This is a genomic window from Holdemanella sp. MSK.7.32 (genome assembly GCF_024460475.1).
Lineage (GTDB): Bacteria > Bacillota_I > Bacilli_A > Erysipelotrichales > Erysipelotrichaceae > Holdemanella.
Genome location: NZ_JANFYN010000021.1, coordinates 1 through 40,854, shown reverse-complemented (window position 1 = coordinate 40,854; position 40,854 = coordinate 1). Strand labels below are relative to the sequence as shown.

Here is a 40,854-nt window from a genome sequence, read left to right as displayed (position 1 = left end):
ACAAAGAGTTATTGAATATCTACCAGGAAAGTGAAAAGGGTGATGTAAAAGTGTGCAGAGCATTAGATGAAATGTTTGAAGAATCGACAAACAAAGGAATCCAGATGGGTATCAAACAAGGAATTGAACAAGGTAGTGAGAAAAAAGAGCTTGAGATGTATCGAAAAATGATGGACAAGGGATTTGAAATTAAAGCTATCGCATCCATTTTCTCAGTGAGCGAAGAATCGATTAAAACGCTATTGATAAGAACTTAAATATTGTAGTATAATCTCATTGGGAATGAAGTTCTCCCTTAGTTGTAAACTAAAACCGCTTCTTATAAGCTGATGACTTCTGTGTTTTTTTACGCGGAAACCATCAGCTTTTCTGCGTTTTGAAAGGAGAGATAAAATGCTGATCAGTTTATCTTATATTTTTCTTGCAGGAATGTTTTTATCTTGGTTATGTAAAAAGATGGGATTACCTGGATTATTAGGAATGATATTTACAGGAATTCTTTTAGGACCTTATTGTCTTGGTTTGATTGATTCTTCATTGTTGAACATATCCAGTGAATTAAGAAAGATTGCTCTAATTATTATATTAATGCGAGCCGGATTGAATCTTGATTTAAGTGATTTAAAAAGGGTAGGAAGACCAGCCATATTGATGTGTTTTGTGCCAGCTTGTTTTGAGATGGTTGGAATGATTTTGTTGGCGCCAAAATTATTAGGGATTTCTTTACTAGATGCTGCTATTATGGGAAGCGTTGTTGCAGCCGTAAGTCCTGCAGTTATTGTTCCAAAAATGTTACAACTTATGGATGAAGGATATGGAACGAAAGAAAGTATTCCACAATTGATTTTGGCTGGAGCAAGTGTAGATGATGTATTTGTGATTGTGATGTTCACAGCATTTCTTGGTTTAGCCCAAGGAGAAAGCGTGAATATATTAAGCTTTGTGAATATTCCACTATCCATTCTAACTGGTATTATATGTGGAGCATTATTAGGAAAAGGGTTTGCGATCTTCTTTAAGAAAAATCATATGCGAGATACTGTAAAGATTTTAATTCTACTAAGTGTGGCATTTATTCTAGTGACACTTGAGGATGCTTTACCAATTTCATTTTCAGGATTAATTGCGATTATGTTTATGGGAATTTTCCTTCAAAGAAATCATTCGGTTGCATCCAAACGACTATCCGTTAAATTTAATAAGTTATGGGTAGGTGCTGAAGTCTTATTATTTGTGTTAGTTGGAGCTTGTGTAAATATTTCTTATGCATTAAAAGCAGGCATGATGGCTATTCTGTTGATATTTGGAGCACTTTTATTTAGAATGCTCGGTGTGTTTATTTGTTTATTAAAAACAACACTCACAAAATCAGAACGCTTATTTTGCATGATCGCATATTGTCCTAAGGCTACTGTTCAAGCAGCAATTGGATCAGTCCCTTTGGCTGCAGGGCTTGGATGTGGGCAAATTGTATTGACCATAGCTGTTTTATCCATCTTGATTACAGCTCCATTAGGTGCATTTTTAATTGAACATACATATAAAAAATGGTTAAAAAAAGAACAAAGAGCTTATTAGTCTTTGTTCTTTTCATATATAACTTTTAATCCTTTGAAAATTAGATTTGGATCATATACATCAATGGATTTTGTGTAGTTACAAACAATTCTTCCTAAACCACCAGTCGCAATGACTTTCATGTCTTTACCAACTTCTTTTTTGAATTGAGCAATTGTATATTCAACTCCGCCCAAGAATTGATAAAATACACCAGCCTGCATTTCTGTTTGTGTATTTCTTGCCAAGATAGTTTTTGGACGTTTGATCTCAATTTCAGGAAGTTGTGCCGTTTGTCCCCATAATGCATTTGCTCCTGTTTCAATACCAACACCAATGGCACCAGCTTTAAAACAACCATTTTCATCTACATAGTCATACGTTGTAGCTGTTCCGAAATCGGCCACTAGAATAGGTCCTCCATATTCACTGAATGCACCAGCACAATCGGCAATACGGTCTGCACCAACATTTCTAGGGTTTTCTAATTGAACACTGATACCACTCTTAATACCAGGACCAACAATAAGTGGTTCGATACCAACAAATTTTTTGATTCCATTTGTGAAGGAATGCATCACTTTAGGAACAACACTTGAAACAATAACGGAATCAATTTGTTTTTCATGTACATTAGAACGATCCAAAAAGTTTTTTAACATAAAACCATATTCATCACTCGTTCTTCTTACTTTTGTCGTTAATCGATATGTACCAATTAAATCCTCTTTATCAAAAATGCCAATCGTAATATTTGTATTTCCAATATCTACTGTTACAAGCATATTATTTCTCCATCTCAATCTCTTTCATTGTTTCTAGAATTTTATATCCCAATTCTTCTTTTGAACACTTAGGCAAATGTTGCGTATCATTCTTTCTTAATAAAGTCACAACATTTGTATCTGTCTGAAAACCAGCACCACTTGTGAATAAGTTATTCGCAATCAACATATCACAATTTTTGGATTCTAGTTTTTTTCGTGCATTTTCCTCTAAATTCTGAGTTTCCATCGCAAAACCACAAATGATTTGATTCTCTTTTTTGTGCTGTCCAATATAAGCTAAGATATCTGGGTTTTTCACAAAATGAAAAGTAACCTCTTCATCTGACTTTTTGATTTTTTGATCTGCGACCATTTCAGGTCTGTAATCTGCAACAGCTGCCGCCATGATGATGTAGTTTTGATCATCGAGTCTCGATGTGATCGCATCAAACATATCTTGCGCACTTGTTACGTGTATCATATTAACATCATTAAGATCTTCTAAAGCAGTAGGACCTGCAACTAAAGTTACATTGGCACCTAGACCTTTTGCAGCTTTGGCAATCGCATACCCTTGTTTACCACTTGAATGATTGCTTAAAAAACGAACAGGATCTAAAGCTTCCTGCGTTGGACCTGCAGAAACTAAAACGTTTTTTCCTTTTAGTGTTTGTTCCAATTCAAACTCATGATCAATGGCAGACACAATATCTTGCACATCAGCAAGCTTACCTTTTCCAGTATCATTACATGCCAAATGACCAACAACGGGTTCTACAAATTTATAGCCAAGTTCTTTGGCAAGTTTAATGTTTCTTTGGGTGACCTCATTCTCATACATATGAACATTCATTGCCGGACAAATTAATTTTTTAGTATGACAAGCCAAGAATGTTGTTGAAACAATATCATCCGCAATACCATGAACAACTTTGGCAATGATATTGGCCGTAGCCGGAACTAGCACCATGATATCAGCCCATTTAGCTAAAGTAATGTGGGCAATTGGATCTTCATTTGTTTCGTCAAACAAAGAAACTTCACATTTATGTTTACTCAAAGATTCAAAGTTGATTGGTTTGACAAATTCTTGAGCATGTTTTGTCATGACAACTTTGATTTCATAATCTTTTTTGGATAATTTGCTGACAAGATCGCAAGCTTTGTAGGCTGCAATACCACCAGACACCCCTATAACGACATGTTTTTTTTCCATGATTATTGATTCTCCTTTGTGAATAAAATCACGTATAGATTTTTCACTCAAATATTATCCCATATGACATCTTGCTTTTCAAGCAACAATAAAGCATTAACTATGGATATTTTAACTTATGAAACTGAAAAATTAAAAAAGTGTTTATTTTTTGTGGCATATGGTAAAATGTACGCATGAAAATAATTGTTGCGTGTGACTCTTTTAAAGGTTGTATGTCTTCAAAAGAAGTCGAAGAAAGTATAAAAAAAGGAATATTAAAGGCAAATAATAAACATGAAGTTTTAACTTTTCCTATGGCCGATGGCGGAGAAGGAACGGCTATGGTGTTTTGCGATATCATTCAAGGAAAGATAATAGACGTATTAACTGTGGATGCCTATGGTAAAAATGTATTTACGACATACTGTATTTCTCAAGATGGTCAACTTGCCATAATGGATGTGGCTAGCTGCATCGGACTGAATATGACACCTAAAGAAAAAAGAAATCCAATGATCGCATCAAGTAAAGGTGTGGGTATCATGATGAAAGACGCACTTTCTAGAGGATGTAAAAAAATTATTATTGGCTTAGGTGGCAGTGCAACAAATGATGGTGGTATGGGAATTTTAAATGAATTTGGGGTTCGCTTTTATAATTCAAAAAGAGAATTACTTGTACCAAGCGTATATGCTCTTAGTCAAATAGCTTTTATTGATAAGCGTTATGCAAGACTACCAAAAGATGTAGAAATCGTTTGTGCTTGTGATGTAAAGAATTATTTATTGGGGAAGAATGGGGCTACTTATATTTTTGGGAAACAAAAAGGAATTTATTTAAATCAAATGGCAGAAGTCGAAAAAGGAATGGCTCACTATTGTGCGAAATTGAAACAGACATTCCATGTGAATGTGAATGAATTTGAAGGTTCAGGAGCAGCTGGAGGCATTGGATGTGTATTGTTGGGTGTTATGAAGGCAAAAAGAACTTCTGGCATCGATTTAGTTATAGAATATTCTGACTTAAAAAATCATCTTCAAGATGCTGATTTAGTCATTACTGGAGAAGGTCAGACGGATGCGCAGACATTGTATGGTAAATTGCCACTAGGAATTGCCCACTTGGCAAGATCCTATAATGTGCCATGTGTTTGTTTGAGTGGGGCTTTAGGCTTAGGTTATCAATCACTTTATGAGCAAGGTATGATTGGAATTTTTTCGAGTGCTGATCGTGCCATGTCTTTTCAGATGGCCTTACAGACAGGAAGTGAAAAACTAGAGGCATTGGCTTTTAGTTTGACTAAATTTATGGATGGTATTAGAAAGTAGGTTGTTCGATGAAAAAACTATTAACTATATTTTGTGCTTTTATTCTGTGCATTGGGCTTGTTGGATGTTCTTCAAAAGAACCTTTTGAAATTAAAGAAATTACGGCAACAAAATTACAGAAAAAATTAGATCATAAAGACTCTTTTGTGTTAATTATTGAAAGAGAAAATTGTCCTTATTGTGAATCTTTACAAGAATATATCAAACAAACAAAGGATGAACATCCAAACCTTGTTTTATATAAGATCGATTCAACAGACTATGGCTTTAGTAAAATTAGCCAGGATTCTAAGCAGCTACAAAGCTCGACAGAAGATGGAAAGATTCTTTTGGATATGGCTCCATATTTCCTTTATACACCAACATTGTATGTGATTGAAAATGGCAAGGCCACACATGCAGGTATTGGTTATAGTGAAGATGATCATTCAATCAGTTTATGGGATGTTGATTCTACCGTTGATTTTGATTTGGCAGATACACAAGAGTTCTGGGAGTTTTTAGAAACATATGAATAAGAAGAATATTACAATCATTGCGACAGGCGGAACAATTGCCGGCCGAGGAAGTTTAGGCAAAAGTGCGAATTATGAGGCGGGCACTTTTGATGTGGAAGAAATTGTTAAAAGTATTCCACAAATTCGCGATTTGGCAAATCTAAATACAATTCAATTATACAATGTAGATTCTAATGATATGGGTTTAGATAAATGGATTGAATTAAGAAAAATTTGTCATGAATTAGAAAAAGATCGCTATGTGGATGGAATTGTTATTACACACGGTACAGATACATTAGAAGAAACAGCCTTCTTTTTAAATCTTACTTTGGCATGTCATAAACCTGTTGTCCTAACAGGATCGATGCGACCTGCAACTGCAACAAGTGCAGATGGACCTATGAATTTATATCAAGCAGTGGCTTTAGCATGTCATATGGAAGCTTGGCAAGCCGGTGTTTTAGCTGTGATTTCTGATACAATCTATTCAGGTAGAGATTTACAGAAAACAAACAGCTATAAAACCGATGCATTTAAAATGGGTGAATTTGGCTCTCTAGGATATATGCGTGATGATCATGTGTATTTATTGAATGCACCATTTAAAAAACATACATTCCAAACGATTTTTTCAAAAATGGAATTTGATGACTTGCCTAAAGTAGAAATTTTTTATGTGCACACAGATTCGGATCCTGAGTTGTTAAAATTTATGTTAGGTATGTATGATGGTCTAGTTCTAGCAGGAACAGGTTCTGGTAATTATCCTACAAAGATAAAAGATGTTTTAGAAAACTATACTGGAGAATGTACAGTCGTACGTGCAAGTCGCGTATTAGAGGGTGCTGTTTTTGATTCAGATGTGTTTGATTCAAAGAAAGTAACAATTCCTGCTTATAAGTTTTCAGCACAGAAAGCTAGGATTTTATTGATGCTTGCGCTAAATTGTACTAAAAACCATGAAACAATCAAATCTTTCTTCCAAGAATATTGAAAAAACTTTTCTTGTATTGTAAATAATTTTGTAAATGCTATAATAATTTATAGACTATTACAAGACAGGAGGTTATTATGCAGCAATTAGAAAATAACGCATACTTTTGGCAAAAGCTTGATACGCTATTGTTGTCTAGCAGTTGTACGATTGACCGGCCAAAAGGAAGTACTCACTATAAATTTACAAATTTAGTCTATCCTGTAGATTACGGTTTTCTTTCAGATACATTTGGTTCAGATCAAAAACCTATTGATGTTTTCAAAGGTTCTATCGCAACAAATAATGTAGATGCGATTGCGATTACAGCTGACATTCTTAAGAAGGATTGTATCGTCAAATTATTGATAGGATGTACAGAAGAAGAAACGATGCGTATTTTAGAGTTCTTGGATCAAACCGAATTCCAAAAAGCTATTTTAGTACGTAGAGGTAACGACACACCATCATGGTCAAATAACGATTAGAAAAGACAAGTCTTAGGATTTGTCTTTTTCTTATGCGTTTTAATGGAAAAACATGTTGAGTTGATTTAAAATAAAGACAGATAGGAGGTCTTTATTATGGAATTAAAAGGATCTAAAACAGAAAAGAATTTAATGGCTGCTTTTGCAGGGGAATCTCAGGCATGTGTTAAGTATCAATATTATGCTTCACAAGCTAAGAAAGATGGTTATGTAAAGATTCAGAACATTTTCACTGAAACATCAAATAATGAAAAAGAACACGCAAAATTATGGTTCAAGGCTTTGCATGGTGGAAAAGTTCCTACAACAACAGAAAACCTAAAAGATGCGGCTGCTGGTGAAAACTATGAGTGGACAGATATGTACGCAACAATGGCTAAAGAAGCTCGTGAAGAAGGCTTTGATGATATTGCTGCCTTGTTCGAAGGTGTAGGTGCTATTGAAAAACACCACGAAGCTCGTTATAAAGCTATGTTGAAAGATGTTGAAGAAGATGCTATGTTTAAAAAGGCAACTTCAACCGTTTGGATTTGTTTGAATTGTGGACACATTCACTATGGCGAAACAGCTCCATTGGTATGTCCAGTATGTAATCATCCACAGGCTTATTTCCAAGAGTTAAAAGATCATTACGAATAATAATATCTCATGGTAGCTTCGGCTACCTTTTCTTATCTTTGAAAGTTGTGCTAAAATAGTCCTATGGAAATGATAGAGGCAATTGAAAAATTAAAAGATAATCATGCACTAATATGTTTAGAGAATCGTGCGTTGATTAAAATGGAAAAAGAAAAAATTTATATATGGCATAGTCAATGGCATTCAAAGCTTTCAAGAAATGATTTTATTTCACTATTTCAACAGAATACGTTTGAAGTTTATGAAAATGACCATGGTATTGATATGGAAAAAGATGAAGAGTATTATGCATGGCGTAATCGATATTTGTAGAAAGGATATATTTTATGATAGGAATTGTATATAGTTCAAAAACAGGGAATACACAATCTTTGGCAAACAGCTTGAATTTTATGGAGTCAAAATATTGTGTACCTGTAGAAAACGCAAAAAATTTAGAACCTGTAGATTTATTGTGCATTGGATTCTGGTGTGATAAGGGAGATTGTGATGATCAAATGAAACAATATCTTTCTACACTACGTAATCAAAATGTTTTCTTGTTTGGAACGGCTGGTTTTGGTAAATCTAAAGAATATTTTGAGATGATTTTAAAAAATGTTCAAAGTCATTTAGATGCATCCAACTGTGTTAAAGGAACATGGATGTGCCAAGGTAAGATGCCTTTGGCAATTCGTGCAAAGTTTGAATCGAATCCTGAAATGTTGAAGAATTTTGATGAGGCTTTAAAACATCCAAACGATAAGGATGTTGATAGTTTAATGAAATCTGTAAATGAAGCGTTGTGAGAGCATATCACTACGCTTTTCTTGTTGCTAGGAGTATGATGTAGCTAGAAAGAAGGAATGTGCTATGTTGAGTAAGAAAGTAGCGGACTTGTTGAATAATCAAGTTAATAAAGAATTATATTCTGCTTATTTGTATTTGGATTTCGAAAATTATTATCATGATAAAAGTTTAGAGGGTTTCGCAAATTGGTATCATGTACAAGTACAAGAAGAGATTGCACATGCTCAATTGATGATGCAATATCTTCAAGACAATGATTATAGTGTTGTTTTGGAAGCTATTAATAAGCCAAATATTCCTTTAAATGAACTAAGTGATCCGTTAAAGGCAGGCTTAAAACATGAACAATACGTAACTGAATTGATTCATACTTGTTACGCAGCAGCTTATGAAGAAAAAGATTTTAGAACTATGCAGTTCTTGGATTGGTTTGTCAAAGAGCAAGGAGAAGAAGAAAAGAATGCTTCGGATTTAATTTCTCGATTTGAATTGTTTGGACACGATTCCAAGGGTTTGTATGATTTAGATGCAGAGTACAAAACTCGTGCTTATATTGCACCAAGCGTTTTACAGACAAAAAACTAAGGCGATGATTTTTGATTCATCGCTTTTTTCATGCTTATTTCATTGTGATATATAACTTATATAATATTGACTTTACAACTGTCTTGTCAGATGTAAAGCCTGGGTGTATAATTCAAAACGGTAAAATTTTTTAAGGGAGGAAAATTCCATGTCTTTAAAGGAAGATGTATTGAAATTAAAAAAGGAAAAAAATGCGATTATTTTAGCGCATTATTATGTAGATGGAGCTGTACAAGATGTAGCGGATTTTGTCGGAGATTCTTATGCTTTGGCAAAGAAAGCAAAAAATACAGATGCAGATATTATTGTATTTGCGGGTGTTAAATTTATGGGTGAAAGTGCCAAAATGTTAAATCCAGACAAGAAAGTATTGATGCCAGATTTAAATGCAGATTGTCCAATGGCACACATGGCAAGTAAGGCTGTTATTAAGAAGATGAAAGAAGAATATGAAGATTTAGCGGTCGTATGTTATATCAACTCAACAGCTGAATTAAAAACGATGGCTGATATTTGTGTAACAAGTTCAAACGCATTGAAGATTGTTCGTTCACTTCCAAATAAAAATATTTTCTTTATTCCAGACGGAAACTTAGGTGCTTATGTAAAGAAACAAGTACCTGAAAAGAATATTATCTTAAATGATGGATATTGTATTACGCATAAGCGTGTGACATTAAAAGATGTTGAAAAAGCACGTGAAGAACATCCAAATGTTCCAATTATTGTGCATCCTGAGTGTGTTAATGAAGTTGTTGAGGCAACTGATTTTGCAGGAAGCACTTCAGAATTAATTCAATATACAGTGGACAATCCAAACAAAGAATTTGTGATTGGAACTGAACTTGGTGTACTTCATGAAATGCAGTTGAAATCACCAGATAAAACTTTTTATCCTTTAACAGATAAATTAATTTGTATGAATATGAAGAAGGTATCTTTAGAAAAGGTTTATGATTGCTTGTTGAATGAGACAAATGAAGTGTTTGTAGATGAAGAAGTGAAGGTTATGGCTGAAAAGTCATTAGATAGAATGTTGGAGTTGGCAAAATAATATGGAAAAGTTAGAAGCAGATATAGTTATTGTTGGAACAGGTGCAAGTGGGTTGTTTGCAGCTTTACATGTTCCAAGTGATAAAAAGGTCATTATGTTGACAAAATCTGATGCCGAAAATAGTGATTCATTTTTAGCACAAGGTGGAATTTGTGTATTGAGAGACAAAAATGATTTTGATTCTTTTATGGAAGATACTATGAAGGCAGGGCATTACGAAAATCGTAAGGAATCTGTTGAAATTATGATCAATTCAAGCCGTGACATTATTAATGAATTGATTGGATATGGTGTTGATTTTGCGACAAAAGATGGTGAATTAGATTATACGCGTGAAGGGGCACACTCTAAACCACGTATTTTATTCCATGAAGATATTACAGGAAAAGAAATCACATCCACTTTATTAGATGTGGTTCGCAAATTAGAGAATGTTACAATCATGGAATATGTCACTATGACAGACATTATTGAAAAGGACAATGTATGTTATGGTGTTTTGGCAAAAGATGCCAACAACAATGAAATGAGCATTGAAGCAGGTTATACAATCTTTGCGTGTGGTGGAATCGGCGGATTGTATAATCATTCTACAAATTATCCACACTTAACAGGAGATGCCATTGCGATTGCAATCCAGCATGGTATTAAATTGGAAAATGTGGATTATGTACAGATTCACCCAACAACTTTATATACAAAGGAAAAAGGAAGAGCTTTTCTTATTAGTGAATCGGTTCGTGGTGAAGGGGCTAAGCTTTATGGAAAAGACGGAAAGCGTTTTGCGAATGAAGTGTTGCCACGTGATATCATGACACAAAAAATTCGCGAACAAATGAAGAAGGATGATATGCCTTATGTTTGGATGGATATGACTGTTTTAGGTGAAGAAGTCATCAAGAATCATTTTCCTCATATTTATGAAAAGTGTTTAGAAGAAGGATATGATTGTACAAAAGAATGGATTCCTGTTACGCCAGCCCAGCACTATTTTATGGGTGGAATTCATGTAGATAAAGATTCACGTACTTCTATGTCCCACTTATATGCGGTAGGAGAAACAAGCTGTAATGGTGTTCACGGAAGGAACCGTTTGGCTAGTAATTCCTTATTGGAATCTTTAGTTTGGGGAAAGAGAGCTGTTGTTGATTTATTGAAAAAGGAACCAGCTTATACAAATGATTTTGATCATTTGGCAAAAGTGACAAAGTCACATCAGTTATCAAATCAAGAAAAAATGTATCATGATATGGTACTTGAAGAAATAGAAAGAGAGAGGCAAGCTCGTGGATAAGAATACAATGCGTTTAAATGTGGATCACTTATTGATTCAAGCTTTGCAGGAAGATATAACAAGTGAAGATGTTTCAACAAATGCAGTCATGCCTTCCTATCAATATGGGCAGGTACAATTGATCTGTAAAGAAGATGGAATTATTGCAGGTTTAGAAGTATTTGAAAGAGTCTTTTATTTATTAGATGAAAACATGGAAGTGAAATTTTATGTAAAAGATGGGGATGTCGTTAAAAACAGACAATTATTGGCCGAAGTGTCTGGAGATGTTCGTGTTCTTTTATCAGGTGAAAGAACTGCGTTGAATTATCTTCAAAGAATGAGTGGAATTGCTACTTATACAAATCGTGTCGTATCTTATTTGAAGGGTTCAAAGACAAAGCTGTTGGACACAAGAAAAACAACACCAAATATGCGGGTGTTTGAAAAATATGCAGTTCGTGTTGGTGGTGGAAATAACCATAGATACAATTTATCAGATGGTGTGATGTTGAAGGATAATCATATCGCAGCAGCTGGTTCAATCACGAATGCAGTTAAGATGGCAAAGGATTATGCTTCTTTTGTTCGTAAAATTGAAGTGGAAGTAGAAAATTTAGAACAGGTTGAAGAAGCGGTTGAAGCCGGCGCGGATATTATCATGTTAGATAACATGAGTGTTGAAAATATGAAAAAGGCAATTGAAATCATTGATGGAAGAGCCGAAACGGAGTGTTCTGGAAATGTCACAAAAGAGAATATTGAAAAATTAACTGCCTTAGGTGTGGACTATATTTCAAGTGGTGCTCTAACGCATTCAGCACCTATTTTAGATTTGTCTTTAAAAAACTTGCAGGTGAAATAAATGGAAAAAGAAGCTAGACTTCAAGCCATTTATGACACGATTTCAAAAAGCGAAGTGCCAGTTTCCGGAAGTGCACTTTCCAAAAAGTTTAATGTATCAAGACAAGTCATTGTGCAAGATATTGCCTTATTAAAGGCAAGAAATGTTCATATTTATGCGACACACAAAGGATATGTATGTTCACCTCAAAGAGTTCGAAGAGTATTTTCTTGTTTTCATTTGAATGATCGTATGGAAGAAGAAATGAATGCAATCGTAGATTGTGGTGGCTGTATTGAAAATGTATTTGTCAAACATAATGTATATGGTAAGTTAGAGGCTAAAATGAACATTAGTTCTAGAAAACAAGTCAAGGAATTCATTGATTCTATTTCACAGAATCAGGCAAAACCTTTAACGGATCTAACGAGTGGATATCATTGTCATACGGTGAGTGCACAATCAAAAGAAGATTTAGATTCAATTGAGGAATCATTAAGAAAACTTCATATTTTACAAGAGGCCTAAGAGCCTCTTTTATAATGCAATCTAAGAACATTCGTGACTTTAATCATGAGATGAATTAGATGTACATATGTTAAATAAACAATTTAAAAATAAATGATAAATATAGTGCTTTAAATATATACATATGTTATAATATAGATGAGGAAAAAACATATGAAAGTTGTTAAAGGAAGAGGCTATGTATATTCTATACAGTATCATATCGTATGGTGTGTAAAGTATCGTCGTGATGTCTTGAATGGACAGGTCGCAACAAGATTAAAAGAGCTGCTGACTCAGATTTCAAAGGATAATGGTTTTCAAATTCTGGAAATGAATATGGATGAGGATCATATCCATATGCTGATCAATTGTACGCCGCAGCATTACATTCCAAATATTATAAAAGCTATGAAGGGTGTATCGGCCAGACTCTTGATGAAAGAGTTTGGGGATGATCTAAGATCCAAGTTATGGGGTGGACATCTATGGAATCCTTCTTATTTTGTAGCTACAGTTTCTGAAAATACAGAAGAACAGATTATAGAGTATATAAGAAGTCAAAAAAGAAAATAGCGAATCAATAAGGAGAAATCATCATGGAAAAGGCATTCAAGTATCGTATGTATCCAAACAGAGAACAAAGAATATTGTTGGCCAAGACTTTTGGCTGCACTCGTTTTGTATATAATCATTACCTGGCAAAACGTAGGGATGCCTATGAAAAAGTTGGAATCACATTAAGTTATTCGGCATGTGCTAAGGATCTAGTTTCTTTAAAGAAAGAATATGAATGGCTAAAGGAAGTGGATTCTGTGGCTCTACAGTCAAGCGTAAAGAATCTGGATACGGCATATATTAATTTCTTTCGAAAAAAGGCGGAATATCCTAGATTCAAATCGAAGAAGACACATCGTTATTCGTATACAACAAAGTATACGAATGGAAATATTGAATTATTTGACAATAAGGTTAAGCTTCCTAAGATTGGTCTTGTAAAGATAAAGAAAACACGAACCCCAAAGGGAAGACTACTGAGTGCAACCATTTCACAAGTGCCAAGTGGAAAGTATTATGTTTCACTATGTTATACGGATGTAGAAGAAGTCTTGTTTCCACTAACATATAATGAAACAGGTATAGATCTAGGTATCAAGGATTTTATCGTATTGAGTAATGGAGAAAAGGTAGAGAATCCAAAATATCTGAAGAAGTCGATTGAGAAACTGAAAAAGCTACAGAAGCAGCAGTCACGAAAAACAAAGGGCGGCCGCAACTGGATCAAAAACAGGATCAAGATCGCAAGACTTCATGAAAAGATAGCGAATCAAAGAATGGATTTTATCAACAAACTATCTACACGAATCATTACAGAATATGACATTATCTGCATTGAAGACTTAAAAGTAGAGAATATGCTTAAAAACCACAATCTAGCCCAGTCTATATCGGATGTATCCTGGTCAAAATTTACAACACAGCTAGAATATAAAGCCGAGTGGTATGGAAAGGTGATCAAGAAAGTAGACACATTCTATGCGAGCAGTCAGACCTGTCATTGTTGCGGATATAAGAATGAAGGAACAAAAGATTTAAAAGTAAGAGAATGGACCTGTCCAAAATGCCATTCAAATCATGACAGAGATGTAAATGCATCCATCAATATATTGATGCAAGGCATATTAGCAAATTAAGTAAAAATAAAACAACCGCAGGAACTGCGGGGATAGCTTGGTAAGAAAGGTTTCGATAGAAGCCTGTTCCCAAGAATCTCGTCACTTCAGTGATGAGAGGTTCAAGTTAGAATAAATTTAGAAAGTAGTGATTATTATGGAACAACCACCTGAATTTATGCCTGATAAAGAATTGAGTAAAGTTGGAGGCTCATTATGGCTATATATTATTATGCAGCTGACACTCTCTTTTTTGTTTAGCTTTGTAGCAATGCCTTTAATCATGTATTCTTTGTATTATGATTATTCTGCAATCAATGCCTGCATTGAAATGTTGATTTCTTTTATATCTGGAATCATCCTGTTATGGTTTATGAGTAGTTCTTTTAAACAAAAAATCAAAGATTTGAAGTTTACATTTAAACCCAAAGAGACAATAGATACTGTTTCAATGATGTATTTTTTAAATTATGCGATTGGTATTATTGGTGCTTTATTATCAAAATTTGGATTACCAGATACAAGCCCAGATTTTTCGTTAAATGGAAGTTTGCTCTATAATATTTTTACATTCACAAGTGTGGTCATTTTAGCACCTATATTTGAAGAGTTGATATTTAGAGGTATGATTCTACAGACATTGTCGAAATATAATAAAATGTTCGCCATTATTGTTACATCGTTGTTATTTGGACTTTTACACTTGAATATTACACAAGCCATCCCTGCTTTCTTTATGGGGCTGGTACTATGTTATATGTATCTTAAATCGGATAGTATTTTAGTTACTATGCTAGCTCATGCAGGTAATAACTTTTTAGCTTTAATGTCGGTTTATTCAAATCATGTTTTGATTACAGTTTTAGTGCTTGCTCTTGTGATTTATGGACTCATTACAATGGTATTAAAATCAAAAGAAATGAATGAATTTATTAAAGAAGAGAAGACAAATGAGAATTGGTATGCAAGATTCTTTAAGCGAATCCCAAATCTTTTGTATCTAGTATTTACCATACTTTGGATCATCATTTCATTATTCATGAATATGTTTTAAAAAGAGGACATCTCCTGTATTGGAAATGTCCTTTATTTGTCATCTTTCTTTAATTCATCAAACTTTTGCTTCATTGTAGGATTATTTCGTGTTAAACGCTTGATGGTTAAATCTTCTGCTTTATTATTAGCTAACTGTAATTGTCGCTCACTTGATAGTAAGGCTTCTTTTGTCTTTTGAAGATGTGAAATAGTTTTATCAATCTCTTCGATAGCTGTATTGAATTTTTTGGAAGCTAATTCATAATTCCTTGAGAACTTTTGTTTAAAATCATTCATGCTTTCTTCAAAATGTGTAATATCAATATTTTGATTTCTTACTTCTTGCAATTCATTCTTATATTGTAAAGAATTCAATGCAGCATTTCTTAAAATGGTGATCATTGGAATAAAGAACTGCGGACGAATTACGTACATCTTTTGATAGCGATGGGATTTATCAACAATACCCGTGTTATATAATTCGTTTTCTGGCTCTAACATAGAAACAAGAACAGCATATTCACAATTCTTTTCATTACGGTCTTTATCTAATTCTTTTAAGAAATCTTCATTCTTATGTTTTGTAGCCGTTTTGTCATTTTCGTTTTTCATTTCAAACATAATGGAAATGATTTCAATTCCATTCTCATCTAACTCACGATAGATATAGTCACCCTTTGATCCTGTGCGAGCATCATTATCTTTTTCAAAGTATGCATTTTGAAAGCCTGTTGCACGAAGTTTATTGAATTCTATTTCACAATGTTGTTCTAAAGATTCACCAATCATTTTAGTAGACTGTTTTAATTTAAAATCTTTATAGTAGGCAATTTGCTCATCTTTAGTTTGTAGTAAAGTGTCGTATTTTTCCTGCAAACTCTTTTCTTGAAGCTGATATTTCATTTTATCCTGTTCGATTTGATTTTGTAGATCTTGTTTAATACTCTTTACATTCAATTCATTTTCAACCTTTGCCTTATCCATATCTTGTTTTAAAGACTGGATTTCAAGGTTCTTTTCATTTAGCTTTGATTGGTATGTATTTTCTAGATTTGCCTTTAATACCTTTTCACTATTTGAAATGTCATTCTTTAGAGCTTGAATTTCATTTTCCTTTGCCTGCAACTGCAATTTATATTCTTGTTCAGTCTTAGATTCGTTGATCTTATTCTGTGAAAGAATCTGTTCTAATTTGGCATTGAGCTTAGATATTTCTAAATCTTTTTGATTTAACTGCTCCTGATATTCTTTTTGTGTTTCAGTTTTCGTTAACTGCGTACTTGCTTCTAGCTTTTCTTTTAATGAAATGACTTCCTGTTCTTTATCACTTTGTTTCTGATTGAAACCCGATTGCAGCTGTTTGATTTCAAGCTCTTTCTTGTTTAATTGCTCTTGATAAGCTTTTTCAGTTTCACTCTTGATAATTTGTTCAGTTGACTTTAATTGTTCTTTTAAAGAAATGATTTCTTGTTCTTTATTTGCCTGAAGCTCTTTGATTTCTAAGGCTTTCTGACTTAATTTAGCTTCATACTCTTTTTCAAGTTTAGATTGAATAATTTGGTTTGAATTTTTTTGTCTTTCATTTAATTCTTTTTCAAATTCTTCATTACGAACTTGTTGTAAGATTTCATGATATTGACTCTCATCCACCTGAAATACAGTTCCACAATTGGGACATTTTATTTGACTCATAAGCTACCTCCATTTTATAAGATTATAATTATTAAATTGACAATACTGATGTCTAAAACTAGATTAATTATAATATTTAAAAAAAATCAAAAAAAGACTTGCATAATATAAAATCACATGGTATATTAAATGGGCATTCAGCGAATGGGCCTGTAGCTCAGGTGGTTAGAGCGCACCCCTGATAAGGGTGAGGTCGTTGGTTCAAGTCCATTCAGGCCCACCATTTGCTGAAGATATGGGGTGTTAGCTCAGCTGGGAGAGCACCTGCCTTGCACGCAGGGGGTCATCGGTTCGATCCCGATACGCTCCACCAATTTTAAAAAGTAAGTCATCTTCGGATGGCTTTTTTTCTGTATAAAGGATGGGTTATGTATATACAATATTATGATTCACCATTAGGTAAAATGTTATTGGCTGCCGATGAAATTGGATTGATTGGCGTTTGGTTTGAAAATCAAAAATATTATGCGGATGGTTTGATAGACCCTGTTGAAAAAGAAATGGCTGTTTTAAAAGAAACAAAAGAATGGTTGAATCTTTATTTTAGTGGTAAGGAACCAAAAGTTTTGCCTAAAATGCATCTAATTGGAACAAAGTTTCAAAGTAAAGTTTGGCAACTTCTTCTTAAAATACCCTATGGTAAAACTATGACATATAAAGACATCGCAAGAATGATTTCTCCATCAATGTCAGCACAAGCGGTGGGAAGTGCTGTAGGACATAATAAAATCTCGATTTTGATTCCTTGCCATAGAGTGATTGGATCCAATAATAGTTTAACTGGATATGCAGGTGGAATCGAAAGAAAAGAATATTTATTAAAATTAGAAAAAAAGAATGAGATTTAATTTTGTTTTCACATTGCTTCTGTATAATGAAAAGTGCATACGCGTGTGTACTTTTTGAGGAGGAAGCAAAAGTCTTTCTATGAAAGGAAAAGGCACAAACATGTTGCGGTTTGGCATGAATGTGCAGAGTACTACTTGTGGAGTATCTTGTGATGCTTTACGTCATACTTTTAGTGACGTTAGCTATTATAGTCGCTGTTAAGTAGAAGCAGTATTATCTTTCATGCCGAATCCAAAAAAAGCGAACCCCTAGGGATTGCAGTCCCTAGGGGTTCTTTCTTATCTTTCAATGCCAAATACATTATAACAGAAAATTTAAAACTTTATAATAAAATATAAATTATCTTTAGATTGTTTGGATCAAATCAGGTATTTAACTGGATATGCAGGTGGAATTAAGAGGAAAGAAAAATTAATAGAAATTGAAGGTATACATGGGTAATGCGTACCTTTTTTTGATGGATGTAAAACGTAGATTCAGATTTACTGAAAATAAATGTAAGAAAATGCTTGCATAAATGAAAATGTGGTGTTATTATAAACGCACAAAACACAAGGAAATGGAGTAGTAAAAGGAAAGTCTTTGTTAGAGAGTTGTCGGTTGGTGCAAGACATGAAAGATCAAACTTTGAACTTACCATGGAGTGGTCAGGTTGATAAGACTTGAACGTAGGCTTAACGTTAATAAAGCAGGATGTGATAGCATCTGAAATGAGTGCATTCTTAAATGAATGAAGAAGAGTGGTACCGCGGAAGTATTGTAATTCTAACCTTTCGTCTCTTCTGTCTAAACAGGCAGCAAGAAACGATTGGTTTTTTTGTTAGCTTGTTGTGCACGCTATAGGAGGAAAAGTATGAAAGCACAAAAAGTTGGAAAAATGGCGATATTTTCGGTAGGCGCTGTATTATTCTCAGCACATGCTGGAGGTGGATTTGCCACAGGAAATCAGGCAAATACATATTATGTAGGTTTAGGATGGACTGGTATTGTGAGTGCCATAATAGCTATGTTGCTATTGATATTGACAATGCGAGAAGCCATGGTGATGTATAACCAGAGAAATTTGACAAGCGCAAAGGAATTGTTTGAAAACTTATATCATCCATTCGATAAGTTGGAAATTTTATTTGAGATCTTCTTTAATATCATGGTTTTGATGGCAGTTGCAGCAGCTATTAGTGGAGCTGCAAGTGCATTACAACAATACTTTGGATTTAATTATTATGCTTGTGTCGTTGCGGTTGGAATTGTTGTTCTTTGTTTAACAATTTTTGGAGCCAACGTAGTTCGTATGGCAAGTACATATATGGGTATGGCTATTTTGGTAACAGCCATTGTTATTTATGGTATGGGAATCATGAAAGGTCAAAATATTGGGGCTATTTTAGCAAATGACTTTACTATAAATGGTTTTATGAATATGCCTAAAGCCATCTTAAATGCATTTACATATGCAGGCTTTCAATGTGTGACATTACCAACGATCGTAGCATGTGGAGCTATCTTACCAGATCGAAAATCTTGTTCAAAAGCAATGTGGATCTCATTTGTGATGAATGCTGTTGCATTAGTTTTAAGTGTATTGATGTTAATTTCTTGGAAGAATGTTTATGGAGAAACAACTCTACCTACATTGACAAGTTTAAATGCGATGAATGCAAACTGGATGGTTGTTGTATATGGTATTTGTTTATTACTTTGCTTAATTTCTACAGCAGTAACAACAACATTCGGATTTGTGGCTCGCTTTGAAAATATTCGTGTTTTAAAGAATGTAGAAAATCCAGTAAAGAAAAGAATTATTGTATCTGCATTTATTATTATTGTATCCATGACAATTTCTTTAGCCGGATTAACAAATATTATTAAATATGGATATGGATATTGTGGATATTTAGCTATCGCAATCATTATCGTTCCATTCTTAACGGTCGGTGTATACAAGAATTATCATACAAAAAGTGTTGAAGTAAAAGAAGGAGTAGAAGTTTATGAAAACAATTGAAATGTCTAATTATTCAGTCGGAGAAAGTTGTTACAACGAAATCCCAGGTGTATGTGAAAAATACAACGTTAAAAAAGTTGTATTGATTGGCGGTAAAAGAGCTTTGGCAGCTGCTGAGCCAAGAATTCGTGAAGCCATTAAAGAGACTGATATTATTATTACAGATTCAATTGTATATGGTATTGAATGTACTATGACGAACGTACATAAATTGACTTCAAATCCAAACGTACAAGAAGCCGATGTTATCTTTGCGATTGGTGGAGGAAAAGCTATCGATACTTGTAAAACTGCATCCATTGAAATGAATGACAAAATGGTTTTCTCATTTCCAACAATCTGTTCAAACTGTTCGGCCGCTACAGCTATTGCCGTAGTATATGATGATAACGGAGCATTGGACCACTATTCATATCCTCATTGTCCTGCACACATCTTTATTAATCCAGATGTTATCGCAAAAGCACCAAGTGAATATTTTTGGGCAGGAATTGGAGATGCGTTGTCTAAACAATGTGAAGTAGAATTTGCAACACAGGGTAAAACTTTAGATCATACAGCTACAATGGGATTGGCATTAGCGAAAACTTGTACTGCACCATTATTGAAATATGGTAAACAAGGTATGGAAGATTGTAAAAATGATACAAATTCAGCTGCAATCGAAGCTATTGCCTTGGATATTGTCGTATCTACTGGATATGTTTCAAACTTAACAAACCAACCAGAATATTATTATAATTCAAGCATTGCGCATGCCTTCTATAATGGTAGTTGCTCAATTGCACGTGATGGGCACCATCTACATGGTGAAGTTGTATCTTTTGGTGTATTAGTATTGTATGCATATGCCAAAGATGAAGAAAATTTAATGAAAATGGCAAAATTCAATAAATCAATTGGCTTACCAGTGACTTTAGCTGATGTGGACTTGGATGAAAGCCATTTAGAAGCTTTGACTGAAGCGGCTACAAAAACAAATGAGTGGAAAAATGCACCTTTCCCATTCACAAAAGAAGAGTTTATTACCGCTATTAAAAAGGCAGATGCAGTAGGTCAAAGTTTATAAGAGATCGAGAAATCGATCTTTTTTTTTCTGCTTTAATATTATTTTCACATGAAAGGATTAGAATGAAGGTGTGTGTGAAATTTTGTGATTTGTAGGCTGATTTGATAGGTATGTTATAATTAGTGATGTAGGTGATAAAAATGTTACTGTTTTTTAAGAGTTTACCAAGACTAGTACGCAGTGCCAATAAAGATATGCACCGTCATTTCTCGATGACCTTTTCTTCCATTGTATCGATTGGCATTGCTTTATTAATGGCTTTGTTTATATTTGTGATTTATATGAATGTCGGAGGATTTACGAGTCAAATTGAAAATGAATTTATGATTCAAGTTTCTTTAAATCCAACACTAGAAGATGAAGAAATTAGTGAATTATCCGATTCAATTTCATCTCTTGCTTCCGTAAAAAAAGTAACGTATTCAAGTAAAGAAGAGGAATTGGATGCGTTGATCAAAGAAAATGGGGCGATGTTTAAACAATATAAGGGAGAGGACAAGAACCCTTTATATGACGTTTTGAATGTGGAATTAAAAGACAACACAAAAATTTCAAAAGTGACAAAGAAAATTTCAAAAATGGATGGTGTTGTTCAAGCTACATATGGAGGTAGTGCTATCAACACGATGATTCAACTGTTTAAAAATATCCGTGTATGGGGAAGTATCTTTGTTGGATTGATGGTTTTGATTGCCGTATTCTTGATTCGAAATACTATTAAAATGACAATTTTAGTACGAAAAGATGAGATTGCGATCATGCGAACAGTTGGTGCCTATAACTGGTATATTTCGTTACCGTTTGTATTAGAAGGAATCTTTATCGGCTTTTGGGGTGCATTAGGCCCTGTTTTGATTTGTATATTTGGCTATACAGGACTTTACCACGTAATGAATGGTATGTTTTTTAGTGACATGATGAGTATGCTGAAACCATATCCATTTGTATTGTGTACTTCAGGCGGCATTCTTTTGATTGGAATGGTTGTAGGAATGCTAGGAAGTTATTTAGCCGTTAGAAAATATTTGAGGTGGACACGATGAGAAAATATAAATTCTGTGCAGGTTTTCTAAGTTTAGCTATGGCCTGCTCATTAATCATGCCTGTTTCAGCAGAAGACTATTCTGATACAGAAGCCTGGTATGCCAAGTGTAGTCAGGCACAAACTTCACAAGCTGGCGTAAAAGCTTGTCAGGGATTTCAGGAATATCAGAAGAATCGTAAACAAAGTCTGCAAAACAGTATTGAAGCTTATACTTCGAGCATAGCTTCTTTGCAGAGTGATACGACAAAAATGGAGCAGCTTGCCAAGGAACAAAAAGAATTGGTTTCCAATCTACAAACGCAGATAAGTGAAAAAGAAAAATCGATTGAATTGATTGAAAACAACATTAAAGAATTGGAAGAGAAGATTCAGGCAAAACAAGCTGAAATTGATGCTTGGAACGCACAAATCGAAAATCGCATGAAAAATGAACAAACAACGATTGGAACCAATATGATTATAGACTTGATCATGGGATCAGATAGTTTAAGTGATATGCTTCGTCGTATTTCTGGAGTTGAAAGAATCACAGAAGATGATCAGTCGCAAATTAAAAAGTTAAATAAATTAAAGAAAGAACTTGTTTTGCAGCAAGATGAACAAAAACGTCTAGATGAAGACGCAAAAAGTCAAAAGGCAGAATTAGAATCGCAAAAAAAGCAGGCCAGTGAATTAGAGGAATCTTATAATAAACTGGTTGAAGAATATCAGAAAAAAATTACAGAATTAGAAGCACAGAAACGTTCCGCACAAGTGGACATGAATAGCATTCGAGACTTTGTGATTTCAACAAACTTCTCAGGATCGATTGAATCCGTATCTGGATTTATACATCCTGTACAAGGTGGAAGTAAAAGTGCAGGTACATGGGCATATCCTGGTGGAGGCATGCACTTAGGACTCGATTGGGCAGCTCCAATTGGTACAACTGTAGTAGCTCCGGCAAGTGGTGTTATTTTATATGCCGCAGCCCCTGTAGGAAGCAACTCAGGCTATTTGGGTAACTGGTCAGGATATCCTTATGGTGGTGGAAACACAATAGAAATGTTGTGTAATGTGAATGATACACTTTATGCCGTAAGTTTCTGTCACTTGTCGCAAACAATCTACGTAAGTGCAGGACAAAGCGTTTCACAAGGACAAGCAATCGCGTTATCGGGAAATTCAGGAAATTCAAGTGGGCCACATACACATGTTGAAGTCTATAATCTAGGTTCAATGTCTGTAAGTGATGCGGTAGCCCGTTTTAGTGCGGGTGCTGATTTTGCGTGGGGAACAGGCTGGTCAGGCACAGGTACTTCTTGTGAAGCTGGTAAAGCAGCGCCTTGCAGGGAAAGACCAGAAAAGTTCTTTAGTTAGGAGGAACATTATGATTGATTTAAAAGATGTTTCAAAAGCATATCCCAATGGAGTACATGCTTTAAATCATGTAAATTTACATATTGATAAAGGTGAATTTGTTTATGTGATTGGAGCCACAGGCTCTGGTAAATCTACATTGATCAAAGTGCTAAATGGAGAAGAAGTTCCAGATGAAGGTACAGTTATTGTAGATGGTATTAATGTAGGGGCTTTAAAACATAGAAAAGTTCCATACTATAGACGTAATGTTGGCTGCGTATTTCAAGATTATCGTTTACTTCCAAAATTAACTGTCTTTGAAAATATTGCCTTTGCCCTAGAAGTTGTGGGTATGCCACGCAAACAAATTCGTAAACGTGTAATGGAAGTATTAGAGCTTGTTGATTTGAAAGAAAAGGCTAGAAGTTATCCAGACGAATTATCTGGAGGACAACAACAGCGTGTAACGATTGGCCGTGCCATTGCGAATAAACCAAAAGTTTTGATTGCGGATGAACCAACAGGAAATCTAGATCCCGAAAAGAGTTTAGAAATTATTTCATTATTAGAAAAGATCAACCAAAAACTAGATACAACAATCATGATGGTTACACATGATAAAGTATTGGTTGACCGGTTTAAAAAACGTACGATTATGTTAGATAAAGGATATGTGATTCACGATTCGAATAAAGGTGGGTATAAGAGTTTATGATGAACGGTTTACGTACTTTTTTATACGAATTGAAGTATGCCTTTCTCCAAATGAAAAGACATATTATGTTGTGCTTTTCTGCCATTAGTGCCATTGGCATTACCCTACTTTTGATTGGTTCGATATTGATTATTGGATTACACGTTAATTATTTTTCCAATGATGTTCAAAAAGATTTGAGTATTCACGTTATTTTAAATGAGGATATTGATGATGAAACAGCTATATCAAGTATTCAGAGTGAAATATCTAAATTGAAGAATGTTTCAAAGGTAGAAGTATCTTCTAAAGATGATGAACTTGAACTTATGATCAAAGAAAAGGGAGATGCTTTTAAAGCCTATCGAGGAGAAACAAATCCCTTATCCAATGCTTTCTTTGTTTATGTAAAGAATGCTTCTTCTATCCGTAAAACAAGTGCGCAGATTCAAAAAATTGATGGCGTATCCAGCACGGCTTTTGGAGGAGACAGCGTTACAAGTTTAGTAGACATGTTGAATATGATTCAAAAGATTGGTTTAGGCATTGTTGCTTTATTGATTCTATTGTCTTTATATTTGATTTATAACACGATTCGAACGACAATCGATTCAAGAAGTGATGAAATCATTATTATGCGTACAGTAGGTGCAACGAATGGTTTCATCAGTAATCCATTCATTGTCGAAGGTATTTTTATTGGACTACTTGGATCTATCATTCCATATTTATTGGTGCATTTTGGATATGAAAAGCTGTACGAAAGTTTAGGCGGAAAACTATTCACACCTATGTTTGCCCTATTTAAACCAAGTACAATCAGCTTTCAAGTAGGACTCTCTATCATTCTTGCGGGAGCCTTGATTGGTGGGTTCGCATCCTTGTTTGCGGCAAGAAAATATTTGAAAATGAAACGATAAAAACATTGCAGAATAAAGGATTGTTTCGTATACTTTCTATATGGAATTATTGGGGCGAATGATTCGTCCCATTTTGTTTTAGAACAGGATGAGCTTATGAGAAAAAAAAGTCAAACAATATTGATTACACTACTATGCATTGCATGTTTTGGCGCAGGCATAAGTGTACCAGTTATTTTAAATAAAAAAACGACAGGAAATAGTAAAGAACAAGAAAAATTTGATACCATTTATTCAATTTTGAATTCAGATTGGTATTATTCGAATAAAATCAAAAATTTGGATTCCAAACTTATGGAACAAGCTATTGATGGAATGACAACTCTAGATCAAGATGCTCATACAAACTATTTTGACTTAGAACAAGCCAAAGCCTTTTCAAGCAGTCTTGAAGGAAGTAATGTAGGATTAGGAATCTCCTTTTATTTAAATGAAAATAAAAACTTCGTTGTATCCAACGTATACATCAATTCAACAGCGGATAAGAAAGGCTTAAAACCCCAAGATGAGATCATTTCATTAGATGATTTAAAATGTAGTGAAAATGATTCAGACACAATCATTAAATATATTAAGGCGCATGAAGGGCAGAATGTTAAGACAAAATATCTTCGTGATGGAAAAGAATATACGACAAATTTGATTCCAGGTACTTTTGATTCAACGGTCGTATGTAACGTATACGAAGATTATGGAGAAATTATTCTAACGAGTTTCTCAGAAAATAGTGGCAAAGATTTCTCAAAGGCAATGTCTCGCCTACAAGAAGCGGGAATTAAAAAGTTGGTCTTAGATTTACGTAATAATGGTGGCGGCTATTTAAATGCGGCATTGGAAATTTCGAGTTCTTTGATTCCTAAAAAGTCAGTTGTCTTCAAGGAAAAAAATAAAGATGGCAAGTTCACTAAACAAATGACAAAAGATGAATTCAATCAAGTAAAAATGGATAAGATTGTTGTTCTACAAAATGAAAATACGGCAAGTGCAGCCGAAGTTTTGATTGGTGCTTTAAAAGATAATTTAGGGGATACAGTGACTACGGTAGGAACAACATCTTACGGTAAAGGTACCGAACAAGTTACAGTACCATTCTCAGATGGAACAAGTTTTAAGTATACAGTGGCACGTTGGTATACGCCAAAAGGTACAAGTATCAACAAGAAGGGTTTTAAACCAGATGTTGAAGTAAAACTTGGAGAAGTGAAGACAACGTCCTATTATAAAGTCAAGAAAAAGGATGTCATCAAAAAAGACAGCGTGGACGATAATGCCCAGGCTTTACAAGTATATCTGAAGTATTTAGGATATGATGTGGATCGAACAGATACATATTTTTCAAATACCAGCTCTCAAGCTTTGGCAAGTTTTCAACAGGACAATCGTTTAGAAGTAACGGGAGATTGTGATAAAAAGACGTGGGATCTTTTGATGGAAAAAGTATTGTTGAAGATGAATGAAACACCAAGTGATGATACGCAAAGACAAAAAGCGATAGAAGAGGCACAAAAGTAAGTATTAACCTACTTTTGTGTATTATATATATGTGAAGGATGTGAGCATATGGAAAATCAGTTTGAATTAGTATCTGAATATAAACCGAGTGGAGATCAGCCAGAAGCTATTAGGGAATTGGTTTCTGGTTTAAAAGAAGATAAAAAGTTTCAAGTATTGTTGGGAGCTACAGGAACTGGAAAAACATTTACAATTTCGAATGTGATTGCCCAAGTGAATCGACCAACCTTGGTGTTTGCACATAATAAAACTTTGGCGGGACAGTTGTATTCTGAATTTAAAGAATTTTTTCCACATAATCGTGTGGAATATTTCGTCTCTTATTTTGATTATTACCAGCCAGAAGCCTATTTGCCAAAAACAGATACATATATTGACAAAAACACAAAGACCAATGAAGAATTGGATATGCTTAGAATGGCAGCTGTAAATAGTGTTTTAGAACGAAGAGATACGATTATTGTAGCTAGTGTTGCCTCTATTTATGGTGCTAGTAATCCAGAACAATATCGTCATATGATCTTTACTTTAAGAAGTGGACAGATCATTGAAAGAAATGAATTGATGCTAGCATTGGTACATCAACAATATAAGCGTAATGATACAGATCCATTAAGAGGGACTTTTAGAGTACGTGGGGATGTCATTGAAATCACACCAGGACATACGGATCGTTATTTGATTCGTATTGAAATGTTTGATGATGAAGTGGAAAGAATCTGTGAAGTCGATCCAGTAACAGGACATGTCAATCAGTCTTATCAGTTATATATTATTTATCCAGCTAACGGCTATGCGACAAGTATGGATATTATCAATCATGCAGCAGAGACAATTCAAGAAGAATTGGATGAAAGATTGGCTTATTTTGATGAGCAGGGTAAACCATTAGAAAAAGAGCGCTTGGAACAACGATGTCGCTACGATATAGAAGCATTAAGGGAATTTGGTGTATGTCCAGGTATTGAAAACTATTCAAGGCATATTGATGGCAGAAAACCAGGCGAAAGACCGTATACACTATTTGATTATTTTCCAGATGATTTCTTACTTGTGGTAGATGAAAGTCATGTATCCTTACCACAAATTCGTGGCATGTATAATGGAGACCGCGCAAGAAAACAAATATTGGTAGATTATGGCTTTAGACTTCCAAGTGCTTTAGATAATCGACCTTTGCGTTTTAATGAATTTGAGGGGTTGATTAAAAATGCCATCTTTGTATCCGCAACACCAGGAGATTATGAACTGGATCAAACGCATGGGGAAATTGTTGAACAAATTATTCGTCCAACAGGTCTTTTAGATCCGGAAGTCGAAGTGCGTCCTATTGAAGGTCAAATTGATGACTTAGTAGATGAAATCAAGGAGCGCATTGAAAAACATGAAAGAACTCTGATTACGACGCTAACGGTTCGTATGGCCGAAGATTTAACTTCGTATTTAAAAAATATGGATTTAAAAGTAGCGTGGCTACACCATGAAGTTACAACGATTGAACGTACGGAGATCATTCATGATTTACGCCAAGGTAAATACGATGTGCTTGTAGGTATCAACTTATTAAGAGAAGGTTTGGATATTCCAGAAGTCAGCTTGATTGCGATATTAGATGCGGATAAAGAAGGTTTCTTGAGATCAAGACGATCATTGATTCAGATTATTGGTCGTGCGGCACGTAATGCCCAAGGTAAAGTTATTATGTATGCCGACAAAATTACGGAAAGTATGCAGGAAGCCATAGATGAAACCGCAAGACGTAGATCGATTCAGATGGAATACAACGAAAAACATGGTATTGTTCCTAAGACAATCATCAAACCAATCCACGATGTAGTTCGTTCTAAGGAAACTAAGGAAATGGCAGCTAAGTATTTGAAGAAGAAAAAGTTGCCGGCAAAACAAAAGGAAAAGATGATCAAAGAATTAGAACAGGAAATGAAAGAGGCAGCTCGTACTTTAGATTTCGAAAGAGCGGCGCAACTAAGAGATATCTTGTTTGAGATGAAAGGTGAAAAATAACGTGATTCAAAAAAAGAATGGAATTGTCGTAGTAGGTGCGATTTTTGTGGATATTAAAGGCTTTCCACAAGATATATATGTTCCTGATGGGAGAAATGCAGGATATATTGAGTATATTCATGGTGGTGTAGCACGAAATGTTGTAGAAGATATTGCAAATTTAGGTTTAAACTCAACATTTGTTAGTATTGTTGATAATACGGCATTAGGAGAAGATGTTAAACAGAGATTGCAAAATCGAAATGTGAATACAGATTATATGAAATCTATCGAAAACGGTATGGGTACATGGCTAGCTGTTTTTGATCATAATGGAGAATTAGCGGGTTCAATATCTCATCGTCCGAATTTAATGCCAATCTATTCAATTTTAGAAGAAAATGGAGACACAATTATTGAAAATAGCGATTCTGTGGTGGCTGAAATAGATATGGATGAGGAAATTGTTGAAAAAGTTGTTTATTTATGTCAAAAACATAATAAAAAATTATTTGGTGTTGTCAGCAATATGAATATTGCGATTGAAAGAAAAGATCTTTTGAAGCAATTTGATTGTTTGATCTGTAATCAATTAGAATCGAGTATTCTTTTTTCAAGAGATTTTAAAGAGATATCAGCAGAAGAATTAAGTCATACATTGATTGATGAAGTGCAGCAATCAGAATTTAACTCTTTGATTGTAACACTTGGTGAAGCGGGATCTTTATATGTGAAACACAACGGTGAAAGTGGCTTTTGTCAGGCTCGTCAAATCGAGGTAAAGGATACAACAGGAGCAGGAGATGCATTTTGTGCTGGGACAAGTGCTGGACTAACTTATGGTAAGAGTATGCTTGAGGCTATGAAGATAGGTAGTCATTTAGCTAGTTCTGTCATAGCTTCGTGTGAAAATGTATGTCCTTGTTTTTCGCAAGATAAATTTGATATTGTGAAAAAATAAACAAATTAGTTGCATGATGGAAGATTATGTGTTATTTTATTTGCGAACATAGATTCAATGAGTTCTTCGGGGCAGGGTGTAATTCCCTACCGGCGGTAAAAGTCCGCGACCCACGCAAGTGGCTGACTTGGTGTAATTCCAAGACCGACAGTATAGTCTGGATGGTAGAAGACACAAAAGTATTTTTTGTATTTTTTAGACCCCGAGAAGATTTTTCTTGGGGTTTTCCTTTTGAAAGAGCTTGTCTGAATCAAAAGGAGGTAAAAAGATGAAAAAATGGAATGTTCAAACAATTGTATTAACGGCGATGCTTGCAGGTCTTGCAGGAGCTTTGATGTCACTGGAATTTTCTTTACCAATGATGCCACCATTCTACAAGATTGATTTTAGTGATGTACCAAGTATTATTGCTCTATTTAGTTTAGGTCCTGTATCTGCCACTTTAGTAGAAGTTATTAAATTAGTTGTAAAAGTTGTGACAGTAGGAACAAATACAGCTTATGTGGGTGAACTCGCAAATCTTTTAGGCATTGTTCTATTTATTTTACCAACATGGTTTGTGTACAAGAAGATGAATAAGACAAGAAAAGCTGTTATTGTCTCTTTAATTGTTGGAATTCTAATTCGTACCGTATTCGCATGTTTCTGTAATGCATGTATTACTTTGCCACTATATGCCAAAGCTATGGGAATGCCGTTAGATTCTGTTGTGCAGATGGTAGGTTCTGTAAATCCAAGTATTAAAGATTTAACTTCATTTATTGCGCTTGCGACAATTCCATTTAACTTGATCAAAATCTCAGCTAACTACATCATTGGATATTTCTTGATGGAAAGATTGGCAGCCATTCGTCCAAGCTTTAAGTTTATTTATGAGGCAAAATAAGTATGATTTGTAAGTATCAAGAATTAACACGTTTAGAAATGGAACAAGTCGATCGAGAAAACACAATTGTTTTGATTCCATTAGGTGCATTAGAACAACATGGAAATCAAGCACCACTTGGTACGGATACACTCATTGCCACAGCTATGTGTGACTATATTGAAAAAGAGTTAAAGGACGAGGACATAAATCTATTATTGTTTCCAGTCATTCCAGTCGGATTGAGCACGGAACATAAAGAATTTTGTGGATCCATTACATTTAAACCTATGACTTACTATCATATGTTGTATGACATATGTGAAAGTCTAGCTCATCATGGCTTTAAAAAAATGGCTTTTCTTGTATGTCATGGTGGAAATGCACCGGTCGCAAATTTGATTTCTAGAGAAGTAAGAAGTGATTTTAAAGTGTATCCATTTGTATTAAACTCAGGAGCCTTTGATCATCCAGCTGTAAAGGCAACGATTTCTAAAGGAAACACATTTGATTTTCATGGTGGAGAAATGGAAACTTCCATGGTCATGGCGATTGATGAAAGCTTAGTTAAGTTAGAAACAAGTGAAAAGGGTATTCCTAAAAATACAGCTATGAAAGCACATTTGTCTTGGCTTGCATCGGATTGGGTAACTGAGCAGCAAAAACCAATTGGGATTGGTGGAGATCCAAAGGGTGCAACTAAAGAAAAGGGAGAAATCATTTTATCAATTAGCGCAAAAGAAATTGTTAAGGATTTGATTTTAATTCGTGACTTTAAAGAATAATATTTTGAAATGGTTTACATTTGATAAAAATGCGTTCACTCTTTATAATTATAAGTATGATAAAAGTAGCCATATTAGAATATGAAAAAGAAACTAAGGACATCGTTTTTCAATTATCTAAATTGTTTATGCATGAGGATTGGTGTTTTCGTCATTACTTAAAGGCGAGTGATCTGGCAAAACGAATGAAGGAAGAAGAGTATCAATTATTTGTGTTTGATGAAATGTTTAAGACGAGTCGTATTGAAAGTGTATTTGTACATGATAATCCCAATGCGATTGTGATTTATGTGTGTGAAAATCCAATTAAGACGCGCGGCGATGATGAAAGAAGTCGTGTGTTCTATATTTCAAAAGAAAATATCGCAGATGACATTTCAGCTTATGATCAAATGATTCGTTCGCAATGTATTCAAAGTCATGTGTATGAATTTAATTATGATGGAGTTCGTATGAATCTTTCGTATGAAGATATCTACTATTTGGAAAAGAATGAAAAGATGGTGTATTTCTATACAAAAAAAGGCGTTTTTCATAAGCGCGATAGTATGAATGCACTGGAAGAAGTGTTTAAAGAGTTCGGCTTTTTACGAGTACACGTATCCTATATTGTGAATTCTAAATATATTGTGGCTTGGTATAAAGATGAAGTTGAGCTTATAAACAAGGTTCTGATTCCTGTTTCGAGAGGAAAAAAGCGAAAGATATCGATGAAATAACCGGTTTTACCAGAAAAAAGGCGAGTTTTACCACTTGCCTTTTCTTTTTGATTTTGTTGGTTATAATGAAAGTGTAAAGAGAAGTAAGAGCAGAGAAAACTTCTCTTAAGACAAAAAGAGAGCGGTGAGAAGATGACAATAACATAGAGTTGAAACGGAAAGTTTTAACTATAAAAAGTTGAAGCTATGGAGAGAAGGCTCCAAAGGTTAAGCTAGAGGAATTCTAGAAAAAACATTCAGTGGAACTTAACAAGAAAAGGAAATAGGATTTAGATAAAGGGTTTTTATCGAGTGAATAATCACAAAAAGGATAGAGTACTTGGAATGTTAAGAATATCATCCAATCTAAATCATGGAACTTAAAGATACTCATATATGGTCATACTTGAGAAAATGCTTAAGGAAAATGAATAGAATAAAATCATAATGCGGATGATAAAAAAATTGGATAAGGTAGAAAAGTTATCCGGTTTAAAAAAAGTGAATAAATAAATCAGAGCAGATGGAATGTCTGCTCTAATTTTTGTATAATTGTCTCGGTGATGAAGATATGGAAATTAACTATTATGATAATCCATTCGCATCCAAAAGAACGAATGTGATTGCACGAAACGGAGTTGTCTGCACAGGAAATAATTTAGCTACACAAGCTGGCTTAAGAATGCTTATGCAGGGTGGAAATGCCGTAGATGCGGCCATTGCGACGGCAGCTTGTTTGACGGTTGTAGAACCATGCTCAAACGGGCTTGGATCCGATGGATTTGCGATTGTGTGGATGAAAAATAAGATGTATGGCATGAATAGTTCAGGTCATTCTCCATATGCGATTTCGGCAGATAAAGTGGATGAAATTCCAAAACGAGGATGGATTCCAGTTACGGTGCCTGGTGCAGTCAAGGGTTGGAAAGCTTTAAGTGAAAGATTTGGTTCTTTGCCGTTTAAAAAGTTATTAGAACCGGCCATTGATTATGCAAGAAATGGATATCCAGTCAGTGCAGAGATTGCTCGTATGTGGAAAAAGGCATTAAATGCGATTCCAAATAGTGAGGAGTTTAAGAGCTGGTATGATACTTTTACTTTTGATGGAAAAACACCTGAACCAGGACAGATGATTTGCATGCCAAAACTTGCGGATGCACTAGAAAAGATTGCTGATACAAATACAGATGCTTTGTATTATGGAGAATTGGCAGATCGTATTGATGAAGAATCTAAAAGATTTGGTGGATTCTTACGAAAACAAGATTTAGAAGATCACAAGGTTGAATGGGTCAATCCAATTCATGTAGATTATCATGGCTATCAAGTGTGGGAATTACCTCCTAATGGACAGGGCATTGTGGCTTTAATGGCTTTGAATGTTTTAAATAATTTTCAATTTAAAGATAGAGATGTGGATTGTATTCATACGCAGATGGAAGCTTTAAAAATGGCTTTTGCGGATGCCAAAGAATATGTTACAGATCCTAAATGTATGAATATGCCAGTGGATGATTTGATAAGTGTTGATTATGGTAAACAAAGAGCGAGTCAAATTGGTCATTTGGCTTTGCCACCAAGGGTAGATAAGCCGCATGGCTCTGGTACAGTCTATTTGTGCACAGCAGATAAAGATGGCAATATGGTTTCATATATTCAATCAAACTATATGGGATTTGGTAGTGGCATTGTCGTAGATGGAGTTTCCTTACAAAATCGTGGATATGATTTTAGTTTAGATCCATCTCATGTGAATTACTTGATGCCTCATAAAAAGACGTATCATACAATTATTCCAGGTTTTTTGACAAAAGATGATAAACCCGTTGGCCCTTTTGGTGTAATGGGCGGTTATATGCAGCCGCAGGGACATATGCAAGTTGTCACAAACATGATTGATTTTCATTTAAATCCACAGATGGCTTTAGATGCCAAACGTTTTCAGTGGATAGAGAATATGAAATTTATTGTTGAGCCAGGCTTTGATGAGAATATAATTACTGAATTAAAGAAACGTGGTCATGACATTGAAATAGAGCCCGAATTAGCAATGTTTGGGCGTGGACAAGTCATTATTCGATTAGAAAATGGTGTCTATGTTGCAGGATGTGAATCAAGGACGGATAGTAATATTGCTTGTTATTAAAATTATGTGATAAAATCATAGTAAATAGAAAAGTTGAGGAATTATACATGAAGCTTTTAGCTACAGATTATGATGGTACATTACGTTATGCACAGGATGTAATGCCAGAAGATTTAAAATCGATTGAAGAATGGAAAAATAAGGGGAACAAATTCGTGATTGTGACGGGTCGTTCTAAAGAATCGATTGATGCGCAAATCAAATTATTTAATTTACCATGTGATTACTTGATCACAAATAATGGTGGTATGGTTTTTGATGAGAATGGAAATGTTTTATTATCAAATTATTTAAATTTTGATGTTTGTGTAGACATTTTACATAATGTAAAAAAATTAGACACTGTGATTAGTTATGTTGTAAATGATGGAATTCACCGTCATCGTATTGTATTGCAGCCAGATGCAGTGGATCATCGTTATCCAAATTTAAAACCAGATGTTACGGAAGCCGAATTATTGGATATGACACATTTTGCGCAGATCGTATTATCAATGGAAGATACAGATTCAGCTTTAGAAGTGGCAAGTAAAATCAATGATTTGTATTATGAACAAGTTGTTGCTTATCCAAATAATTTCGTTGTTGATATTGTACCAAAGGGAATTTCTAAAGCGACAGGTTTAGATTTCTTGATTGAATATGCGAATATCAAAGAAGAAGATGTATATACAATTGGTGATGGACATAATGATATTCCGTTGATTGAATTTGGTGTGCATGGTTCAGTTATGTCGTATGCAGATGAAGATGTAAAAGCACATGCTCAAGTTGAGTATGATTCAGTAAGTGATTTAATTTCAAAAAATTTATAAATAAAATAAGGGGGTATTTTAGATGAGTTTCAGCTTATCTGATATTACATTCCTAATTCGATTATTATTGGATATTTTAGTAGTATGGGGATTGATATATTCTGGACTAAGAATTGTGCGTAATAATTCACGTACGATCCAACTAGTGAAGGGTGTATTGATTATCGTTTTAATCAAGGCTTTAGCTGTATGGCTAGGCTTAAATGCTTTAAATTATTTGATTGAAATGTTCTTGAATTGGGGAGTTGTCGTTATTTTGGTTGTTTTCCAACCTGAAATTCGTGGTATGTTGGAAAAAGTTGGTAAAACAACAGCCATCTTAACAACGGATGTCTCCGTTTCACAAATTCAACAAATGATCAATGAATTGGTAGAGGCATGTACAGAAATGTCAAAATCAAAGACAGGAGCCTTGATTTCTATCGAAAGAACACAGAGCTTGTCCGATTTTATTCGTACAGGAATTGTGATGGATTCAGAAGTTTCAACTGAATTATTAGGAACAATATTTCAGTATGGAACACCAATGCATGATGGTGCCGTTATTATTCAGGGGAATAAAATAGCGTGTGCAGCAGCTTATTTTCCTCCAACCACAAAGGATCTTCCTAGTAAGTATGGAGCAAGACATAGAGCGGCTGTTGGTATCAGTGAAATTACAGACTCAATAACAATTATTGTGAGTGAAGAAACAGGAAATATTTCAGTTGCGGTCAATGGCCAGTTAACGCAATATCCACCAGAAGGTTTACAGCGTTATCTAACAAATATGTTAGTGACAGAATCAAGTCAAAATCCGTCTTCAATTCTTGTTCCTATGTTGTCTCAGGCCAAGTCCATGGGGAAACGTGCTAAAAAGCAGACTGAGGACGCAAATAAGGATGAGCGTGTGAAGGCAATCGAAATTGTGAATTTATATGAACAGAAAAAGGAGGGCAGTCAACATGGAATCTCCAAATAAGAAGAGCCCTTCTGTATGGTTTAATGAGTTGCGTGGTTTACTGACTTTGATATTTCAAAAAGTTAGTAAACTCGTAGACCGTGTATTATTTGATAAAAAAGGATCTGTAATTATTTCTTTGGTTTTATCCATCATGATTTGTGTTGTGATCAACTATGAAGATATTAGTTTAAAATTGTTCAACGATACAAGAACAACTGTGGATCTAAGAAATGTAGCTGTTGAAGTACTCGCAGATACAGATAAATATGATGTGGCTGGTGTGCCAAGTACAGTAGATGTTTCATTAACTGGAGATGCGACAAGTATTCAGGTATTCCGTTCAAAGGGTAGTGTGCAAGTCGTAGCTGACTTGAAAAAATATTCGGAAGGTGAAAATATCATCAATTTAAAGGTAAAGAATTTGCCAGAAAAAATTGAAGCTGTTGTAGATCCTGCTACAATTGATGTTACACTTTCTAAAAAAGTTACAAAATCATTCACAATCCAACCAGAATTGTTGGTGGGATCAAACCAAAAGGTAACTGATTTTGAAACACCTACATTAGATGTGATGACAGTTAAGATTACGGCAAGCCAGAATCAATTGAATTCAATTCGAATTGTGAAGGCGTTGATTGACTGTACAGGTCAAATTCAAGATTTTGAGGCTAATGCAGCGTTGGCGGCTTATGATGCGAAGGGTAATCGAGTAAATGTTACATTATCACCAGAGACAGTACATGCAAGTGTGAAATTAGCTAAAAATACATCATTAGACAAGGAGGATTCAGAGTAATGGGTAAGTATTTTGGAACAGATGGAGTTCGTGGAAGAGCGAATGAAGGTTTAACTTTAGATATGTCTATTAAGATTGGACAATATTTAGGTTGGTATTATGGAAAAGAAAAACATGCGAAAATCTTGATTGGTAAAGATACAAGACTTAGTGGAGACATGTTTGAATTAGGGCTTGCGGCAGGTGCTACAAGCATGGGGGCTCAAGTCTATTTATTAGGTGTATGTCCAACTCCGGCTATTTCTTATTTGGTTCGTAAAGAACGCTTTGATTGTGGAATCATGGTAAGTGCAAGTCACAATCCATATTATGATAATGGAATCAAGTGTTTTAACCACAATGGAGAGAAGATGGAAGAAGAACTTCTTCTTGAAGTTGAAAAATATATGGATGGCTTAACCGATTTAGATCTAGTGACTGGAGATCACATTGGAGAATATTTCGAATGGGAAGATGGACTAGAAATCTATATGAGCTGGTTAAAAGAATGTGTTCCTGTAGACTTATCTGGTATGAAAATTCTTTGTGACTTGGCAAATGGGTCTGCGACAAGTACAGCGGTAGAAACATTGGATTCTTTAGGTGCTACAGTAGATGCCATCAACAATTCGCCAAATGGAATCAATATCAACAATAAGTGTGGATCTACACATCCTGAAGGACTACAAAGAATGATGCGTGAAGGGGACTATGATATTGGTTTGGCATTTGATGGCGATGCTGATCGTTTGATCATGGTGGATTCAGATGGAAAGCTTTGCGATGGAGACTACATCTTATATATTTGTTCTCGTTATATGAAATCAATCAATCATTTAAACAAGAATATGGTTGTCACAACGGTTATGGCAAACCTAGGTTTATATAAGGCTTTAGATGCCAATAAGATTGATTATATTCAAACGGCAGTAGGAGATAAGTATGTATTTGAAGAAATGCAGAAGAATGACTACTGGGTTGGTGGAGAACAAAGTGGACACATCATTTTCTTAGAACATGAAGTAACGGGTGATGGTTTAATGACGGCTTTAAAGATTCTAGAAATCATGAAAGCTACAGGAAAATCATTGAAGGAATTGAGTGAAGGATTGTTTATTTATCCACAGTTATTAAAGAATGTGACTGTTAAAGATAAGAATGCATGTCTAGAAAGTAAAGAACTACAAGAAGTTGTAGATTCAGTTGCGAATGATTTAGGAAATGAAGGACGTATCTTAGTTCGTCCAAGCGGGACAGAACCATTGATTCGTGTCATGGTGGAAGCGAAAACAGATGAGTTATGTGCTCAATATGTTAAGCGTGTTACAGATTTCTTAGAAGAAAATAATTTTTAGAAAGAGGGTGGCCCAATGAAAAGAGTCATTAGTATTGTTGAAGACGAGAAGGATATCAATAATCTAGTTGCCCAATACTTACGAAAAGAAGGATATGAGGTTCATTCTTACTATACATACGAAGAGGCAAGTGCACATGTTGCGGATGATGATGTGCATTTGTGGATCTTAGATATTATGTTGGATGACAAATCTGGTTTTGACTTGATTGAAGAAATTCGTCTTCAAGGACCAGAAACACCAGTGATCTTTATGTCTGCGCGTGATAAAGAATTTGACCGTATTATTGGATTAGAGAAAGGTTGCGATGACTATATCACAAAACCATTTTCACCCAAAGAATTAGTATTAAGAGTCAACAATATCATTAAGCGTGCTTATCGTGATGATAATAATCGCATTAGCATTGATGGATATGAATTGGATGAAGAACAACGAAAAATCTATGCGGACAATGTAGAAATTGAATTAACGACAAAGGAATTTGACTTGTTGATGATGTTTATCAAAAACAAAGGAATTGCCTTCTCACGTGATAAAATTCTTGAAAATGTTTGGGATGAAAACTACTTTGGTAGTGATCGTGTCGTAGATGATACTTTGCGTCGTTTGCGTAAAAAACTTCCAAATTTAAACATTCATACAATCTATGGATATGGATATCGTTTAGGGTGATACAAATGTATCCCCTTTTCTTTTTCTTATGGTAAAATGTTTATGATGAGGTGATATTTTATGAAGGGACCTTCCTTTTATTTTCAAAAAATGTCATTAACACGACAAATTTTAACGATTATTTTGACGGTTTTGATGTTTTTTATCATGTTTTTCTTTGTGTTTGTCAGCGATAATATTGATCGAACCATTACTAAACAAATGTATGAACTGATCTTAAATCGACAAACACCGATCGTTGGATTAGTGGATTCGAAACAAACCGATAGTATAGATGACATTTATGCTTTCTTAGCGAGTGACAGTGTTCAAACAAACTGTATTATTCAAGATGGTAAAATGAATGTGTTCTCAAATCAGAGTTCCAAAAGAAAACCAGTGAATCATAAAGTATATGAATATTTATTAGATCAATCCAAACAAATGAATTCTGAAAATGAAGAAGCACTACAGGGAACGATTACAGTCGCAAATTCGAAGTATTATTATCGTTTGATTTATTGTCATGACGGTATAATTTTGGCGAGTTTTATGGATGATACGTATGCGACACAATTTAGAGATTCATTGATTGATTCTACGGTATACGTTATTGTGATTGCGTTTATGATTGTATTCCTGATTATTTTAATGTGGGTATTCTCTATTATTCATCCTTTGAATTTAATTCGAAATTATATTGAACAAATTAAAGATGGAAAAGAAGTAGAACTTCATTTAAATCGTGATGATGAAATTGGTGAAATGGCGACTGCGATTGTGAAGATGAATGATGAATTGAAAAAGCAGGATAAAGCCAAAGAAGATATGATTCATAATATTTCGCATGATTTAAAAACGCCGATTGCGACAATTAAATCGTACGCTGAATCTATTAAAGATGGTATCTATCCTTATGGAACTTTGGAAAGCAGTGTTGATGTCATCTTAGATAATGCACAGAGATTAGAAAATAAAGTACATTCTTTATTATATATGAATCGTGTTGAATACTTGGTGGCAAGTGATGCTGAGGGTGTAGTCACAAATATGAAGGATGTTGTGGAACAGGTTGTTTTAAATGCAGCCGTGATTCGCCCTGAAATTCAAGTGATTACAGATGTAGAAGAAGTCTTTTTTGATGGTTTGATTGAAGCGTGGCGTGTAGCCATTGAAAACATTATGGAAAATGCATTCCGTTATGCGAAATCTTACATTAAGATTGAAGTAAGAGAAGACTGGTTGTGTATTAGTAATGATGGTCCAAAGATGCCTGAAGATCGCATTCAATCTTTATTTAGACCTTATGAAAAAGGCGAAGGTGGACGTTTCGGACTCGGATTATCCATTGTTTCTAAGGTTTGTAAGGCCAACCACTATATTGTGAAAGGTGAAAACAGCGAGGATGGAGTTCGCTTTATCATTTATCGTAAAACAAAAAAACAAAAGAAGAAAAAAGAAAATAACTGGGTAAAAAATAAAGGAGAAAAAGCATGATGAATGTCGCAACGATTGGCTCTGGTGTTATAGTAGATCGCATGATTGAAGCTATGCGTTTAGATGGTCGATACAATTTATATTGTGTATATTCTAGAACAAAGAAGCGTGCTAAAGAATTTGCCGAAAAACATGGGATTCAAAAGTATTACACGGATATGGAAGAAATGTTGAATGATGAAAATGTGGATATTGTGTATGTGGCAAGTCCAAACTCTTTACATTATTCACAATCAAAAATGGCGTTGGAACATAAGAAGCATGTTATTAATGAAAAACCATTTACGCCAACTTTAAAAGAGTGTAATGAACTATTTGAAATAGCTGAAAAAAAGGGTGTCTATATTTTTGAAGCTATCACAAATGTGCATTTGCCAAATTATAAAATTATTAAAGAAAATTTGTCGAATTGCGGAGATATCAAGATGGTTCAGTGTAATTTCTCACAATATTCATCGAAGTATCAAAAGTATAAAGATCATGTTCAAACAAATGCCTTTGATCCAGCCTTCAATGGTGGAGCTTTAATGGATATAAATGTATATAATTTACATTTTGTGACGGGAATGTTTGGTAAGCCGAATGAGCTTCATTATTTTAAAAATGTTGGATACAACGGCATTGATACAAGTGGAATTATTATTATGCAGTATCCCGATTTTATCGCAACTTGTACTGGTGCTAAAGATTGTTCAAGCCCTTATGCAGTATATGTACAAGGGGATCAAGGAACGATTATTGTCTCTGGTGCAAGCAGTGGCGTATGTAAAGATGTTTATTTTGATATGCCGAAAAAAGATCAGATTGGCAAAAAAGCTATGGATACAAGAGAAAAAATCAGTATTGAACAACCAAATCACATGTTGTATGAGTGTCAGGACTTTATGGATATCATTCTAAATAAGGATGAAGAAGCTTATACAATGTATAAGGAACAAACCCAAATGGTTGTAGAACTATTAGAAAAGGCGCAATAAATTTGGATGGGGTTATGTGAATTTGCTCTCCAAGAATTTAAGGGG

Annotated in this window: 41 protein-coding genes, 2 tRNA genes, 2 riboswitches and 1 other annotated feature; of the genes, 40 read left to right on the top strand and 3 right to left on the bottom strand. The window is 34.5% G+C overall.

Annotated features, from left to right (window positions below; all coding sequences use genetic code 11):
- Together NE544_RS06615 and NE544_RS06610 are read left to right on the top strand one after the other, a co-directional pair.
- Window positions 1–257 (top strand): hypothetical protein (locus NE544_RS06615; RefSeq protein WP_370866045.1); only part of this gene is annotated, 257 nt, incomplete at its 5' end.
- Window positions 258–269: 12 nt separating this feature from the next.
- Window positions 270–346: riboswitch (Fluoride riboswitch) on the top strand.
- 47 nt (window positions 347–393) lie between these two features.
- Window positions 394–1,578, top strand: coding sequence for a sodium:proton antiporter (locus NE544_RS06610; protein ID WP_256268772.1), 1,185 nt, complete (start codon window positions 394–396; stop codon window positions 1,576–1,578).
- Here the strand turns inward: NE544_RS06610 and NE544_RS06605 are convergent.
- Together NE544_RS06605 and coaBC are read right to left on the bottom strand one after the other, a co-directional pair.
- Window positions 1,575–2,342, bottom strand: coding sequence for a type III pantothenate kinase (locus tag NE544_RS06605; RefSeq protein WP_227991048.1), 768 nt, complete (start codon window positions 2,340–2,342; stop codon window positions 1,575–1,577). The genes NE544_RS06610 and NE544_RS06605 overlap by 4 nt on opposite strands.
- 1 nt (window position 2,343) lies before the next feature.
- Window positions 2,344–3,540, bottom strand: a complete 1,197-nt coding sequence (gene coaBC, locus NE544_RS06600; RefSeq protein WP_256268771.1) for a bifunctional phosphopantothenoylcysteine decarboxylase/phosphopantothenate--cysteine ligase CoaBC — start codon at window positions 3,538–3,540, stop codon at window positions 2,344–2,346.
- Between the two features lie 176 nt (window positions 3,541–3,716).
- Here coaBC and NE544_RS06595 point away from each other — a divergent pair, with 176 nt between their 5' ends.
- The 15 genes from NE544_RS06595 (at window position 3,717) to NE544_RS06525 (ending at window position 15,229) form a co-directional block, all read left to right on the top strand.
- Window positions 3,717–4,850 (top strand): glycerate kinase, encoded by a 1,134-nt coding sequence (locus NE544_RS06595; protein WP_256268770.1) that lies wholly within the window; start codon window positions 3,717–3,719, stop codon window positions 4,848–4,850.
- An 8-nt stretch (window positions 4,851–4,858) separates the two neighbouring features.
- Window positions 4,859–5,368: a hypothetical protein gene (locus tag NE544_RS06590; RefSeq protein WP_117570911.1), complete on the top strand. Its 510-nt coding sequence runs from the start codon at window positions 4,859–4,861 to the stop codon at window positions 5,366–5,368.
- Window positions 5,361–6,344 carry an asparaginase gene (locus NE544_RS06585; RefSeq protein ID WP_118116580.1) on the top strand — a complete coding sequence of 328 codons (984 nt, stop codon included), beginning with the start codon at window positions 5,361–5,363 and terminating at the stop codon, window positions 6,342–6,344. Before NE544_RS06590 ends, NE544_RS06585 begins: the two co-directional genes overlap by 8 nt.
- 77 nt (window positions 6,345–6,421) lie before the next feature.
- Window positions 6,422–6,811, top strand: a complete 390-nt coding sequence (locus NE544_RS06580; protein ID WP_117570913.1) for an Inorganic pyrophosphatase — start codon at window positions 6,422–6,424, stop codon at window positions 6,809–6,811.
- Between the two features lie 96 nt (window positions 6,812–6,907).
- On the top strand, window positions 6,908–7,450 hold the full coding sequence (rbr, locus tag NE544_RS06575) for a rubrerythrin (protein WP_288522680.1): 543 nt from the start codon (window positions 6,908–6,910) through the stop codon (window positions 7,448–7,450).
- 63 nt (window positions 7,451–7,513) lie between these two features.
- A complete protein-coding gene (locus NE544_RS06570) occupies window positions 7,514–7,762 on the top strand; it encodes a hypothetical protein (protein WP_118116594.1) in 249 nt (82 codons plus the stop codon).
- 14 nt (window positions 7,763–7,776) lie between these two features.
- Window positions 7,777–8,238, top strand: a complete 462-nt coding sequence (gene bilS / locus NE544_RS06565; protein ID WP_256268769.1) for a flavodoxin family protein BilS — start codon at window positions 7,777–7,779, stop codon at window positions 8,236–8,238.
- Between the two features lie 64 nt (window positions 8,239–8,302).
- Entirely contained in the window at window positions 8,303–8,824 is a 522-nt protein-coding gene (locus NE544_RS06560; RefSeq protein WP_256268768.1) for a ferritin, read from the top strand.
- A gap of 148 nt (window positions 8,825–8,972) precedes the next feature.
- A complete protein-coding gene (gene nadA / locus NE544_RS06555; protein ID WP_118116588.1) occupies window positions 8,973–9,878 on the top strand; it encodes a quinolinate synthase NadA in 906 nt (301 codons plus the stop codon).
- Between the two features lies 1 nt (window position 9,879).
- Complete coding sequence (locus NE544_RS06550) at window positions 9,880–11,172, top strand: L-aspartate oxidase (protein WP_118116586.1); 1,293 nt, start codon at window positions 9,880–9,882, stop codon at window positions 11,170–11,172.
- Complete coding sequence (nadC, locus tag NE544_RS06545; RefSeq protein ID WP_256268767.1) at window positions 11,165–12,016, top strand: carboxylating nicotinate-nucleotide diphosphorylase; 852 nt, start codon at window positions 11,165–11,167, stop codon at window positions 12,014–12,016. The genes NE544_RS06550 and nadC overlap by 8 nt, the downstream gene beginning before the upstream one ends.
- On the top strand, window positions 12,017–12,523 hold the full coding sequence (locus NE544_RS06540) for a transcription repressor NadR (RefSeq protein WP_256268766.1): 507 nt from the start codon (window positions 12,017–12,019) through the stop codon (window positions 12,521–12,523).
- 153 nt (window positions 12,524–12,676) lie between these two features.
- Window positions 12,677–13,078, top strand: coding sequence for an IS200/IS605 family transposase (gene tnpA, locus NE544_RS06535; RefSeq protein ID WP_256268765.1), 402 nt, complete (start codon window positions 12,677–12,679; stop codon window positions 13,076–13,078).
- Window positions 13,079–13,101: 23 nt separating this feature from the next.
- A complete protein-coding gene (gene tnpB, locus NE544_RS06530; protein WP_256268764.1) occupies window positions 13,102–14,196 on the top strand; it encodes an IS200/IS605 family element RNA-guided endonuclease TnpB in 1,095 nt (364 codons plus the stop codon).
- 136 nt (window positions 14,197–14,332) lie between these two features.
- Window positions 14,333–15,229, top strand: coding sequence for a CPBP family intramembrane glutamic endopeptidase (locus NE544_RS06525; protein ID WP_256268763.1), 897 nt, complete (start codon window positions 14,333–14,335; stop codon window positions 15,227–15,229).
- 32 nt (window positions 15,230–15,261) lie between these two features.
- Here the strand turns inward: NE544_RS06525 and NE544_RS06520 are convergent, their stop codons facing one another.
- On the bottom strand, window positions 15,262–16,902 hold the full coding sequence (locus NE544_RS06520) for a DUF2130 domain-containing protein (protein ID WP_256268762.1): 1,641 nt from the start codon (window positions 16,900–16,902) through the stop codon (window positions 15,262–15,264).
- Between the two features lie 146 nt (window positions 16,903–17,048).
- On the opposite strand from NE544_RS06520, the gene NE544_RS06515 reads away from it, so the two are divergent.
- The 23 genes from NE544_RS06515 (at window position 17,049) to NE544_RS06405 (ending at window position 40,809) form a co-directional block, all read left to right on the top strand.
- Window positions 17,049–17,125 (top strand) — tRNA-Ile (locus NE544_RS06515).
- Between the two features lie 14 nt (window positions 17,126–17,139).
- Window positions 17,140–17,215, top strand: a tRNA-Ala gene (locus tag NE544_RS06510).
- 55 nt (window positions 17,216–17,270) lie between these two features.
- The gene (locus NE544_RS06505; protein ID WP_256268761.1) at window positions 17,271–17,750 is read left to right on the top strand and encodes a methylated-DNA--[protein]-cysteine S-methyltransferase; all 480 of its coding nucleotides are present in this window, start codon (window positions 17,271–17,273) and stop codon (window positions 17,748–17,750) included.
- A gap of 546 nt (window positions 17,751–18,296) precedes the next feature.
- Window positions 18,297–18,535: a binding site (T-box leader), on the top strand.
- Window positions 18,536–18,604: 69 nt separating this feature from the next.
- On the top strand, window positions 18,605–19,756 hold the full coding sequence (locus tag NE544_RS06500) for a hypothetical protein (RefSeq protein ID WP_256268760.1): 1,152 nt from the start codon (window positions 18,605–18,607) through the stop codon (window positions 19,754–19,756).
- The gene (locus tag NE544_RS06495) at window positions 19,743–20,825 is read left to right on the top strand and encodes an iron-containing alcohol dehydrogenase family protein (protein ID WP_118115387.1); all 1,083 of its coding nucleotides are present in this window, start codon (window positions 19,743–19,745) and stop codon (window positions 20,823–20,825) included. The genes NE544_RS06500 and NE544_RS06495 overlap by 14 nt, the downstream gene beginning before the upstream one ends.
- 140 nt (window positions 20,826–20,965) lie before the next feature.
- Window positions 20,966–21,868: a permease-like cell division protein FtsX gene (ftsX, locus tag NE544_RS06490; protein WP_256268759.1), complete on the top strand. Its 903-nt coding sequence runs from the start codon at window positions 20,966–20,968 to the stop codon at window positions 21,866–21,868.
- Window positions 21,865–23,229 (top strand): murein hydrolase activator EnvC, encoded by a 1,365-nt coding sequence (locus NE544_RS06485; protein ID WP_256268758.1) that lies wholly within the window; start codon window positions 21,865–21,867, stop codon window positions 23,227–23,229. Before ftsX (NE544_RS06490) ends, NE544_RS06485 begins: the two co-directional genes overlap by 4 nt.
- A 10-nt stretch (window positions 23,230–23,239) precedes the next feature.
- The gene (ftsE, locus tag NE544_RS06480; protein ID WP_118115381.1) at window positions 23,240–23,926 is read left to right on the top strand and encodes a cell division ATP-binding protein FtsE; all 687 of its coding nucleotides are present in this window, start codon (window positions 23,240–23,242) and stop codon (window positions 23,924–23,926) included.
- Complete coding sequence (ftsX, locus tag NE544_RS06475) at window positions 23,923–24,825, top strand: permease-like cell division protein FtsX (protein WP_256268757.1); 903 nt, start codon at window positions 23,923–23,925, stop codon at window positions 24,823–24,825. Before ftsE ends, ftsX (NE544_RS06475) begins: the two co-directional genes overlap by 4 nt.
- A gap of 96 nt (window positions 24,826–24,921) precedes the next feature.
- A complete protein-coding gene (locus NE544_RS06470) occupies window positions 24,922–26,337 on the top strand; it encodes a S41 family peptidase (protein WP_256268756.1) in 1,416 nt (471 codons plus the stop codon).
- Window positions 26,338–26,385: 48 nt separating this feature from the next.
- Window positions 26,386–28,359: an excinuclease ABC subunit UvrB gene (gene uvrB, locus NE544_RS06465; RefSeq protein WP_256268755.1), complete on the top strand. Its 1,974-nt coding sequence runs from the start codon at window positions 26,386–26,388 to the stop codon at window positions 28,357–28,359.
- Between the two features lies 1 nt (window position 28,360).
- Window positions 28,361–29,299, top strand: a complete 939-nt coding sequence (locus NE544_RS06460) for a PfkB family carbohydrate kinase (protein ID WP_256268754.1) — start codon at window positions 28,361–28,363, stop codon at window positions 29,297–29,299.
- Window positions 29,300–29,357: 58 nt separating this feature from the next.
- A riboswitch (FMN riboswitch) is annotated at window positions 29,358–29,476 on the top strand.
- A gap of 91 nt (window positions 29,477–29,567) precedes the next feature.
- A complete protein-coding gene (locus tag NE544_RS06455) occupies window positions 29,568–30,185 on the top strand; it encodes an ECF transporter S component (protein ID WP_227991023.1) in 618 nt (205 codons plus the stop codon).
- A 2-nt stretch (window positions 30,186–30,187) separates the two neighbouring features.
- Entirely contained in the window at window positions 30,188–30,949 is a 762-nt protein-coding gene (locus NE544_RS06450; RefSeq protein WP_256268753.1) for a creatininase family protein, read from the top strand.
- A 56-nt stretch (window positions 30,950–31,005) separates the two neighbouring features.
- Window positions 31,006–31,668: a LytTR family DNA-binding domain-containing protein gene (locus tag NE544_RS06445; RefSeq protein WP_118115399.1), complete on the top strand. Its 663-nt coding sequence runs from the start codon at window positions 31,006–31,008 to the stop codon at window positions 31,666–31,668.
- Between the two features lie 550 nt (window positions 31,669–32,218).
- Entirely contained in the window at window positions 32,219–33,793 is a 1,575-nt protein-coding gene (gene ggt / locus NE544_RS06440) for a gamma-glutamyltransferase (protein WP_256268752.1), read from the top strand.
- Between the two features lie 47 nt (window positions 33,794–33,840).
- Window positions 33,841–34,608: an HAD-IIB family hydrolase gene (locus tag NE544_RS06435; RefSeq protein WP_199670883.1), complete on the top strand. Its 768-nt coding sequence runs from the start codon at window positions 33,841–33,843 to the stop codon at window positions 34,606–34,608.
- Between the two features lie 22 nt (window positions 34,609–34,630).
- Window positions 34,631–35,569, top strand: a complete 939-nt coding sequence (gene cdaA, locus NE544_RS06430; RefSeq protein ID WP_118115365.1) for a diadenylate cyclase CdaA — start codon at window positions 34,631–34,633, stop codon at window positions 35,567–35,569.
- Window positions 35,553–36,347: a YbbR-like domain-containing protein gene (locus tag NE544_RS06425; RefSeq protein ID WP_118115363.1), complete on the top strand. Its 795-nt coding sequence runs from the start codon at window positions 35,553–35,555 to the stop codon at window positions 36,345–36,347. Before cdaA ends, NE544_RS06425 begins: the two co-directional genes overlap by 17 nt.
- On the top strand, window positions 36,347–37,681 hold the full coding sequence (glmM, locus tag NE544_RS06420; protein WP_256268751.1) for a phosphoglucosamine mutase: 1,335 nt from the start codon (window positions 36,347–36,349) through the stop codon (window positions 37,679–37,681). Before NE544_RS06425 ends, glmM begins: the two co-directional genes overlap by 1 nt.
- Window positions 37,682–37,696: 15 nt before the next feature.
- On the top strand, window positions 37,697–38,356 hold the full coding sequence (locus NE544_RS06415) for a response regulator transcription factor (RefSeq protein ID WP_117570991.1): 660 nt from the start codon (window positions 37,697–37,699) through the stop codon (window positions 38,354–38,356).
- Between the two features lie 60 nt (window positions 38,357–38,416).
- The gene (locus NE544_RS06410) at window positions 38,417–39,832 is read left to right on the top strand and encodes a HAMP domain-containing sensor histidine kinase (RefSeq protein ID WP_118114692.1); all 1,416 of its coding nucleotides are present in this window, start codon (window positions 38,417–38,419) and stop codon (window positions 39,830–39,832) included.
- Window positions 39,829–40,809 (top strand): Gfo/Idh/MocA family protein, encoded by a 981-nt coding sequence (locus tag NE544_RS06405; RefSeq protein ID WP_256268750.1) that lies wholly within the window; start codon window positions 39,829–39,831, stop codon window positions 40,807–40,809. The genes NE544_RS06410 and NE544_RS06405 overlap by 4 nt, the downstream gene beginning before the upstream one ends.
- The last annotated feature ends 45 nt before the right edge of the window (window positions 40,810–40,854 follow it).

Excerpts from the sequence above, each read along its gene's own strand:
- rbr (WP_288522680.1), top strand. The coding sequence starts at position 6,908 with ATGGAATTAAAAGGATCTAAAACAGAAAAGAATTTAATGGCTGCTTTT.
- NE544_RS06495 (WP_118115387.1), top strand. The coding sequence starts at position 19,743 with ATGAAAACAATTGAAATGTCTAATTATTCAGTCGGAGAAAGTTGTTAC.
- NE544_RS06425 (WP_118115363.1), top strand. The coding sequence starts at position 35,553 with ATGGAATCTCCAAATAAGAAGAGCCCTTCTGTATGGTTTAATGAGTTG.
- NE544_RS06525 (WP_256268763.1), top strand. The coding sequence starts at position 14,333 with ATGGAACAACCACCTGAATTTATGCCTGATAAAGAATTGAGTAAAGTT.
- ggt (WP_256268752.1), top strand. The coding sequence starts at position 32,219 with ATGGAAATTAACTATTATGATAATCCATTCGCATCCAAAAGAACGAAT.
- ftsX (WP_256268757.1), top strand. The coding sequence starts at position 23,923 with ATGATGAACGGTTTACGTACTTTTTTATACGAATTGAAGTATGCCTTT.
- NE544_RS06455 (WP_227991023.1), top strand. The coding sequence starts at position 29,568 with ATGAAAAAATGGAATGTTCAAACAATTGTATTAACGGCGATGCTTGCA.
- bilS (WP_256268769.1), top strand. The coding sequence starts at position 7,777 with ATGATAGGAATTGTATATAGTTCAAAAACAGGGAATACACAATCTTTG.
- NE544_RS06500 (WP_256268760.1), top strand. The coding sequence starts at position 18,605 with ATGAAAGCACAAAAAGTTGGAAAAATGGCGATATTTTCGGTAGGCGCT.
- ftsX (WP_256268759.1), top strand. The coding sequence starts at position 20,966 with ATGTTACTGTTTTTTAAGAGTTTACCAAGACTAGTACGCAGTGCCAAT.
- NE544_RS06435 (WP_199670883.1), top strand. The coding sequence starts at position 33,841 with ATGAAGCTTTTAGCTACAGATTATGATGGTACATTACGTTATGCACAG.
- NE544_RS06445 (WP_118115399.1), top strand. The coding sequence starts at position 31,006 with ATGATAAAAGTAGCCATATTAGAATATGAAAAAGAAACTAAGGACATC.
- NE544_RS06405 (WP_256268750.1), top strand. The coding sequence starts at position 39,829 with ATGATGAATGTCGCAACGATTGGCTCTGGTGTTATAGTAGATCGCATG.
- NE544_RS06485 (WP_256268758.1), top strand. The coding sequence starts at position 21,865 with ATGAGAAAATATAAATTCTGTGCAGGTTTTCTAAGTTTAGCTATGGCC.
- NE544_RS06605 (WP_227991048.1), bottom strand. The coding sequence starts at position 2,342 with ATGCTTGTAACAGTAGATATTGGAAATACAAATATTACGATTGGCATT.
- NE544_RS06590 (WP_117570911.1), top strand. The coding sequence starts at position 4,859 with ATGAAAAAACTATTAACTATATTTTGTGCTTTTATTCTGTGCATTGGG.
- NE544_RS06470 (WP_256268756.1), top strand. The coding sequence starts at position 24,922 with ATGAGAAAAAAAAGTCAAACAATATTGATTACACTACTATGCATTGCA.
- NE544_RS06450 (WP_256268753.1), top strand. The coding sequence starts at position 30,188 with ATGATTTGTAAGTATCAAGAATTAACACGTTTAGAAATGGAACAAGTC.
- ftsE (WP_118115381.1), top strand. The coding sequence starts at position 23,240 with ATGATTGATTTAAAAGATGTTTCAAAAGCATATCCCAATGGAGTACAT.
- nadA (WP_118116588.1), top strand. The coding sequence starts at position 8,973 with ATGTCTTTAAAGGAAGATGTATTGAAATTAAAAAAGGAAAAAAATGCG.
- glmM (WP_256268751.1), top strand. The coding sequence starts at position 36,347 with ATGGGTAAGTATTTTGGAACAGATGGAGTTCGTGGAAGAGCGAATGAA.
- NE544_RS06570 (WP_118116594.1), top strand. The coding sequence starts at position 7,514 with ATGGAAATGATAGAGGCAATTGAAAAATTAAAAGATAATCATGCACTA.
- coaBC (WP_256268771.1), bottom strand. The coding sequence starts at position 3,540 with ATGGAAAAAAAACATGTCGTTATAGGGGTGTCTGGTGGTATTGCAGCC.
- NE544_RS06410 (WP_118114692.1), top strand. The coding sequence starts at position 38,417 with ATGAAGGGACCTTCCTTTTATTTTCAAAAAATGTCATTAACACGACAA.
- cdaA (WP_118115365.1), top strand. The coding sequence starts at position 34,631 with ATGAGTTTCAGCTTATCTGATATTACATTCCTAATTCGATTATTATTG.
- tnpA (WP_256268765.1), top strand. The coding sequence starts at position 12,677 with ATGAAAGTTGTTAAAGGAAGAGGCTATGTATATTCTATACAGTATCAT.
- NE544_RS06550 (WP_118116586.1), top strand. The coding sequence starts at position 9,880 with ATGGAAAAGTTAGAAGCAGATATAGTTATTGTTGGAACAGGTGCAAGT.
- NE544_RS06580 (WP_117570913.1), top strand. The coding sequence starts at position 6,422 with ATGCAGCAATTAGAAAATAACGCATACTTTTGGCAAAAGCTTGATACG.
- NE544_RS06415 (WP_117570991.1), top strand. The coding sequence starts at position 37,697 with ATGAAAAGAGTCATTAGTATTGTTGAAGACGAGAAGGATATCAATAAT.
- NE544_RS06585 (WP_118116580.1), top strand. The coding sequence starts at position 5,361 with ATGAATAAGAAGAATATTACAATCATTGCGACAGGCGGAACAATTGCC.
- NE544_RS06520 (WP_256268762.1), bottom strand. The coding sequence starts at position 16,902 with ATGAGTCAAATAAAATGTCCCAATTGTGGAACTGTATTTCAGGTGGAT.
- NE544_RS06540 (WP_256268766.1), top strand. The coding sequence starts at position 12,017 with ATGGAAAAAGAAGCTAGACTTCAAGCCATTTATGACACGATTTCAAAA.
- tnpB (WP_256268764.1), top strand. The coding sequence starts at position 13,102 with ATGGAAAAGGCATTCAAGTATCGTATGTATCCAAACAGAGAACAAAGA.
- NE544_RS06505 (WP_256268761.1), top strand. The coding sequence starts at position 17,271 with ATGTATATACAATATTATGATTCACCATTAGGTAAAATGTTATTGGCT.
- uvrB (WP_256268755.1), top strand. The coding sequence starts at position 26,386 with ATGGAAAATCAGTTTGAATTAGTATCTGAATATAAACCGAGTGGAGAT.
- NE544_RS06610 (WP_256268772.1), top strand. The coding sequence starts at position 394 with ATGCTGATCAGTTTATCTTATATTTTTCTTGCAGGAATGTTTTTATCT.
- NE544_RS06595 (WP_256268770.1), top strand. The coding sequence starts at position 3,717 with ATGAAAATAATTGTTGCGTGTGACTCTTTTAAAGGTTGTATGTCTTCA.
- NE544_RS06560 (WP_256268768.1), top strand. The coding sequence starts at position 8,303 with ATGTTGAGTAAGAAAGTAGCGGACTTGTTGAATAATCAAGTTAATAAA.